This window comes from Salinivibrio sp. MA440 (genome assembly GCF_001996265.1).
In the GTDB taxonomy this organism is placed as follows: Bacteria; Pseudomonadota; Gammaproteobacteria; order Enterobacterales; family Vibrionaceae; genus Salinivibrio; species Salinivibrio costicola.
In genome coordinates, this window is sequence record NZ_MUFI01000030.1 from 1 (window position 1) to 42778 (window position 42778).

The 42778-nt window shown below is 50.2% G+C and carries 34 protein-coding genes, 4 tRNA genes and 1 rRNA gene; 25 read left to right on the top strand and 14 right to left on the bottom strand.

Annotated features, from left to right (window positions below; genetic code table 11):
• Nucleotides 1-77 precede the first annotated feature (77 nt).
• Nucleotides 78-193, top strand: a 5S ribosomal RNA gene (rrf, locus tag BZG80_RS10335).
• A gap of 59 nt (nucleotides 194-252) precedes the next feature.
• A tRNA-Asp gene (locus BZG80_RS10340) sits at nucleotides 253-329 on the top strand.
• 195 nt (nucleotides 330-524) lie between these two features.
• Here BZG80_RS10340 and ilvY read toward each other — a convergent pair.
• Nucleotides 525-1388, bottom strand: a complete 864-nt coding sequence (gene ilvY / locus BZG80_RS10345; RefSeq protein WP_077669780.1) for an HTH-type transcriptional activator IlvY — start codon at nucleotides 1386-1388, stop codon at nucleotides 525-527.
• A gap of 131 nt (nucleotides 1389-1519) precedes the next feature.
• Between ilvY and ilvC the strand changes: the two genes are divergently transcribed.
• Entirely contained in the window at nucleotides 1520-3004 is a 1485-nt protein-coding gene (ilvC, locus tag BZG80_RS10350; protein WP_077679284.1) for a ketol-acid reductoisomerase, read from the top strand.
• Nucleotides 3005-3094: 90 nt separating this feature from the next.
• Here the strand turns inward: ilvC and ubiK are convergent, their stop codons facing one another.
• The 4 genes from ubiK to BZG80_RS10370 form a co-directional block, all read right to left on the bottom strand.
• Nucleotides 3095-3361 carry a ubiquinone biosynthesis accessory factor UbiK gene (gene ubiK, locus BZG80_RS10355; RefSeq protein WP_021022177.1) on the bottom strand — a complete coding sequence of 89 codons (267 nt, stop codon included), beginning with the start codon at nucleotides 3359-3361 and terminating at the stop codon, nucleotides 3095-3097.
• Between the two features lie 100 nt (nucleotides 3362-3461).
• Nucleotides 3462-6554 carry a multidrug efflux RND transporter permease subunit gene (locus BZG80_RS10360; RefSeq protein WP_077577388.1) on the bottom strand — a complete coding sequence of 1031 codons (3093 nt, stop codon included), beginning with the start codon at nucleotides 6552-6554 and terminating at the stop codon, nucleotides 3462-3464.
• Nucleotides 6555-6566: 12 nt separating this feature from the next.
• Nucleotides 6567-7673 carry an efflux RND transporter periplasmic adaptor subunit gene (locus tag BZG80_RS10365; protein ID WP_077577389.1) on the bottom strand — a complete coding sequence of 369 codons (1107 nt, stop codon included), beginning with the start codon at nucleotides 7671-7673 and terminating at the stop codon, nucleotides 6567-6569.
• Nucleotides 7674-7694: 21 nt separating this feature from the next.
• Nucleotides 7695-8255 (bottom strand): TetR/AcrR family transcriptional regulator, encoded by a 561-nt coding sequence (locus BZG80_RS10370; RefSeq protein WP_077679285.1) that lies wholly within the window; start codon nucleotides 8253-8255, stop codon nucleotides 7695-7697.
• 167 nt (nucleotides 8256-8422) lie between these two features.
• Between BZG80_RS10370 and rep the strand changes: the two genes are divergently transcribed.
• Entirely contained in the window at nucleotides 8423-10450 is a 2028-nt protein-coding gene (gene rep, locus BZG80_RS10375) for a DNA helicase Rep (RefSeq protein WP_077669765.1), read from the top strand.
• A gap of 69 nt (nucleotides 10451-10519) precedes the next feature.
• On the opposite strand, the gene BZG80_RS10380 is transcribed toward rep, so the two are convergent.
• Nucleotides 10520-10954, bottom strand: a complete 435-nt coding sequence (locus BZG80_RS10380) for a c-type cytochrome (RefSeq protein ID WP_077669766.1) — start codon at nucleotides 10952-10954, stop codon at nucleotides 10520-10522.
• Nucleotides 10955-11277: 323 nt separating this feature from the next.
• Here BZG80_RS10380 and BZG80_RS10385 point away from each other — a divergent pair.
• From BZG80_RS10385 to BZG80_RS10420, 8 genes are all read left to right on the top strand, one after another.
• A tRNA-Arg gene (locus BZG80_RS10385) sits at nucleotides 11278-11354 on the top strand.
• Between the two features lie 32 nt (nucleotides 11355-11386).
• A tRNA-His gene (locus BZG80_RS10390) sits at nucleotides 11387-11462 on the top strand.
• 24 nt (nucleotides 11463-11486) lie between these two features.
• Nucleotides 11487-11563, top strand: a tRNA-Pro gene (locus BZG80_RS10395).
• 599 nt (nucleotides 11564-12162) lie between these two features.
• On the top strand, nucleotides 12163-13881 hold the full coding sequence (locus tag BZG80_RS10400) for an ABC transporter ATP-binding protein (protein ID WP_077669767.1): 1719 nt from the start codon (nucleotides 12163-12165) through the stop codon (nucleotides 13879-13881).
• Nucleotides 13882-13971: 90 nt separating this feature from the next.
• Nucleotides 13972-15525, top strand: coding sequence for an ABC transporter substrate-binding protein (locus BZG80_RS10405; protein ID WP_077647396.1), 1554 nt, complete (start codon nucleotides 13972-13974; stop codon nucleotides 15523-15525).
• Nucleotides 15526-15584: 59 nt separating this feature from the next.
• The gene (locus tag BZG80_RS10410; RefSeq protein ID WP_021022169.1) at nucleotides 15585-16562 is read left to right on the top strand and encodes an ABC transporter permease; all 978 of its coding nucleotides are present in this window, start codon (nucleotides 15585-15587) and stop codon (nucleotides 16560-16562) included.
• Between the two features lie 3 nt (nucleotides 16563-16565).
• Nucleotides 16566-17504, top strand: coding sequence for an ABC transporter permease (locus tag BZG80_RS10415; protein WP_077577298.1), 939 nt, complete (start codon nucleotides 16566-16568; stop codon nucleotides 17502-17504).
• Between the two features lie 120 nt (nucleotides 17505-17624).
• The gene (locus BZG80_RS10420; RefSeq protein ID WP_077679286.1) at nucleotides 17625-18428 is read left to right on the top strand and encodes a hypothetical protein; all 804 of its coding nucleotides are present in this window, start codon (nucleotides 17625-17627) and stop codon (nucleotides 18426-18428) included.
• A 164-nt stretch (nucleotides 18429-18592) separates the two neighbouring features.
• On the opposite strand, the gene BZG80_RS10425 is transcribed toward BZG80_RS10420, so the two are convergent.
• The 4 genes from BZG80_RS10425 to hemC are packed head-to-tail and all read right to left on the bottom strand — an operon-like array spanning nucleotide 18593 to nucleotide 22611.
• A complete protein-coding gene (locus tag BZG80_RS10425) occupies nucleotides 18593-19789 on the bottom strand; it encodes a heme biosynthesis HemY N-terminal domain-containing protein (RefSeq protein ID WP_077679287.1) in 1197 nt (398 codons plus the stop codon).
• Nucleotides 19786-20922, bottom strand: coding sequence for a uroporphyrinogen-III C-methyltransferase (locus tag BZG80_RS10430; RefSeq protein WP_077679288.1), 1137 nt, complete (start codon nucleotides 20920-20922; stop codon nucleotides 19786-19788). Before BZG80_RS10430 ends, BZG80_RS10425 begins: the two co-directional genes overlap by 4 nt.
• Nucleotides 20915-21679 (bottom strand): uroporphyrinogen-III synthase, encoded by a 765-nt coding sequence (locus BZG80_RS10435; protein ID WP_077679289.1) that lies wholly within the window; start codon nucleotides 21677-21679, stop codon nucleotides 20915-20917. The genes BZG80_RS10430 and BZG80_RS10435 overlap by 8 nt, the downstream gene beginning before the upstream one ends.
• Nucleotides 21676-22611, bottom strand: coding sequence for a hydroxymethylbilane synthase (hemC, locus tag BZG80_RS10440; protein ID WP_025744535.1), 936 nt, complete (start codon nucleotides 22609-22611; stop codon nucleotides 21676-21678). Before hemC ends, BZG80_RS10435 begins: the two co-directional genes overlap by 4 nt.
• Before the next feature lie 389 nt (nucleotides 22612-23000).
• On the opposite strand from hemC, the gene BZG80_RS10445 reads away from it, so the two are divergent.
• Nucleotides 23001-25586 (top strand): class I adenylate cyclase, encoded by a 2586-nt coding sequence (locus tag BZG80_RS10445; protein WP_077669770.1) that lies wholly within the window; start codon nucleotides 23001-23003, stop codon nucleotides 25584-25586.
• Nucleotides 25587-25641: 55 nt separating this feature from the next.
• Here BZG80_RS10445 and cyaY read toward each other — a convergent pair whose 3' ends face one another.
• On the bottom strand, nucleotides 25642-25953 hold the full coding sequence (cyaY, locus tag BZG80_RS10450; protein ID WP_021022161.1) for an iron donor protein CyaY: 312 nt from the start codon (nucleotides 25951-25953) through the stop codon (nucleotides 25642-25644).
• A gap of 77 nt (nucleotides 25954-26030) precedes the next feature.
• On the opposite strand from cyaY, the gene lptM reads away from it, so the two are divergent.
• From lptM to uvrD, 7 genes are all read left to right on the top strand, one after another.
• Nucleotides 26031-26141, top strand: coding sequence for an LPS translocon maturation chaperone LptM (lptM, locus tag BZG80_RS16135; RefSeq protein WP_236719551.1), 111 nt, complete (start codon nucleotides 26031-26033; stop codon nucleotides 26139-26141).
• A 24-nt stretch (nucleotides 26142-26165) separates the two neighbouring features.
• Entirely contained in the window at nucleotides 26166-27419 is a 1254-nt protein-coding gene (lysA, locus tag BZG80_RS10455; protein ID WP_077461693.1) for a diaminopimelate decarboxylase, read from the top strand.
• An 8-nt stretch (nucleotides 27420-27427) separates the two neighbouring features.
• Nucleotides 27428-28258, top strand: a complete 831-nt coding sequence (gene dapF / locus BZG80_RS10460) for a diaminopimelate epimerase (RefSeq protein WP_077679290.1) — start codon at nucleotides 27428-27430, stop codon at nucleotides 28256-28258.
• Nucleotides 28255-28947, top strand: a complete 693-nt coding sequence (locus BZG80_RS10465) for a DUF484 family protein (protein WP_077677069.1) — start codon at nucleotides 28255-28257, stop codon at nucleotides 28945-28947. The genes dapF and BZG80_RS10465 overlap by 4 nt, the downstream gene beginning before the upstream one ends.
• Complete coding sequence (gene xerC / locus BZG80_RS10470) at nucleotides 28944-29906, top strand: tyrosine recombinase XerC (RefSeq protein WP_077679291.1); 963 nt, start codon at nucleotides 28944-28946, stop codon at nucleotides 29904-29906. The genes BZG80_RS10465 and xerC overlap by 4 nt, the downstream gene beginning before the upstream one ends.
• Nucleotide 29907: 1 nt before the next feature.
• The gene (locus BZG80_RS10475) at nucleotides 29908-30636 is read left to right on the top strand and encodes an HAD-IA family hydrolase (RefSeq protein WP_158011547.1); all 729 of its coding nucleotides are present in this window, start codon (nucleotides 29908-29910) and stop codon (nucleotides 30634-30636) included.
• Nucleotides 30637-30806: 170 nt separating this feature from the next.
• Nucleotides 30807-32987 carry a DNA helicase II gene (gene uvrD, locus BZG80_RS10480; protein ID WP_077679293.1) on the top strand — a complete coding sequence of 727 codons (2181 nt, stop codon included), beginning with the start codon at nucleotides 30807-30809 and terminating at the stop codon, nucleotides 32985-32987.
• Between the two features lie 96 nt (nucleotides 32988-33083).
• Here uvrD and BZG80_RS10485 read toward each other — a convergent pair whose 3' ends face one another.
• Together BZG80_RS10485 and rarD are read right to left on the bottom strand one after the other, a co-directional pair.
• Nucleotides 33084-33728, bottom strand: coding sequence for a LysE family translocator (locus BZG80_RS10485; protein WP_021022154.1), 645 nt, complete (start codon nucleotides 33726-33728; stop codon nucleotides 33084-33086).
• The gene (gene rarD / locus BZG80_RS10490; RefSeq protein ID WP_077679299.1) at nucleotides 33725-34657 is read right to left on the bottom strand and encodes an EamA family transporter RarD; all 933 of its coding nucleotides are present in this window, start codon (nucleotides 34655-34657) and stop codon (nucleotides 33725-33727) included. The genes BZG80_RS10485 and rarD overlap by 4 nt, the downstream gene beginning before the upstream one ends.
• Before the next feature lie 171 nt (nucleotides 34658-34828).
• Here rarD and recQ point away from each other — a divergent pair, with 171 nt between their 5' ends.
• The 4 genes from recQ to BZG80_RS10510 all read left to right on the top strand — a co-directional run bounded on the left by recQ (nucleotide 34829) and on the right by BZG80_RS10510 (nucleotide 38293).
• Complete coding sequence (gene recQ / locus BZG80_RS10495) at nucleotides 34829-36709, top strand: ATP-dependent DNA helicase RecQ (RefSeq protein WP_077679294.1); 1881 nt, start codon at nucleotides 34829-34831, stop codon at nucleotides 36707-36709.
• Nucleotides 36696-36998 (top strand): DUF3630 family protein, encoded by a 303-nt coding sequence (locus BZG80_RS10500; RefSeq protein ID WP_077679295.1) that lies wholly within the window; start codon nucleotides 36696-36698, stop codon nucleotides 36996-36998. Before recQ ends, BZG80_RS10500 begins: the two co-directional genes overlap by 14 nt.
• Nucleotides 36999-37110: 112 nt before the next feature.
• Nucleotides 37111-37779 (top strand): 7-cyano-7-deazaguanine/7-aminomethyl-7-deazaguanine transporter, encoded by a 669-nt coding sequence (locus tag BZG80_RS10505; protein ID WP_077679296.1) that lies wholly within the window; start codon nucleotides 37111-37113, stop codon nucleotides 37777-37779.
• A gap of 61 nt (nucleotides 37780-37840) precedes the next feature.
• The gene (locus BZG80_RS10510) at nucleotides 37841-38293 is read left to right on the top strand and encodes a GNAT family N-acetyltransferase (RefSeq protein ID WP_077679297.1); all 453 of its coding nucleotides are present in this window, start codon (nucleotides 37841-37843) and stop codon (nucleotides 38291-38293) included.
• A 533-nt stretch (nucleotides 38294-38826) separates the two neighbouring features.
• On the opposite strand, the gene elbB is transcribed toward BZG80_RS10510, so the two are convergent.
• On the bottom strand, nucleotides 38827-39477 hold the full coding sequence (gene elbB, locus BZG80_RS10515; RefSeq protein WP_077669778.1) for an isoprenoid biosynthesis glyoxalase ElbB: 651 nt from the start codon (nucleotides 39475-39477) through the stop codon (nucleotides 38827-38829).
• Between the two features lie 455 nt (nucleotides 39478-39932).
• On the opposite strand from elbB, the gene polA reads away from it, so the two are divergent.
• The gene (gene polA / locus BZG80_RS10520; protein ID WP_077679298.1) at nucleotides 39933-42683 is read left to right on the top strand and encodes a DNA polymerase I; all 2751 of its coding nucleotides are present in this window, start codon (nucleotides 39933-39935) and stop codon (nucleotides 42681-42683) included.
• Nucleotides 42684-42778: the final 95 nt, after the last annotated feature.

The following is a 42778-nucleotide window of genomic DNA, read 5'->3' on the forward strand; positions in this document are numbered from 1 at the left end:
GCCAGTTGATTGTGGCGAGAACGAACAGCTTTCTAGATACGTGTTTTGACTGAAAAGTGAAGACACACCAAATTTTGCTTGGCGACCATAGCGCTTTGGACCCACCTGACTCCATGCCGAACTCAGTAGTGAAACGAAGCAGCGCCGATGGTAGTGTGGGGTCTCCCCATGTGAGAGTAGGACATCGCCAGGCTTTGAATACAATTGATTAAAGCAAAGAGATATAAGCCTTTAATCATACAGAATTGGTGCGGAGTGGTAGTTCAGTTGGTTAGAATACCGGCCTGTCACGCCGGGGGTCGCGGGTTCGAGTCCCGTCCACTCCGCCACTACTTAGAAACCCTAGCTAAAAAGCTGGGGTTTTTTGTTATTGACTAGGTTCGCCCTGCGGGCGAATGAGTCCCGCAGGATGGCCTGCCCGTTGTCCGCAACCCCGGCCCTCCGCCACTACTTAGAAACCCTAGCTGAAAAGCTGGGGTTTTTTGCGTTTAAGCCCCTGGATAGTGATGTTGGGGCTTTTTGGATTATCGCATCGTATCGAGTAGGGCATTGAGTAAAGGCTCTTTGGCGCGGGAAGTTTTACAACAAAGGCCTAGTTCGAGAGGTTGTACGATTTCTTGGCGCAAGCGCTCAACCTTGTCCTTTACTGGACTGTTATCAATCACCACATCCGGTGCAACACCAATACCACAGCCTAATGCCACCATACTGACTATCGCCTCGTGACCCGCTATTTGTGCGTAGACGTTTGGTTCGATGCTTTTGCTGGCTAGCCACTGATCCGCGAGATCACGGGCTGTCCCTGCTTCGGGCAAGATCAAAGGTGTGTGTTGCCAGTCAATGGTTTGCAGATCAATGCCACTGCTGGCCATTGCCGGCGCGATAACCGACAAGCTCACGGTATCAATGGGTTGAAAGACTAAACTTGACGACAAATACTTTGGTTTAGCGGCAATGGCAATGTCTGCACTATTGTCTTGCACCTTTTCTTCTGCCTGAGCGGGATCGCCGGTCAGCAGTTGTAGCTCGATATTTGGGTATTGCTGACGAAATCGCGCGAGGAGCTCAGGTAAATGGCTATAGCTGGCGGTGACCGAGCAAAAGAGCGTGAGTTTACCGCCGAGCAAAGAGGCATGTTCATTAATATTGGCTTTGGTGGTATGCCATAGTTGTAAGATTTCTCGCGCCACGGGTAATAACGTTTTTCCTGCGGGTGTTAAGGTAACGGCTTTGTTAGTCCGAATAAACAACGGTTGACCGATGTCCCCCTCAAGCCGTTGAATAATCCGACTTAAGGCCGATGGGCTAGCATGCATGGCTTTTGCCGCACGGGTATAGCTTTTGGTATCACAGAGGTGAAGAAAACCCGTAAGTTGTTTGGTGTTCATGGTGTGTTCTTGCTTTATTTGCAATGTCATGTTGTGAATATATCACTTTAGGCAATGTGACGGTTAAGGTAGTATCAAAATTATGCGGTGAAAACACACCTAATCATGGATTCGAATCAATGGAGCACCCTATGGCGAACTACTTTAATACCCTGAATTTGCGTCAACAATTGGAACAATTAGGCGTTTGTCGATTTATGTCGCGCGATGAATTTGCCAACGAGGCCGAATTCCTCAAAGGTAAAAAAGTGGTGATTGTTGGCTGTGGGGCGCAAGGGCTTAATCAGGGTCTAAACATGCGTGATTCGGGTCTTGATGTGGCTTATGCACTGCGTCAGGCGGCGATTGATGAGAAGCGTCCTTCTTACCAAAACGCGGTCGATCATGGGTTTAAAGTGGGGAGCTACCAAGATGTGATCCCACAAGCGGATTTGGTGATCAATCTGACCCCAGATAAGCAACACTCCAACGTCGTAGAGACCGTCATGCCGTTGATGAAAGATGGCGCTGCGCTCGGTTACTCTCATGGCTTTAATATCGTCGAAGTGGGTCAGCGCATTCGTGAAGATATTACCGTCGTTATGGTGGCGCCTAAGTGTCCAGGTACCGAAGTGCGTGAAGAGTATAAACGCGGCTTTGGTGTGCCGACGCTGATCGCGGTCCACCCAGAAAATGATCCTAACGGCGAAGGCTTTGAGGTTGCGAAAGCATGGGCAGCCGCAACCGGCGGTCATCGTGCCGGGGTGCTAGCGTCTTCGTTTGTGGCGGAAGTAAAATCAGACCTGATGGGCGAACAAACCATCCTGTGTGGCATGCTGCAGGCCGGATCGGTTGTTTGCTATGAGAAAATGATTGCAGAAGGTGTTGAGCCGGGTTATGCGGGTAAACTTATTCAATATGGCTGGGAAACCATTACTGAAGCGCTGAAATTCGGTGGCATCACGCATATGATGGATCGCTTGTCCAACCCCGCGAAAGTAAAAGCCTTTGAGCTGTCGGAGTCGCTTAAAGAGCTTATGCGTCCCCTTTACAACAAACACATGGATGACATTATCTCTGGCCATTTCTCCGTGACCATGATGGCCGATTGGGATAATGGCGATAAAGATCTTTTCACTTGGCGTGAGGAAACGGCACAGACCGCGTTTGAAAACTATCCCGAGTCAGATGCCAGTATCAGTGAGCAAGAATTCTTTGATAACGGTATTTTGATGGTTGCTATGGTGCGTGCTGGGGTCGAGCTTGCCTTTGAGGTCATGGTGTCGTCCGGTATTGTGGAAGAGTCGGCGTATTACGAGTCATTGCATGAGTTGCCGTTGATTGCCAACACCATTGCACGTAAGCGTCTTTACGAAATGAACGTGGTTATTTCCGATACGGCAGAGTACGGTAACTACTTGTTCGCTAATGTGGCGACGCCATTGTTGCGCGAGCATTTTATGCCAACGGTGGGCGCGGATGTGATTGGCAAAGGATTGTCAGAAACATCTAATCAGGTTGATAACGCCACCTTGATTGAAGTGAATGACCGTATTCGTCATCACCCGATCGAATATATCGGCGAAGAGTTACGCGGCTATATGACTGATATGAAACAGATTGCACTTGATAATTAATCGCGCTCGATAACTGACTGCCGTCAGTTGAAATGATACGCAGAGATAAGCCTGGCCTGAGGGTCAGGCTTTTTGCGTTGATGCGATCGGTTATTGCTGGTTATCTTGCGATTGGCCGATCTTTGTTTCCATTTCTTCAAGCTTTGCTTCGAGCTCGGTGAGCTTTTGACGCGTGCGCAGTAGTACCTGAGTTTGTACATCAAACTCCTCGCGGCTTACCACGTCAAGCTTAGTCAGCTGGCCTTGAATGGCTTGGCGAACACGGCTTTCCATATCCGTGCCTAACTCTTTGACAGGCTGAGGCATGGCATCGTGAATTTGCTTGGCCATTTGCTCAAGTTTTTTCGGGTCAAACATGGAATACTCCTTCATTAACTGTCTTTATTCTATGTAAATACGTACAGCTTGTCGAAAGGATGACAAAAGAAAAGGGCCCGTAGGCCCTTAATAGGATGCATTAATGTGATGCACGATAGTCTTCATCGAGCTTATCAAGCTCATCGTCTTCGACAAACACCGGCAGCGGCTTGTGCTTGCTGGCCAGATAGGTATAAATCACTGGCAGAACGAATAGCGTGAATAATGTCCCGATGGCAAGACCCGCCACGATGACTATCCCGATGCTAAAGCGTTGTTCGGCACCGGCGCCGCTAGCAAACATAAGCGGGATAAGGCCTGCAATCATTGCAGCTGTTGTCATCAAGATCGGACGCAGACGAATTTTTGCAGCCTCTTTTACCGCTTCCATTCGACTGGCTTGGTGATATAGCTGCTGCTCTTTGGCGACTTCACAGATCAAAATACCGTGCTTGGTAATTAAACCTATCAAGGTTATCAGCCCCACCTGCGAGTAGATATTCATCGATGACAGCCCCCAGGCCAAAGCAATCAAAGCACCACAAATCGCCAGAGGCACTGAGACCAAGATCACCAAAGGGTCGAGTAGCGATTCGAACTGAATCGCAAGCACCAAGTAAATAATCGCCAGTGCAAACAAGAAAGTTGCATACAGCGCACTGCCTTCAGTGACGTATTGACGCGATTCACCAAGATAATCGTGCTGATACCCTTTTGGTAGTTCTGCCGCTTTGCTTTCAAACCACTCTACGGCGGTACCCATGGTCACGCTAGGGGCAGCAACGGCACTAATCGTCGCGGCATTCAATTGATTAAAATGAGGTAACGAGCGCGGCTCGCCTGTCACTTCAATATCAATCAAAGAGCCGAGAGGTATCGAATCACCGTTGGCAGCGCTCACGTAGTAGCTTTCGATCGACTCAGGATTAAGGCGATATTTACGCTCAACTTGCGGGATCACTTCATACGATCGGCCGTCAAAGTCAATACGATTAATGTAGCCATCGGCCATCATGGTCCCGATCGTCGTACCGATATCACGCATGGTGACGCCATACGATCCCGCTTTATCCTTATCAATATGGATATTCATGGTGGCGGAGTCGAAGTTAAGGTTAAGCTCCGAGTAAACGAAATTTGGGCTTGATTGCACTTCGCCCATGATTTCAGCGGTTACCTGATACAGGCTTTCGAAGTTATTGGGCGATGTCACCACAAATTGAATAGGCAAACCTGAGGAAGCGCCTGGCAATTCCGGCATTTCGAAGGTGGTGACCTTCATACCTGGGATATCCTTCACTTCATTCGCCATGCGTTTGACTACCTCAGACTGGCTCGCTTCCCGCTCGCTCCAAGGTACTAATGAGGCGATACCAAAGGCTTGATTCGACTTAGGTACCCCGGAGAAGACTTGTGAGAAAGCCACTTCGGGTTGCTGGTCCAGTTTTTGGTTCACTTCCGCCATGCTATTTTGGATGTAATCCAAGTTAGCGGTGGAGGGCGCAGTACCCATCATGACCACCACGCCTTTATCCTCTGACGGAGCAAGCTCACTAGGAATAAAGCTAAACAGCACCGGCAGGGAAGCGAATACAATCACCGCAAACGTCACGATCACCGGACGGCGCTCCATCACCTTGCTGAGCATACGCGCATACTTATCTGTCATCCCATCAAGGAAGCGATGTACCGCTAACTCAAAACGACTCGGTTGCGCATTGGCTTTTAACAAGGTCGCACACATCACCGGCGAGAGCGTTAGTGCCACAATACCGGACACAAACACCGCCCCAGCAAGCGTTAATGCAAACTCCTTAAACAGGGAGCCGGTGATCCCGCCCATCATGGCGATAGGGGCATAAACGGCTGCCAGTGTTAGCGTCATAGAAATAACGGGCACTGCTATCTCACGGGTACCAATGATGGCGGCACGGAACGGCGACTCACCTAACTTAATATGACGGTCGATATTCTCGAGCACCACAATGGCGTCATCGACCACCAAGCCGATGGCCAGAACCATGGCCAGTAGCGTCATCAAGTTCAGTGAGAAGCCAATCATTTCCATCACTAGCGCTACACCAATCAGCGACAGCGGGATGGTAATAATGGGGATGATCACCGCGCGGAACGAGCCCAAGAACAGAGTAATAACCACTAACACAATTAATGCGGCTTCGATGATGGTTTTGATTACCTCATTGATTGACTCATTGATCGCATTCGACGAGTCATACAACACGTTCATCTCAATGTTGCTGGGCATGTTACGTTCCACTTCGGGCAACATATCCATCACGTCGGCAGCAATATTGATCGGGTTGGCTGAGGGGGTAGCGTTAATGGCTGCGACAACTGCCTCGGAACCATTGGCAAGCGCTCGGACTCGGTCGTGACTTTTTTCCAGCGAGACGTTAGCAATATCGCCTAACCGCACGACGCGGCCATCTTGTGTATCAACCACCAGTTTGGCTAATTCTTCCGGCGTTGAAACTTGCGTATCCGCACTGCCGTTGTAGACCATAAAGGTACCGGTAGCTTGACCGGTTGCCGACTGGTAGTTATTGGCATCGAGTACTGACATGACATCAGTGGCACTTAGCTTAAAGGCCGCCATCTTTTCAGGATCAAGCCATACACGTAAGCCGTACTTCACCCCGCCATATAGATCGATTTTTGACACCCCACCCACGGTAAACAATTGGGGTTTAACCACGCGCTCAAGATAATCAGTGATCTGGCTCGAGTCGAGTTCTGGCGAGGTAAAACCGATATACATGACGGCGGTCGTAGAGCCGGTCGACATGGATACGGACGGATCTTCTGATTCTGCCGGGAGCTGTGCCCTTACCGAATTGACTTTGGCCAGTATATCTGCCAAGGCGGCATTCGGATCGGTATTTAGCTTCATGTTGACCGTGATTGTCGATGATCCCAGCACCGATTCTGAGGTCATAAAGTCAATATTGTCAGCTTGGGCGACAGCTTGCTCGAGCGGGGTGGTAATAAAACCCTGAATCAAGTCAGCACTGGCACCATAATAGCTGGTTGTGATGGTGACCACGGTATTGGTCATCTCCGGGTATTCCCTAACTTGCATCTTAAATAAAGACTGCAAACCGAGCAGCGCAATCAGAATACTGATTGACGCAGCTAGCACTGGGCGCCGGATAAAAATATCAGTAAAGCGCATCACATCCTCGTCTTACAATTGAGGTAATTGTTCTGGTGGAGTGAGAGCGTCGTTGTCGACGATTTTCACTTTAGAGCCATTGCTTAAGCGCACCTGGCCGGACGTAACAACCTGATCACCAGGCTTTAGACCGTCGATAATGCGTGCTTGATGGCCACGACGCTCGCCGACTTTAAGGACTTGTTGATAAGCGCGCTTTTCTCCATCTTCTTCACGGATCACATACACACTTTCACCGTATAGATTGAAGTTAATCGCGGTTTGATCAATCACTATTTGATTCTCAACCGTCGGCAAAACGATATCGGCGCGGGCGAACATCCCTGAGCGTAACTGGCCATCATTGTTGGGAATATTGGCTTCCACTTTAATCAGGCCGCTCTGGCTGTTGACCGCAGGCTCGATAGCACTGATAGAGCCGATGAATTCTTTTTCAGGATAAGCATCGACTGTAATGCGTAATGCCTGGCTTAGACGGAGCTTCGAGATATCGGTTTGCGGCACGGTAAAGCGCAGTTTCATTACCGAGGTATCTTCTAGTCGAGCAATATCGGTACCTGGCTGCAGGTACTCACCCATAAATACATTACGCAGGCCAATCACACCATCAAAGGGAGCTTGAAGGTTACGACGTGCAATGGTGGCTTCAAGCGCATTAATGTCAGCTTGTAAAGAACGGTAATTCGCTTCAGCTTCATCCAATGCTTCTTTAGAAATCGACCCTTTAGTAAACAGTCCTTGATAACGTTTGAACTTGGCTTCTGCGGCGGGTAATCGTGCTTGCGTACTTGCCAAGTTGGCTTTTTCAACGCTAGAGTCGAGTTCAACCAGATTTTGCCCACGTTTAACGGTTTGGCCTGATTCAAAGTTGATCACATCCACCACACCGGCAATTTGCGTGGTTAAGGTGATCCCTTGATTGGGCTCAACAAACCCGATGGCGTCCATGGTGGGTGTCCAGGGTTCAGCGTTAACGGTCACTGCCGTCACTGGGTGCGTCGGCTCTGGCATGTTTGCCATATACTCTGCAACCTTTTGCTGCTTAAATAGGTTAAAGCCAATCACACTGCCAAACAGCAGCAGTGCAAGGATAACCATAAAGAAAAACCATTTTTTCATCGAAGTAAGCTCCGAGCGTCGTTAGTGAAGAGAAATTGCATCCCAGCAAGCTTGGATCGCATCTGCGATAGCATAACTGTCTAGAGTTATAACACCCCGAACCTGTTTGCGAGCTAAACAAAAAACGGGTTCAAGCCCCAAGGTGATGAGCACCTCATCGTCCAGTGGCTTAAAGCGCTTTTGCCGCTTACCTTCCTGAAAGACTTGATAAAGTTCAGAGAAGGCCTCTCGCTCTTGCTGGGTTTGTGACTGATCATCGCGTGGCAGGGCATCAAACTGGTCACGAGATAATAATAAGTGATCGCGTTGTAGCATCATGGTCCACGTGTTGCGCCATAACCGCTCAAATTGATCTTTTAGGGTTGGTTCATCCTTTACCCCCTGTTGAATATGGGTCGCACATTGCATCATAAGGTGCATAGACAGTTGACGAAGCAAGTCTTCTTTATCGTTAAAATAGCGATAAATGGTGCCGGCGGCCACTTGCGCTTGGGTGGCGACCTGATGCATTGAGACCTTGTCGAGCCCACGCGTGGCAATCAGTTGCTCTGTCGCCGCGAATATTTGCGTACGTTTGTCCATTGATGATGAACTTACTAGTGAATGAACGTTCATTCATTTTAGAGTGAATTTTGTGCGTATGACAAGCATAAATTGTAGCAAGCTTGTTGAGCCTTGCTTGGGTGAGATAGACATCAGTAAGATTCCTTCTACAATGCCCTCTCAGCCATTAACGAGGTGCCGCCATCATGAAGCTTAATCCTGCGCAATCGGATGCAGTCCGCCATATTTCTGGCCCCTGTCTGGTGTTAGCTGGCGCAGGCTCGGGAAAAACACGCGTGATTACGCATAAGATCGCCTATTTGGTTCAACAATGTGGCTATAAAGCGCGTCATATTGCCGCGGTGACTTTCACGAACAAAGCGGCACGAGAGATGAAAGAGCGCGTGGCACAAAGCTTGGGTAAGCAAGAATCGCGCGGCTTGATGGTGTCAACCTTTCATACCTTGGGCCTGAATATTATCCGCCGAGAATACAAAACCTTGGGGTTAAAAGCGGGCTTTTCGTTGTTTGATGATCAAGACCAATTAGCGCTACTCAAAGCTCTGACCGAACAAGAGCTAGATAATGATAAAGACTTGCTGCGTCAATTGGTGCACACCATCTCCAACTGGAAAAATGCCATGTTGGGACCCGATGAAGCGCTGGCGCAAGCACAAGGTGAGCGGGACCAGTTATTTGCCGCCTGCTATGCGCGCTATCAAAAACAAATGCGGGCCTATAACGCGCTCGATTTTGATGATCTTATCTTGATGCCGGTGGCGCTACTTAGCCAAAACCAAACCGTGCGTGAGCGTTGGCAAGCACGTATTCGCTATTTATTGGTCGACGAGTATCAAGATACCAACACCAGCCAGTATCAATTGGTGAAGCTGCTGGTGGGTGAGCGATCACGCTTTACCGTGGTCGGGGATGATGACCAATCGATTTACTCTTGGCGAGGCGCTCAGCCGAAAAACCTGGTGTACTTACAACAAGACTTTCCGCGTCTGCATGTGGTGAAGTTGGAGCAAAATTACCGCTCAACCAGTCGAATACTGCGTGCAGCCAATATCTTGATAGCCAATAACCCCCATGTATTCGAAAAAACGCTATTTTCTGCCTTGCCCGATGGTGACATGCTTAAAGTGCTGACTGCCAATAACGAAGAGCATGAAGCGGAACGTGTGGTTGGGGAACTGATAGGCCACCGTTTTTTAGGGCGTACGCAATACAAAGATTACGCGGTCTTATACCGTGGCAATCATCAATCGCGTTTGATTGAAAAAGCCCTGATACAAAATCGTATCCCATATAAAATATCAGGCGGCACGTCCTTCTTCTCGCGCGCCGAAATTAAAGACATCATGGCCTATTTGCGCTTGTTGACCAACCCAGATGACGACAATGCGTTTTTGCGCGTAGTGAATACGCCGCGACGCGAAATTGGCACGGTGACATTAGAAAAACTCGGCAGTTATGCCAATCAGCGCGGCAAGAGCTTGTTTGCGGCGAGCTTTGAGTTAGGCCTGACCCAGCATTTATCTGGGCGAGGGCTGGCTGCCCTGCAAGCGTTTACGCGGTGGATTGTGGAACTGTCTGATCAGGCTGAGCGGGGCGATACCGTGTCCGCGATACGATCACTGTTGCGAGATACACAGTATGAAGATTGGCTGTATGAGAGTTCATCCAGTCCCAAAGTGGCAGAGATGCGGATGAAAAACGTCTCACAGCTTCACAGTTGGATTGTCGCTGATCTTCAGGGGGATAATCCGGATCAGGTTGAACGAAGCCTGCGAGAAGTGGTTCAGCGCCTGACGCTGCGTGACATGATGGAGCGAGGCGAAGATGATGACGAGGCTGACCAAGTACAGCTGATGACGTTGCACGCATCGAAAGGTCTAGAATTTCCATACGTGTATTTGATCGGTATGGAAGAAGGCTTGTTGCCTCATCAATCGAGTATTGATGAAGATAATATCGACGAAGAGCGGCGTTTAGCTTACGTCGGATTGACCCGTGCGCAAAAGGCGCTGACCTTTGTCGTTTGCAAAGAAAGGCGTCAGTTTGGCGAGCTTATCAAGCCACAACAAAGCCGTTTTCTCGACGAATTGCCGTTTGATGATCTTGAGTGGGAGTCGCAGAAAAAACCTGTGTCTCAAGAAGAGAGAATGGAAAAAGGGCAAGCGGCGATCGCTAACTTAAAAGCCATGCTCGATAAAAACAAGTCATCCTAAACACAGTCTTGCTCAGTAAGTAACGCCGCGAAGGCGGCGTTATTGTCAAACGATTGATGAGCGGTGCTATTAGAGTGCGTCGAGCATGTGCTCGATAGCCGCGACGATTTCATCATCCGAACAGTCCATACAGGTGCCTTTGGCAGGCATCGCATTAAAACCGTTGATCGCATGTTTGGCTAGGGTTTCCATGCCTTTATCAACACGTGGGCCCCAAGCGGCGGCATCACCGGTTTTGGGGGCGCCAGCTGCACCAGTGCTGTGACAGGCTGTGCAGTAAGTATTATAGACCTGGTCACCGCTACGTGGGCCAGTTGGCTCTGCTGCCGCCGTTTGCGTGGGGGCTTCTCCATCAATATACACGTCACCCACAGGTGCAATGCGCTCGGCGATTGCGGCTTTTTCTTGTTCAGACACTTCTAATGCTTGCGCAGCAGAAGCAAATAGTAGGGCTGCTACCGAGGCAACCATAATACGACCTAGACTTTTTCCCTTTGCGCTCACAATGACACTCCCACATTACTGGTGGCTTAACGCCTTTTTTATGTTATTTGCCGCCAACCTTAAGGGGTGAATCAATCAAGAGTGATTCGGTTGCGGCCTGTCAGTCTCGTCTCAACGGATTTGCCAACCTCGCTAGGTTAACCCCGTGTAAAGATTAGGTGATTATAGCGCTTTAGATTGTTACGTTAAACCGTTATAGTAGAGACCTTACTGACGATTTCTACGCGATTTGTTGAAAAAGAGACCAGTCAGTAAAAAAATTAAAAAAAATGCTAGACGGCTGGTGGTGATATCCGTAATATTCGACACCGCCAACGGGGCAAGCGCCCGTAGCTCAGTTGGATAGAGTGTTGGCCTCCGAAGCCAAAGGTCACAGGTTCAAATCCTGTCGGGCGCGCCATTCCGGGATAGGAATATGGCAGAAAATCAGTGGTGGCTGTAGCTCAGTTGGTAGAGCCCTGGATTGTGATTCCAGTTGTCGCGGGTTCAAGTCCCGTCAGCCACCCCATTATTTTCGCACTAAGCGATATGTCGGTGAATAGCGCAGTTTGGTAGCGCATCTGGTTTGGGACCAGAGGGTCGGGGGTTCGAATCCCTCTTCACCGACCACTATTACAAACCCTAGCCTAACGGCTGGGGTTTTTTCGTTTTCTTCCTTCTCCTCTTTCTTCTTTGTTTCTCTTCTCTGTTTCCTTTTGTCTATTCGCTGACATAGAAAATAAAATACGGAAATTAGAGCGCTATCAAGGTTTAGCGAGATAAAAAGTCATCAATTGGTCATAAATTCACAACTGATCGATATAACTGCTATACCTGTCTTTGATAAGGATAAAAAACTACTTAATAAGTAACTTATAACTTATGAAGTGTGTCCATCATTTATAAATCAGTCATTATCACTACGGATGTTATGTGGCTGTTAATTCAGATGGCTTTATTCTATGCGTGATTTGCTTTAAAACAGAGGGAGTGGGAATAGCTTATATCTTTATGATATGAAGTGTGTTTTGTGTCTTGCCGCCGGGCAAGTGCTGGTAGTTAGATGAATGAATATCCGAGATGATTAGGCCTTTATGGTGTTTTCTTCTGTGATGTTGATTTTTTGTGAAATATTTGCCAGATTGGAATCGCATCTCTCCAAGGCGAGGCAGCCCCTTGTTTTGGTTAGCACGTTGATCGTCACCTTTTGACGATATCAAGGATGAAAAATGTCACTGCTAGAAGTTAATAACCTCCGAATAGAGTACCCGTCTCGCCATGGTGTCCACGCGGCCGTGACCTCGCTGTCATTAACGATTGAGCGTGGTGAGATTGTCGGCGTGGTCGGTGAGTCCGGCGCAGGTAAATCAACCGTTGGAAATGCGGTGATTGATTTACTTAGCCCTCCAGGACGCATTGCCAGTGGTGATGTGTACCTCGATGGTCAAAAAATATCGGGCCTGACACCCAATCAAATGCGCAAAGTGCGTGGCGATAAGATTGGCTTTATTTTTCAAGATCCCATGACCTCGCTGAACCCGTTATTTACTGTCGAGCAACAGCTGACAGAAACGATAATAACCAACCTTAATCTGACGTCCCAGCAAGCCTATCAGCGTGCGATAAGCCTGATGGAGCAAGTCGGGATCCCAGAGCCTGAGTTGCGTATTAAGCAGTATCCGCATCAATTTTCTGGTGGGATGCGTCAGCGCGTGGTGATTGCGGTCGCATTGGCCGGTGAGCCAGATTTAATTATCGCTGATGAGCCAACGACAGCATTGGATGTTTCGATTCAAGATCAAATTCTCAATTTGATTCGCGATTTATGCCAGCAGAAAAATGTGGGTTGTATGTTAGTGACCCACGATATGGGCGTAGTGGCGAATGTGACTGATCGTGTCGCGGTCATGTATCGAGGTGACTTAGTTGAACTCGGCACCACACAGCAAGTGTTGGGCGATCCGCAACATCCTTATACCCAAAGTTTAATCTCCGCCGTGCCACGTTCCGATATCAAACTGGATCGTTTTCCTTTGGTGAATTACATCGAAGAAGCAGGCGAAACCCTTGAGCTGGATGTGAAGAACCACTGGCTAGGACAAAGCCAAGACCAACGCGCTTATTCTGGCCCCTTGTTACAAGTAAAGGACGTCTCGTTGCGATTTGTGACCAAGGATTCGTTTTTTGCCAGCCGTCGCGAATATGTCCAAGCCTCGGACCACGTCAGCTTTGATATTGTTGAAGGGGAAACTTTTGGTCTGGTCGGCGAGTCAGGATCCGGGAAGTCAACCATCGCTCGGGCGATTACCGGGCTGTATCCGCCCAATACCGGCCAGATTATTTTTGAAGATATCGATTTGACCGCGATAAAAAGTGAGCGGGCCCGTCGTCCAATCCGTCGTCAAATGCAGATGGTGTTTCAAAACCCCTATTCATCCATGAATCCGCGGATGAAGATTTATGACATTATCGCGGAGCCGATTCGCTTTCACCGCTTGGCAGAAAGTGAGTCGCAAATCCGTCAAATTGTCGGAGACTTGCTCGATCACGTGGGATTAGGCCGTGGTGCTGGGATCAAATATCCGCATGAGTTTTCTGGTGGCCAGCGTCAGCGTATCTCGATTGCCCGCGCACTGGCGACGCGACCACGGTTGCTGATTTGTGACGAGCCAACCTCCGCGTTAGATGTCTCTGTTCAGGCTCAGATCTTAAATCTGCTTAAAGATCTGCAAGACGAGCTCAATCTGACCATGTTATTTATCAGCCATGATTTACCGGTGATTCGTCAAATGTGCGATCGCATTGGGGTGATGCGTAAAGGTCAGCTACTTGAAGTCGCTCCAACCGAGCAACTGTTTACTGACCCACAACATGAATATAGCCGTCATCTTATCTCATTAATGCCTGAGTTTAAGGGAATGAGCACAGAAGGTTTGCAACCGGCATAGCGTGCTATGTCGACGCGGCCAAGGGCCGCACCGTATCTATGATGCAAACACAGCAGGGGGTATATCCCCTACGCATAAAGGAGCTATGCAATGAAAACAATGAAGAGCAAGATAGCCGTGGCACTCATGGCCGCTGGCCTAAGTTTTAGTGCTGCCGCTGCCGACATTACAGTGGCTTATGACGCGGATCCCGTTTCTTTGGATCCGCATGAGCAACTGTCTGGTGGTACCTTACAGCTATCACACATGGTCTTCGACCCCTTGGTCCGCTTTACCCAAGAGATGGACTTCGAGCCTCGTCTTGCCACCTCGTGGGAGCGTATCGACAATCAAACCGTGCGTTTCAACCTTCGCGAAGGGGTCACTTTCCACTCCGGTAACCCATTTAGTGCTGATGACGTTGTTTGGACGTTTGATCGTTTGAAATCTTCGCCGGATTTTAAAGGGATTTTCACCCCAATCGTTGACATCAAAAAAGTCGATGAGCACACCGTTGATGTGGTCACCGACGGCACCTACCCACTGGTAGAAAACGTGATGACCTACGTGTTCCCCATGGACAGCAAATTCTATAGTGGTGAGACCGAAGACGGACGCGACAAATCTGAGCTGAAGAAAAATGGTTCAACGTATGCATCAACACACTTGTCAGGCACAGGGCCGTACGTGGTCGACGAACGTGAACAAGGCGTAGTGGTTGAATTTGACCGTAATGAGAATTACTGGGACAAAGACAGCGTAGGCAATGTCGACAACATCACGCTGCGTCCGATCAAAGAAGATGCCACCCGTGTCGCGGCACTGCTATCGGGTGACGTCGATATGATCGCCCCTGTATCGCCCAACGATTATCGTCGCATCGATCGCTCTGATAATTTGCAGCTGGTGACCATGCCAGGTACACGCGTGATTACCTTCCAAATGAACCAAAGTGTGGTGGATGAATTTAAAGACCCGCGTGTCCGTCAAGCGGTGGCGTATGCGGTCAATAACGAAGGCATCGCGCAAAAAATTATGAAAGGCGCCGCGACACCGGCAAGCCAGCAAAGCCCAGTCGGTTATGCGGGTTACAATGCCGATCTCGCGCCTCGTTATGACTTGGCGAAAGCGAAAAAGTTGATGGAAGAAGCCGGTTATCCTGATGGTTTTTCTGTCACCATGATTGCCCCCAATAACCGCTATGTGAATGATGAAAAAATCGCTCAAGCGGTATCCGCGATGATGGCGAAAATCGGCATCAAAGTGGATTTACAGACCATGCCAAAAGCGCAGTACTGGCCTGAGTTTGATAAGTGTGAAGCCGGTATGCAAATGATCGGCTGGCACCCAGATACGGAAGATTCGGCTAACTTTACCGAGTTCCTCACCATGACCCGCAACGCTGACACGGGTAAAGGGCAGTATAACTGTGGCCATTACTCGAACAGTGAAGTGGACAAACTGGTACTCGATGCGAATTCAGAAACGGATCTGGAAAAACGTAACGCGATGCTGCAAAAGGTCGAGAAGATCTTGTATGACGATGCGGCTTTCCTTCCTCTGCACTGGCAAGATCCGTCTTGGGCAGCCAAAAATAACGTTAACATCAAACCGATCGTTAACGGTATGAACTTCCCTTACTTCGGCGATTTAGTGGTCGAGTAATGGATTGACACAGGGCCCCAATCCTGGGGCCTTGATTCTCCAATCGCTTAGAGGCACACATGGTAACGTTTTTAGTCAAACGTCTGGTACAGGCACTGATTGTGATGTTTGTCATCAGTCTGGTGGCGTTTGCTATCCAAGACAACCTTGGCGACCCCTTGCGGGAGCTGGTGGGACAATCAGTATCAGAAGCAGAGCGCGATGCGCTGCGCGATGAAATGGGACTTAATGATCCCTTTATAACCAAATATACTCGCTTTGTCGGTCAGGCCCTACAAGGTGATTTAGGCAATTCTTACTTCTTTAAACGACCGGTTGTCGATGTCATTTTAGATAAACTGGGCGCCACTTTAGAGCTGGTGGTCGGTGCGGCGTTGATCATCGTGGTGGTGTCGATTCCACTTGGTGTGTACGCCGCTATCCATCCCAAAAGTATACTTACCAAGATTATCATGGGCTTTAGTATCGTAGGGATTTCGATTCCCGTGTTCCTGACGGCAATCATGCTGATGTACGTCTTTTCCATTGAGCTTGGCTGGTTACCTTCCTATGGGCGAGGGGAAACGGCCAATTGGCTAGGTTGGGAGTCTGGCTTTTTCACCTTAGACGGCCTTGCGCACTTAGTATTACCCGCCGTGTCATTAGCCTCTATCATGTTGCCGCTATTTATTCGCTTGGTGCGTTCTGAAATGCTGGAAGCGTTGGGCACTGAATATGTCAAATTTGCGCGTGCGAAAGGGCTCCCCGAAAATAAGGTTTATTATCAGCATGCATTGAAAAACACCATGTTACCTGTGGTGACTGTAGGCGGAGTGCAAATCGGCACCATGATTGCCTATACCATTTTGACAGAAACCGTGTTTCAGTGGCCAGGAATGGGCTTTCTCTTTCTTGAAGCGATCAACCGTGTCGATACACCTTTGATTACTGCCTATGTCATTTTCGTCGGATTGATCTTTGTCGTCACCAATACATTTGTCGACTTACTGTATGGCCTGATTAATCCCACGGTTAACATTACCGGTAAGGAGGCGTAAGCGATGACACAAGCACATACCACCCCAAGTCGCTGGCAACGCTTTTTGGCCTCAGATTTCCTCTATCACTTTAAGCGTGACAAGGTGGCGATGGCCAGTTTTGCCATTTTTATGGTTTTTCTCCTACTGGCTGTGTTTGCGCCTTTGGTGGCACCAACCAATCCTTATGATTTGATGTCGATTGATATCATGGACTCAGAGTTACCGCCTGCTTGGATGGAATGGAGCGATCCTCGCTTCTTATTAGGGACGGATAACCAGGGCCGAGATATCTTATCCACTATGATTTATGGCCTGCGTATCTCTCTGACCATTGGCCTATGTGCGGTGGGGTTACAGCTCATCTTAGGGACAATCATAGGACTGAGTGCGGGGTACTTTGGCGGACGGATAGATAGCTTCTTTATGCGGATTGCAGATATTCAGCTGTCTTTCTCTACCATGATGGTGGCGATCATTGTGTCTGCGATTTTTAAAGCCAGCTTTGGTAGCGAGTTTTATAGTCAATATGCGATCTTGATGCTGGTGGTGATTATTGGGATTGCCGAATGGCCGCAATATGCGCGTACTATTCGTGCCTCTGTACTGGCGGAGAAGAAAAAAGAATATGTTGAAGCGGCGCGTGTAATGGGGTTTCGATCACCGCGTATTATGTTCCGGCACATTCTTCCCAACTGTCTGTCTCCGATCTTGGTGATTTCAACGGTTCAAGTGGCTAACGCGATTATGTCAGAAGCGGCATTATCGTTTTTAGGCTTGGGTATGCCTGTCGATCAGCCGTCTTTGGGCTCATTAATTAGTATTGGCTTTAATTACATTTTCTCTGGTTCGTGGTGGATAACGGTCTTTCCTGGTATTGCCTTAGTGCTGCTGGTGTTGGTTATCAACTTGCTGGGTGATTGGCTCAGGGATGTGTTTAACCCCAAAATTTATAAAGGATGAGAAAAATGGCTGCGTACGCAGCCATTTTTGTTCGTACCTAACAGCTTGAGAATCGTCAGCTTGAGTCATTGTACGACTTTGCTTAAGCTGATGAACATTAAGTGACGAAGGGAGTAAATCATGGGGCGGTGGCGAGGTCTGGTTGTCACGCTAATGGCAACGTGGGGAATGATATCCTCAGTGAATGCAGCGCAAACACCTTGTGCGATTATCGACAATCAGCAAGGTTGGCCGATCATTGGTGAAAAATGCGATATTGGCAATGGGCTGTGGGGTGATCAGTCTCCTGACCCGCAAAGTTCAGCATTTTGGGTCCAGTGCGGAGCCACAAACGGGGTGCCATCACGTCAGTTTTATCAAACATTGCGCCAAGGTTTGCCGGATTTACCCTTTCAAGTGCAAGTCCGCGAAGGGCGTGGTCGTTGTTTAATTGGTCCCTATCAGGCTCTCGATGTCGCCAATGTGGTGCTTAAACGTGTGCGCATGTTTGGTCCGACACGCCAAGCGGTTTTGCGCCAAACCCGTCAACCCCTGTCTCAGCCTGCAGTCATACGCTTGCCGCCACTGGCGGAGACAAAAGCGTCTACTCTGCCAAAGACAAGCGGAAAAGCAGCCCAATCCGAAGCCGCCTTCAATTTGAGCCACTTTGGTTTACCTGAGCCTGAGCAAGGTGACAAACAGTATACGGAAAAAGGGATGAGCTGGGTGCGGCTACCTTATGCGAAGGCGGAACCGCGTTGTCAGCAAGAAGGAATGGTACTTGCGTCCAGGCAGGACTTAACCCAGGTCGCCCAAGCCACCGATCAATTACCGATGCGTTTACCTTACTGGGTACAAGGCGCCCAGGGTGTTGATGCCAATACCGGCACGGTGGTCACGCGTAATCAAGTGGCAGCGCTCAATGTATTGTGTAAAAAAGGATAGCGAGTCGGCAAACTGGGGTTAGCTTTGATAGTAAGGTTAACCACAGAAGCAGTAAGGTTAACCACAGAAGCAGTAAGGTTAACCACAGAAGCGATGCGTGATGGCATCGCATCGACAAAAACGCCCCATTTTATGATGGGGCGTTTTTGTTACTGTCAGGCGTATTATGCTGCGGGCGGACGCTCGGGCAGTGCCATTTTTAAGGCGGTACGCGAGATATCGCTGGCCGCTTGTCCTTGGTTGAGTTTATCTAACACATCGGCAAGGTAGGCATAATCACTGACATCAGTACGGTATTCGAGTGCTTGCTCAAAGTGGCTGCGCGCATCTTGCCATTTGCCTGCTTGCATCAGCAGCTGGCCCAGCGCGCTGTGAACAACCGGATTATGGCTATCGCGGGTTAGCAACTCTTCTAGCATGACCACGGCCGGATAACTGTCGGGCAAGTTGAGCGTAGGGATCAGTGCAATCAAGCGATCATCGGGCCGCTTTTTCAAGGTTTCACGCAATAAGATGTAGGCTTCAGAATCGGCATTTCGCGCCGACAAATGATGCACTAATCCAGCGAGCAGTGCGGGTTGGTTACGTTTGGCCTTCGGCAGTTGGTTCCAATGCGCAAGCAGCCCTTCTGCCCCTTTCTGACTGGCAACATGCGACATAACGCCAAGCTCGGCACGCTCATACAATACGTCAAGTTGTTCACTATTGAGCAGCTGTGCTTTTTTTAGCGTTGGAAGAAGGTTGAGCAACGCCGACCAATCTTCTAATTGGATATAGGTCTCTTTCAACAGGGACAGCATCACAGGGTTGCGTGGGTGTTGGCGTTTTATTGCCCGCAGTGAGGCCAATGCTTGCTCATACTGCCCGCTTTGGCTGTGTAACTGGGCGCGAGTGAGGGCGAGCGCTAAACTGTTGGCATTGATATCGGCGGCGTGTTGTAGGTACTGATCCCGCGCATGTAAATCTTGGCGTTGTTGTGCCGCTTCTGCGGCGGCGAGCAAGTTGTGCATGGGAGCATCACTGTGTGAGCGCGCTTTAGCGAGGAGCTTTTCCGCCTTTTTCCACTCGCCCTCGCGTAATTTCATTAAGCCAGTCTGGGTCTGCTTGCGGGCTTTACGCTGTTTCCGGCCGGATAACCAACCACTGGCAGTACTGCTCATCGAAAAGAGTTTTCTTAGCACCCACTCTAGGGCCCAGAGCACTGCAATGAGCGCGGCGATGAGCACTAAGAGGGTTGTAACGCTCATTTCAATGGTTTGCTGGGCCGCTGAAATGAGCACGTAGCCTTGGTGACCAGCCAGTTGTGGGCCAACCACCAAGCCTGCCGCCAAAACGAGGACAAGTAACAGCAGTCGTATCATGATTGGCCTCCTGTTAGCGGTGCAATATCTCGGCGCAATCGGGTATCAATCTCATCACTGACGAGCGTTTGGCTGCTGAGCTTTTGCGGAAGGTCGACCCCAATACGCTGTTCGTTCAGGGCGTTGAGTTGCTCAACAAAACGGCGGGTGGCGTTAGCATCCTGATTATAAAAGCGCAGCGCCCAGTCTTGGGCCATGCCAAGTGCTTCATGATAGAGGGTGTCATTCCCTTGATAGACAGCCCGCATGGCTTGATCGAGCTTGTTTTTTAGGTTCTCTTGCAAATAATAGCTTTGTGTCGGCGAGAGCAGTGGCACCACATTACCGTCGCGTTTGCGGTAGGTAATGAAATCATCAACAAATCCTTTCAGTGAGGTGGTCAGGTTTGCTTGCCAATCGTTGACCGACTCGCTCACCACCGGAGCTTGCGTTTCCTCTGCCTCAGGGATCACGGCGCTGGCAAGGGGTAAGTCCTCGACTTGTCGTTGCATGCTCGTTAAGCGCAACACTATGCCATCTTTATCCACCCGCTTGACCGCTTTTAAAGCCGTTATATCGTCAGCTAACGCTTGGCGAATCGGTACCAACGACGGGTCGTTGAGCTGGGCAATGCGATGATCTGCTGCTTCCATCAGCGCTGTGGCGCTTTGCGCATCGTGCTCAAGCCACACTTTGCGCCCTGCCATACGAATTAAATAATCCGCTTCCGCAAGTAACCAATCGTTAGGTCGGCGGCCTTTCACATCGGCCATTGCCTTTTGCAGACTCTTCAGGCTGCTATCTTGTTGATTAAGTCGTGTTGTAGTGGCGTCCTCAAGTTGCTCTCTTGCTTTTTCAGCGGCTTTTTGTTGCTGGCTAAGGGATTGTTCAAGGTTAGCAATTTGAGATTGTTGCGCCGATACTGTGTTTTGTAAAACAGTCGCTTGCTGGTGCCCATGATAGAACACCCATCCACTCGAGCCGAGTGCTATCGCGATGGCAATCGCGCCAAGAACAATACCGCCACGTCCTCCTGATGATGCGCTTTTTTTTGCTGTTTTCCCTGATGAGGAGGCATCCGTGGCGTGTGTCTTGGGTGACGAGGGCGTCGTAGCCTTGTTTGATTTGGTGTCGGTGTTTTTGTTGTCAGTCATCCGAAAGTCCCGTTTTACTTAACCTGAGCAGCGTGTGAAATAGGGCTGAATTGGCCACGCTGTCAACGGTCGTAATCGTGTCAAAATCGAGCCCTGTGGCTTGATCTTGAATCCTTTTACTGGGCACCAGTATACGGCATTGGCGCAGCCAGTGCTGTCCGCTTAATGTGATAAGTTGATCAAAGTAGGCTAATTGTTGGCCACTGGTGATCACCACGGTGTCGATAGTGTCTTTAGGCCAGCTTACTACTTGCGATACTAAAGGCTCAATGGCCCATTGTCGCCGATAGGTCTCGCAATAGTGAACTTGCGCGCCTTGATCGCTGAGTGTTTTTGCCATCATATCGCGGCCACTGTCACCGCGAAGAATCACCACCTGCGCCCCCTTTACCGCCATAAATGGAGCCAGTGCTAGCATGCCCTCACTGTCTTCGCGGACCGGGTATTGGGCAGTCTGACCGCAGACGGCTTGCCACTCATGAGCAGTGCGTTGCCCAACGGCAACATAATGACAATCACTGGGCCAGGCCATCTCCTGGCGTTGCAATGCCTGATGCGCAAAGGCCACGGCGCGTGGGCTCACTGCGACCAAGATGCTGTCAGCGGGCAGTGAGCCGAGCAAGGTGGCGAAGGTTGGTAAGTCTCGCCCCGGCGCAAAACTAAGTAGCGGACAGGCGATCGCCGCCAGCCCTTGTCGGGTAAGCTGATCGACTAACTCACTGCAGTCTGGCTCGGGGCGAACGATAACCGTGGTCATGCGTCGTCTTGATAAAGTTTATCCAGAATTTGGCGCGCACCTTGAGCGAGGAGCTGCTCGGCTAAATCTGTCCCTAGTGCTTCCCCTTTCTCTAATGGACCGGTGATTTCGGCACGTAAGATGGTCGAGCCATCCGGTTCGCCCACTAATGCGCGCAACCAAATTTTGTCGCCTTGAATTTCCGAATAGCTGCCAATAGGCACTTGGCACCCGCCTTCAAGACGATTATTCATCGCGCGCTCACAAAGTACACGTTGTGTGGTGCTGGCATCAGAAAGGGGGGCCAATAAGGTCCGAATACGTTCATCATCCAGTCGACACTCGATACCCACGGCACCTTGCCCAACCGCCGGCAAGATGACTTCTGGTGGAATTTCATTACGTATGCGTTCATGTAAACCTAACCGTTTTAACCCAGCGGCGGCGAGAACGATCGCATCATACTGACCATCATCCAATTTCCCTAAGCGGGTGCCGACATTGCCGCGTAAGGTATTAATGAACAGATCCGGACGACGTTCACGTAGTTGTGATTCGCGGCGCAGGCTAGACGTGCCGACGACAGCCCCTTCGGGTAAATCATCAATGCTGTTGTAATGGTTAGAGACGAAAGCATCGCGTGGGTCACCGCGCTCACAGATGGTGACCAACCCCAGCCCTTCTGGAAACTCAACCGGGACATCTTTCATCGAGTGCACGGCAATATCCGCGCGGCCGTCAAGCATTGCTTGTTCAAGCTCTTTAATAAACAAGCCTTTACCACCGATTTTAGCGAGGGGCGTGTCCAGAATCACGTCACCTTTAGTGACCATAGGCACGAGCTCGACGGTCAAGCCAGGATGGGAAGCTTCGAGTGCTTCTTTAACAAATTCCGCTTGCCAGAGCGCCAAAGGACTTTTGCGTGTGGCAATGCGCACGGGTGTTGAGTACATGGTGTTGCTTCCTTCTTGATTCATAACCACCATCGTATCATTGCCATTGGGTGGCTCGTAATAGTCGTCAATCGCTTTCGAGATTTATGATGGGCTTATCGTCATATAGGTGAAAAAATGTGATCGATAGCATATTATTTACGCAAATAGTGAGATCGTTGGGCGGCAAATATTGAAAGTTACGACTAAGGTAGTAGAGCGTAAAAGTTGATATTGGTCTCAAAAAGCGCCTATAGTGCGTCACGAATCTCACCACACAGGCATCGGGGTTATTGACTTTACCCGAGTTGTCGAGAGTGTTACATTGATCACGTTTTGTTATCTGCAATTGGGCGGATACGGTGAAGACAGTAACGTCGACCTGTTGACCGGGATGTCAACGAATCTGGATGATTGCCTTGCAAACATACGTACAACAGCAAACTGAGCGCATAGAGGCGTTTAACCGCGTGAGAATGGATCGCGCGCGGTCAGCAATGAGTCGTCAAGCTCAAGCCATTTTTGATGTGCTGCCAGTGCTTTTACATCTCAACCACCCCGCATTGCCCGGGTTTTGTGGCGACAGTGTGCCTTTTGGTATCGCTGATTATCAGCTTGACGAGACACAACGAGAGTTTGTCTCTGACTGTCTGATCCACTCAAAGACGCGCTTCTCCTCTTTAACTGCATGCGTTGATGAACGTCGTCGTCATCCGATTAAAGGCATGTATACCATGGGCAGTACCGGCTCGATGGGACAAAGCCTCACCAGTGATCTGGATATCTGGGTATGCATTGATGCTGCCGTCACCACCGCCCAGCGTGATAAACTCGATGCCAAGTGCATGGCGATTTCCGAATGGGCGCTAAACCAAGGGGTTGAAGCCAACTTCTTTTTAGTGTGTGAAGGGCGGTTCCGCCATCACCTCAGCCAAACCATGACCAGTGATAACTGTGGTACCAGTCAGCACTTTTTGTTGCTTGATGAATTTTATCGTTCGTCAATGCGTGTTGCGGGGCAAAAGCTGCTTTGGTACATGGTGCCGCCAGAAATGGAAGACTGTTACGACGACTATGTCGATACCTTGGTGGCAGACCATGGTCTTGACCGACGTGATTGGGTCGATTTTGGCGGCCTGCCGACCATCCCGGCGGAAGAATACTTCGGCTCGAGCTTGTGGCAGCTTTATAAAAGTATCGATTCACCGTATAAATCGGTACTTAAAGCGATATTACTCGAAGCGTACTCGTGGCAGTACCCTGGCACCCAACTACTAAGTGTTGATGGTAAGCGCCGCTTTTATGCCGGCTGGGTTGATGTATACCAGTCCGATGCGTATTACCTGATGTTGGAAAAAGTGACGCGCTACCTCGAGTCAATTGGCGACGCCCGCCGCTTAGACCTTGTCCGTCGCTGTTTTTATCTCAAAACCCATGAAAAATTAACGCAGTCACCGTCGACCGGCTCAGTGGCATGGCGGCGTGACGTGCTGCGTCTATTGGCTCATGAGTGGGGCTGGGACGAGCAGGCGTTGACGTATCTGGATAACCGGCGTCACTGGAAGGTTGAGGAAGTGCAGTACGCACACAACGAGCTGCTTGATGCGTTAATGCAAAGCTATCGTAATTTGATTCGCTTTGCGCGCCGCAATGACATCACCTCGGCGATCAGCCCGCAAGATATCAGTACGTTAGCGCGTAAGCTTTATGCCGCGTTTGAAGAGCTACCGGGTAAAGTGACCTTGCTGAATCCGCAGATTTCACCGGATCTGCACGAGCCAAACCTGACCTTGATTCAAGTGCCCGAAGGGCGAACGAATCGACCGGGATGGTATTTATATAAACATTCCCTGAATCCGGTCGACATCATCGGTCGTGCGCCACTGGAGCATAACAGCTATCTGTCTAAGCTGATCGCTTGGGCGTTTTTTAATGGTTTACTGACCGAGTCGACGCATTTACACACCGTAGTACGTGATGCAGATGTTGATATTGATACCCTGTATCAATTGGTCAGTGACATTCGCAACACCTTCTCTCTGCGGCCGCCACGCCCAACCTTGGACGCGTTATCAAGCCCCTGTGAAATTCGTCAGCTCGCCTTGTTTATTAACTTAGAGCAAGACCCGACGTCGGCGTATAAAAAACCATCGATGCGGTTTGATTTTAAAAATAGCGATATCTTTAGCTATGGCCCCGAGCAAACCTGCCTGGTGGGCAGTGTTGATTTGGTCTATCGCAACTCGTGGAATGAGGTCCGGACACTCAACTATCGCGGTGATGATGCGATTCTTGAAGCGCTGAAAACCATGTTAGGAAAAATGCACCAAGATGCGGTGCCACCTGAATCGGTCGATGTGTTCTGCTATTCGAGTAAAATGCGCGGCCTGATCCGCAACTTGGTCTACCAACTGGTGGCGGAATGCATTGAACTTAGGCTAAAACCGGTTGAAAAGGAAAAACGGCGTCGCTTCAAAGCGTTGCGTATTGGATCGCAAACGCACGGCTTGTTCTTTGAACGTCGTGGCGTGTCCGTGCAACGTTTAGAAAATTCGGTCGATTTTTATCGCTGCATTTCCACGAATAAAGTGAATGGCACGCCGGTGATGGTGGTGGATAATCCGCAAGATGTGCACCCACCCGCGGTCGTCGATGCCTACGCCAGTGAAGGCTTGGTGCAGTTTTTCTTTGAAGACTGCGCCAATGGCTACAATCTTTATATTCTTGATGAGAGCAATCGCGTTGAAGTGTACCGCCAGTGCAGTGGTGATAAAACAGAGATGGTACAGGGCGTGAACCGTTTTTATACCTCCTCTCACGACCGTTATAGCTACAGTGCTAATTTTATTAACTTTAACTTGCCGCAGTTTTATCAGATTGTTACCGATGATCGCGGTGAGCCACAGGCGTTACCTTTTAAGTGCGATACACAATGGCAGCCGCCTCGCCAACCACCTCACGATGGCTTTAGTGGACAAGTGGCGTCATTTAAATAACCCAGAGAGCGGCTTTTTAGTGCGCTCTCTGGGCATTGTTAGCGCCTGCTTCAGATCACCAAGATACCGGCTCTCCAGCATGCCTGCTGCACTCTTGTTGGACTAAATCCATTAAGATTAAGCCGGTCTTGCTGCACGTCCACTCGCCCTCTTTTAACGCGAAATGAAAACCGCCACCTTTTGACGCGACCCAAATTTCTTGCATCGGCTCTTGACGGTTAATGATGATCTGGCTGCCATCGTCAAATTCGAGTGTCATCACATTGCCGACACTCTCATAATCGATGTCGGCGCCTGAGTCATCGATACCTTCTTCGATGGCCTGCATTTGCAAATCGACTAGCTGATGATATTCCGTTGTATTCATCCCGTTATATCCTATTGCTTTTCATGGTTGTGATGCGATTATAGAGGGCATTGACTCGATAATCACTGGCATTCACTATGCGAAAACTCGTCATTTTATTGATACTCACAGGCATCATGACACTGACCGGCTGTGGCCAACAAGGGCCCCTGCATTATCCGGACGAACAACCGACGCAAAATCAATAACCCACGACAACAGGGACGAACACCTTGGATTACTTTAATTATCAGGACGACGGCCAGCTATGGGCCGAATCATTGCCATTGGCTCAGCTTGCCAACGATTACGGCACGCCATTATATGTGTACTCGCGCGCGACCTTGGAGCGTCATTGGCATGCTTTTGATTGTGCCGTGGGCGATCATCCACATCTTGTATGCTATGCCGTGAAAGCGAACTCAAATATTGGCGTATTAGATATTCTGGCACGGCAAGGATCGGGTTTTGATATTGTGTCGCAAGGTGAATTGGAACGCGTCTTGGTTGCAGGCGGCGATCCGGCGAAGGTCGTATTTTCAGGAGTGGGTAAAACGGCGGTTGAAATGCGGCGAGCGCTGGAAGTGGGGATAAAATGTTTCAATGTCGAATCACACTCTGAGCTTGACCGCCTAAACCAAGTGGCGGGCGAGCTGGGTGTCGAGGCGCCAATCTCTCTGCGCATTAATCCGGATGTTGATGCCAATACGCACCCTTATATTTCCACGGGCCTCAAAGAAAATAAATTTGGCATTGCTTTCGGGGAAGCGCTAAATAGTTTTCGCTATGCTGCCAGTTTGCCCCACCTGAAGGTGGAAGGTATTGATTGCCATATCGGTTCGCAGCTAACGGATCTGACCCCCTTTATTGAGTCCACAGACCGCCTGTTGGCCTTAATTGATACTTTGGCGCAAGAAGGCATTCAGATTCGCCACCTTGATGTTGGTGGCGGCCTCGGGGTCACCTACAGTGATGAAAAACCACCGCAGCCTTCGGAATATGCCAAAGCGCTGCTGGCGCGTTTGGATAAGCATCGCCATCTTGAGCTGATTTTTGAGCCAGGCCGTGCCATTGCTGCTAATGCCGGCGTCTTGCTCACCAAGGTGGAATTTCTTAAACACAGCGAACATAAGAATTTTGCCATTATTGATGCCGGTATGAACGACTTAATTCGTCCTTCCTTGTATCAAGCTTACCAAGAAATTATTCCGGTGGTGCCGCGTCAAGGAGAGCCCAAAACCTACGATTTAGTGGGTCCGGTGTGCGAAACCGGAGATTATTTAGGTAAGAATCGCTCGCTAGTATTAGCCCCAGATGATTTGTTGGCGGTGCGTTCAGCGGGTGCGTATGGCTTTGTGATGGCCTCTAACTATAATTCGCGCTGTCGTCCTGCCGAAATCGTTGTCGATGGTGAACACGCATACTTAGTGCGTGAGCGTGAAAGCTTGGCGTCACTGTGGCAGCTTGAAAAGCGCCTACCAGAATAAGGATTGGCATGCAGATACAGTTTGCAAAAATGCACGGACTGGGCAACGACTTTATGGTGGTTGACTGTGTTACACAAAATGCGTTTTTCTCCCCGGATCTTATCCGGCGTTTAGCCGATCGTCATCGGGGTATCGGCTTTGATCAACTACTGGTGGTGGAGCCGCCTTATGATCCGGAAACCGACTTTCACTATCGGATTTTTAATCCTGATGCGTCTGAAGTTGCCCAATGTGGCAATGGCGCGCGTTGTTTTGCCCGTTTTGTGCGCATGAAAGGGCTCACTAATAAATATCAAGTTAATGTCAGCACCCAAGCGGGAAAAATGCGGCTACATATTGAGAACGACAACCAGGTGCGGGTGAATATGGGCGAGCCTATTTTCACGCCGGGCAAGATCCCGTTTCGGGCTAATTCACAAGAAAAGACCTATTTGATGCGCGTAGCGGAACAGACTTTATTTGTCGGGGCCGTGAGCATGGGAAACCCACATGTCGTCACAGAGGTCGATGATATTGATACGGCGGATGTCGAGACGCTGGGGCCGCTACTTGAAAATCATGAGCGCTTTCCCGAGCGTGTGAATGCCGGCTTTATGCAGATACTTTCTCGTAATGCGATTAAGCTTCGGGTGTATGAGCGCGGCGCCGGAGAGACTCAGGCTTGCGGCAGTGGCGCTTGTGCCGCGGTAGCGGTAGGGATTGATCAAGGGTTGTTGGATGAGCAAGTCACCGTCACGCTACCGGGCGGCGATTTACGGATTCTCTGGCGTGGTCCAGGCCAGCCTTTATCGATGACCGGGCCTGCAACACATGTATATGATGGACAATTGCAATTATGAATCACGGGATAGACGCTACCACATTGGAAACCATGCCGTTGAGCGAGGATGCGGTAGCCGATTATTTAACTGATAATCCTGACTTTTTTTTGCGTCAGCGTGATTTGCTGGCGCGGTTAACCATCCCGCACGCTGAACAAGGGGCAGTCTCCTTGGTCGAAATTCAGCTCAAGCGCTTGCGTGAGCGCGTCGCAGAGTTAGAAGAAGACATTACCCAGCTGATGAGTCTCGGTGCCAAAAACGATCGCTTATTTCGTGCGTTTGCTGAGACGCATCAAGCACTACTTCGCACGAATCAGCCGCACGACGTGCAAAAAATATTACAGACGCTCAGTGCGCAATTACAGCTCAACGTCAGTGTCTGTGTTTATCACGATATTGCGGGGATGACGGCCATTCCTCGTCAAGCGGTGGATCAACTGAAAAACCATCACTTTGCCGGACGCCGTTGCTATTTGGGCCGTTTGCGCCGAGTCGATGCCGAAGTGGTGATGGCACAGCCACCGGAACTGGGGTCATTTGCCTTGGTGCCAATTAAAGGTGAGGGCAAAGAGTGGGGACTACTGAGCTTTGCCAGTGCAGATGGCGGGCACTTCCAGCCGGATATGGATACGCTGTTTCTTGAGCAGCTGGCTTCGCATTTAGCCATTTTATGCAGCCAGTGGGCGCAAAAAGGTGAGAGCCAGTGACCGACGAGACACCTCGCGAACCTGCCAGCGCACCGCGCTCACTGACGGTGCTTTTGGACCGTTTTTATCAATATCAGCTGAGCGAGCGTGGTCTCAGTGCGCATACCCAGCGTAATTATCAGCGCCAGTTAGATAAAATTGTCGACTTTCTGACCGCGCGCGGCATCGCTCACTGGACCGATGTTGATGCTGACTGGGTGCGACAAATTTCGAGCCAAGCCAAACGTGATGGGCTGAAACCGGGCAGTATTGCTTTACGTTTGTCCGCGCTGCGTAGCTTTTTCGACTATCTGGTGCAAGCCGAACAGCTTGCCGCCAATCCTGCCAAAGGGGTCTCAGCGCCGAAACAAGGCCGTCATCTCCCGAAAAATTTGGATGTGGATGAAATGCATCAGCTGCTCGAAGTGGACGAAGACGATCCTTTGTCGGTGCGTGATCGGGCGATGATGGAACTGATGTATGGCGCGGGGCTACGTTTGGCCGAGCTGGTGGATCTCAACGTCCGTGATGTCTCAGTACGCAAAGGGGATTTACGTGTCATCGGTAAAGGAGAAAAAGAGCGCATTGTGCCTTTTTCCGGCATGGCAAAAACCTGGGTGATGAACTGGCTCAAAGTCCGTAATCAGCTCCTCAAAGGCCCAGAAGACGCGCTGTTTATTTCTAAGCTCGGCCAGCGTATCTCGCATCGGAGCGTGCAAAAACGCATGGCAGAGTGGGGACAAAAGCAGGCGGTCAATAGTCATATTAATCCCCATAAATTGCGCCACAGTTTTGCCACCCATATGTTGGAATCTTCGGGGGATCTGCGTGCAGTGCAAGAGCTACTCGGCCATGCCGATTTGAGCACCACACAAATTTATACCCACTTAGATTTTCAACACTTGGCGAAAGTGTACGATGCCGCGCATCCCAGAGCGCGCAAATCAGGTCCAGATAAAAAACCGAACTCGGAGTCGTGATATGAAATTTTATCGTCGCTTACAGGCGTTTGATGCGATGAGTTTTGACTTGGATGACACCTTGTACGATAACTGGCCGGTGATCGCACGCGCCGAGGCGGCGTTAACTGACTATTTGCGCGAGCATTGTCCGCCAATTGCCGCGCTTGATAACGCGACGATGGCGGGGTTTCGTCGCCAAGCGCGTGACCAGAACCCAGCACAACGCTTTGATGTGACCGCGATGCGGGTTGCCCAGCTGACGCTTGCCGGTGAGCATGTTGGCTTCACGGCCGAGCAAGCGCGCGTCCAAGCCCAAGCGGCTACGACCTTCTTCTGCGGTTATCGCAGTGATTTTACTCCGCCGGCACAAAGTTTGGCTTACTTAAAAGCCTGGTCCGAGACGCTGCCATTGGTGGCGATCACCAATGGCAACGTCGACACCGATGCGATTGGAATGACGCCGTTTTTCCAGCATATTTTCCGTGCCGGTGAACACGGCGCGGCCAAGCCAAGCCCTGAGATGTTTGCTCAAGCCGCGCAGGCCTTGGGCCTCGCCCCAGCGCGCATTCTACATGTCGGCGATCATTTAAGCTCGGATGTTGCCGGCGCGCGTCAAGCGGGCATGCAAGCATGCTGGATTCGCCCAGAGCGGCAATCACCCATGATGCACAAAGGGCGCACCTTGCCGGATGTGGCGATCGATGATTTATCTGAACTCGATAGCTTAATTCAGCAGTGGCACCGTTAGGCCGCGATACTGTTATGCGATATTACTCATAGCTCCGATATTACTCATAGTACTGATATTTCCACCATTCACTCGGTTGAAGCGCTGATCGTTATCGGGCGCGCAATTTAGCGCTGAGCTGGTATAATCGCCAACCAGTGTATAAATACCCAGTAAAATGGCAGGTGGCGATGGACGTATCAACTCTTCTTGACGGACTCAACGACAAACAGCGTGAAGCCGTGGCCGCGCCGCTCGGCAACCATTTGGTGCTGGCAGGTGCTGGCAGTGGTAAAACCCGAGTGCTGGTTCATCGTATGGCTTGGCTAATGCGGGTGGAAGAGGCGTCGCCGTTCTCGGTGATGGCGGTGACCTTCACCAACAAAGCAGCAGCCGAAATGCGTGGCCGTATTGAGCAATTGATGCAAGGCACCGCCTCGGGCATGTGGTGTGGCACCTTCCACGGCATTTGCCATCGTATTCTCCGTGCCCACTATTTGGATGCCAACCTGCCACAAGACTTCCAAATTCTTGACTCAGACGATCAGCAGCGCTTGCTACGCCGGTTAATTAAAGCGCAAAACTTGGATGAAAAACACTGGCCCGCCAAGCAAGCGAGTTGGTACATCAATGGCAAAAAAGATGAAGGCTTGCGTCCCAAGCACATTGATACCCGCCATGATCCGGTTGAAAGCACTTGGCTACGGATTTATCAGGCGTATCAAGAAGCCTGTGATCGCGCCGGTTTGGTCGATTTTGCCGAGATCTTGCTGCGAACCTTAGAGTTATTGCGCGACAAAGCGGTGATCCGTGATCATTACCAAGCACGTTTCCAGCACATTTTGGTGGATGAGTTTCAAGATACCAACAACATCCAATATGCGTGGCTACGCATGATGGCCGGTCAACAGGCTAGAGTGATGATTGTCGGCGATGACGACCAATCCATTTACGGCTGGCGTGGCGCAAAAGTCGAAAATATTCAGCGTTTTCTGGACGATTTCACCACCCCGCAGACTATCCGTTTGGAGCAAAACTACCGCTCGACCAGTACGATTTTGCAAGCGGCGAACACCCTGATTGAAAACAACGCCGACCGGATGGGCAAAAGCCTGTGGACCGAGGGCAAAGAGGGCGAGCCTATTTCGGTGTATGCCGGGTTTAATGAGCTAGATGAAGCGCGCTTTGTAGTCGGGAAAATTAAAACCTGGCAAGACGAAGGGGGCGTACTGAGTGACAGCGCCATTTTATACCGCAACAACGCCCAATCCCGGGTGCTGGAAGAAGCCTTAATTCAAGCCGGCTTGCCTTATCGTATTTACGGCGGCATGCGCTTTTTTGAGCGTCAGGAAATCAAAGATGCATTGGCGTATTTACGTTTGATGGCGAATCGCAATGACGATGCGGCGTTTGAGCGGGTGGTAAACACGCCCACTCGAGGGATTGGTGATCGCACTCTTGAGACGCTTCGTGGTGCGGCGCGCGATCGTGGCCAAACCTTATGGCACACTGCCGAGCAAATCTTGGCCGAAAAAGCGCTAGCAGGGCGTGCGGCCAATGCATTGGGCCGGTTTATCGAGCTGGTCAATGCGCTAGAAGATGACACCCGTGACATGGCACTGTATCAACAAACCGATGCCGTGATCCGTCACTCCGGCTTGCGCGCCATGTACGAGCAAGAAAAAGGTGAAAAAGCGCAAGCACGCGTTGATAACTTGGAAGAGTTGGTGACGGCCACGCGCCAATTTACGCCACCCGAAGAGGCGGAAGCGGAAGGGATGACACCGCTGTCGGCATTCTTGGCCCACGCCGCCCTTGAGGCCGGTGAAGGTCAAGCGGACGAGTTTGATGACGCGGTCCAATTGATGACCTTGCACAGTGCCAAAGGTCTCGAGTTCCCCTTAGTCTTTATGGTCGGAGTGGAAGAGGGCATGTTCCCCAGCCAGATGTCAGCCGAAGAAGCGGGTCGCCTAGAAGAAGAGCGTCGTCTTTGCTATGTCGGCATGACGCGAGCGATGGAAAAACTCTATCTGACCTACGCAGAAATGCGCCGTGTGTACGGCAAAGACATGTTCCATAAGATCTCGCGCTTTATTCGTGAGCTGCCCGAGGCCTGCTTGGAAGAAGTGCGGATGCGTGCCAATGTCTCACGCCCTGCTGCAAGCGGTGGTCGTTTTTCCAAAACGCAGACTCAGGAGAACTTTAACCAAACCGGGTTTAGTTTGGGTCAGCGGGTTCAGCACCCTAAGTTTGGTGAAGGCACCATCATCAACTTTGAAGGCAGTGGCGGACAAAGCCGCGTGCAAGTCGCCTTTAATGGGGAAGGGATTAAGTGGTTGGTAACTCAGTACGCCAAACTGGAAGCGCTTTAATCCCCGCTGCTTAACGCTAGAAAACGTAACATACGCCCAGCCTCGGCTGGGCGTATTGGTATTTGCTCCATCGCCTGCATTTTTGCAGCCGCGGCGTTAGCCGAATACGCCGGCTTGCCACACGACCGCGCCACCTAGCAGCAAAAACAACAACGCACACAGGCCATCGATAACTGGGGCGACTTTGGTGAGCACTTGCTGTACGCGACTGCCTGATAGCAGCCAGGCGAGCGAAGAAAACCACCCTAATGAAAGCAGAAACACCACCGCCACGGCCATGGCTTTGCCACTGGCAGACATGCTGGCCGGTACCAAGGTACTCATCAACGAAATAAAAAACACCAAGGCTTTCGGGTTAAAAAGGTTGGTCAGCACCCCTTTCCAAAAGGCCTGTTTTTGGCCGCGTACCGCAGGCGCATCATTGGCGGTTTGCACTGGCGCTGTGGTGGCGGCGAGCAAACCTTTAATGGCGCTAAGGCCTAAATACATCAGTACACTGCCCCCCGCCACCTGTACCCACATAAACAGTTGCGGGTGCTGATGCACCAACAGACTGATGCCGGTAATGCTCAATATTGTGTGTGCCAAAATACTGAGCGATAACCCTAGCGCAATCGCTAAGCCAGTGGCACGGCCATAACGGGTCGCATTTTGGAGCACCAAGGCAAAGTCGGGCCCGGGGCTGAGCAGCGCAATCATATGTACCCCCGCTAGCGTGGCGAGAATAGTCAGCTCGTTCATTCTGGTTTTCCTGTTGACAACGCGGCACGTTTAATGTTGGTGACTTGATGTCGTTTGTTCTGATAGGCATCAACGCTAAATATCGCCAAGGCGGCCCAAATAAAGCCGAACGTCGTGGCCTTGTCGGGGGTGAAAGGTTCGTCATACAAGCCGACGGCGAGTAAAAACATTAAGCTTGGGCCGATGTATTGGAAAAAGCCCAATACCGTCAAAGGTAGGCGGGTCGCGGCGCCGGTAAAACACAACAAAGGTATCGTGGTGATCAAGCCGGCAGCGGCCAGTAGCATATTTAGGCTAATGGGATTATCGAGCAGATTAGCGCTAGGTGTATCGGCAAACTGCCACAGATAAATCAGCGCAACGGGCAAGAGTGTGCAGGTTTCCACAAACAACCCTGGTACCGCAGGGAGATTGATTTTTTTGCGCAGTAAGCCGTAAATCGCAAAGCTGGTGGCCAGCGCCAGGGCTATCCAAGGCAGTGAGCCAAAGGTAATCAATTGTACCAATACCCCCACCAACGCCAGCGCGGCGGCAAGCCACTGTAGACGGCGAAAACGCTCACCAAGAAAGATCATCCCCAGTGCCACGTTCACCAGTGGATTAATGTAGTAGCCAAGGCTGGCATCCAGCATGCGGTTATTAACAATCGCCCAGATAAAAATCAGCCAATTACAGCCAATAAAGCAAGAGGTGAGCATCAACATCAACAGCTTTTTCGGCTCGCGGATAATCGGTTTAAGCTGATAAAAACGACGGGTAAAAAACAGCAGCAATGCCAAAAAGACAAACGACCAAATAATCCGATGCGACAAGATTTCTGGCGCCGGAATATGGTTGACCGTTTTAAAGTATATAGGGGCAATTCCCCACATAATGTAAGCTGCAAGGGCTAATAGCACGCCTTGGCGGGCGCGTTTCGGATCTGGAATCACGGTGTTTTCTCGTTATGGGTATCGATAAGGAATGAACGCGTATTCATGCATGTTGACTAGATGTAACAAGTTGTAAGCACCGGCGCAAGCACCTTTCTTAGTGCTCAGGGTTTCATCAGTCAGAGGGTGTCGGTAGAATGAGCGCCAGTTTGAGTAACGAGCTTGATTATGTCCGCCACCCCCGCTCATGTCGATACACCAACGGCGACCGACGCCGCTACCATTGACCCTGCCACGAGTCCTGCCCACCAGGTACTCAAAGCGGTGTTTGGTTATCATCAATTTCGCGAGGGTCAGCAAGCGGTGATTGACGCAGCGATTGCTGGCCGTGATGCCTTGGTGATTATGCCAACCGGAGGCGGGAAATCACTGTGCTATCAGATCCCTGCGTTGGTACGTACTGGTTTGACCGTGGTGATTTCGCCTTTGATCTCGTTGATGAAAGATCAGGTTGATCAGCTCAATGCCAATGGCGTCACGGCGGCTTGCTTAAACTCGGCGATGACCCCCGAGGCGCAAGCGGAGACTTTGCGCGCCTTAAACCATGGCGAGGTGAAACTGCTGTACGTGTCGCCTGAGCGTGCCCTGGGCCGTGATTTTCTTCATCGCTTAAGTGATTGGCAACTTGGATTAGTGGCGGTGGATGAAGCGCACTGTATTTCCCAGTGGGGGCATGACTTTCGCCGCGAATACGCCTCTTTGGGTCAGCTGAAACAGCATTTCCCCGATGTGCCGGTGATGGCGCTGACGGCGACCGCGGATGCCACCACGCGCGAGGACATTCTATCTCGCCTTACCCTGAACGATCCGCTGGTGCATCTGGGCAGCTTTGATCGCCCGAATATTCGTTACACGCTATTAGAAAAGCATAAACCCTTAGCGCAATTGGTGCATTTTTTAACTGGCCTACGCGGTCAGTCGGGCATTGTGTATTGCAATAGTCGCAAGCGAGTAGAGCAGGTCGCGCAAAAACTGTGCGACAACAATATGCTCGCCGCTGCTTACCATGCAGGGATGACCACTGAGGCGCGCGGGTCGGTGCAAGAGGCGTTCCAACGTGATGATGTCAATATTGTGGTGGCGACCGTGGCATTTGGCATGGGGATTAATAAGCCCAATGTTCGCTTTGTGGTGCATTACGATGTACCGCGCAATATTGAGTCTTACTATCAAGAAACCGGCCGTGCCGGACGAGACGGACTACCGGCTGAAGCGGTGTTGCTGTATGACCCCTCAGATATGGGGTGGCTTCATCGCTGTTTGGAAGAAAAGCCCGAGGGGCCACAAAAGCAGGTCGAAAGCCATAAACTGACTGCGATGGGCGCGTTTGCCGAAGCGCAAACCTGTCGCCGTTTAGTGCTCCTGAACTACTTTGGCGAAAACCGCCAAACCCCGTGTGGCAACTGTGATATTTGTCTCGACCCACCTACTCACTTCGATGGCACTGAGCAAGCGCAAAAAGCGCTGTCATGCGTCTACCGTGTCAACCAAAGCTTCGGGGTCGGGTATGTGGTTGAAGTGCTGCGCGGAATGCAAAATCAGCGCATTAAAGATCATGGTCACGACAAGCTATCGACCTATGGCATCGGGCGAGAGTGGAGTCATGAATACTGGGTAAGCATTATTCGCCAATTGATCCACCGCGGTTATCTGTTGCAAAACATTGCTCGCAGCTCGGTGTTGCAGTTGACTGAACAAGCGCGGCCACTATTGCGTAGCGAAATGGCGCTTGAATTGGCGGTACCACGTATCGGCCTCAGCCCACGCACCAAAGCCAATAAGCTGAGTCAGCGCCATTACGACAAAAAGCTATTTGCCAAGTTGCGTAAGTTACGTAAAGCGATTGCCGATGAGGAAGATATTCCACCGTATGTGGTGTTTAACGATGCCAGCTTGATGGAAATGGCCGAGATGCTGCCTTCCTCACACGCTGAGCTGTTGGCGGTCAGTGGCGTCGGCCAGCGCAAACTGGAAAAATTCGGCGATGCGTTTTTAGATTTAATTGACGATCACCTGGGCATCAGTGAGTACGGTTATGGTACCGAGTAATTGGCTTTTGATTGAATCAGACTGTGCCTTGGCATTTTCTCAGCCACAGCTTGATGCGGATAATGCCGAGCTTATCTGTCAGCCATTGCTTGACGTGTTACAAGCTCAAGTACTGGAAAGCCAGCAAGACGCCGACATGATGACCTGGCTAATTGACTTTGAAGGCACGCGTCTGATGCTCAAAGCGGCCCATTACACCCAGAGCGTATGGTTGGAGCCATTGGAGAGTGATGGTGATGAAGTGATAGCCTTCTTGCGGCGCTGGTGGATACGTCATCCGCCTCTTTAAATTACACTGGCACCGTCGATTGATTGCTGTATAATTCGCCACCTCGCGCTGCCTGTTGATAGGTAGCTAAGTATTTTGGGTTCCCTCGCCCCCAATAACAAAAAGGTGCACTATGAGCCACTTTTCTCTCGCTCAGAAGCGTAAAGCGCTGAGTTACCTCGTTATATTCCATCTAATCATTATTGCCTCCAGTAATTACTTGGTGCAGATCCCTTTTACCGTTTGGGGCTTCCACACCACCTGGGGAGCGTTTACCTTTCCGTTTATTTTTTTGGCTACCGATCTGACCGTCAGGATTTATGGCCCTGGGTTAGCACGTCGCATCATTTTATTCGTAATGATGCCGTCGCTGCTGATTTCGTATGTGCTTTCGGTGTTGTTTTATCAAGGTAGCTACCAAGGTATTGAGCAGTTAGGCCACTTTAATCTCACCGTCGCTCGGATTGCGATTGCCAGCTTTATGGCGTATCTACTGGGTCAGATTTTAGATATTCATGTGTTCAATCGCTTACGCCAGCAGCGCCAATGGTGGGTGGCCCCCAGTTGCTCCACCTTGTTTGGTAACGCATCAGACACGCTCGCTTTTTTTGCGATTGCGTTCTATCAAAGCCAAGATACCTTTATGGCGGAGCACTGGGTTGAAATTGCCCTGGTCGACTACGCCTTTAAGCTGATTATTAGTTTGGGGCTGTTTATTCCTATGTATGGGGTGTTGCTCAACCTGATTATCCGACGTATCACACAAGTGAGTCCGTCGGGGGCGGTGCAGCAAACGTCCTAATCAGTAGCAGAATAAAGAGTCGCATCGCGGCTCTTTTTTTACGTCAATGCGAGGAGGTGAGATGGAAATTCGTGCTGGGCACTTAGAAGATGCGGCAACAGTGCTTAACAGCGTGCCCGAGTTGGATGCAGGTGTATCCTTGGAGCAATGTCACGCGCGATTAGCGGGACGCAAAGCATTGGTATTGGTCGCGTATCAAAACGGTGAGCCTGTGGGGGCGAAAATAGGCTATGCCACCAGTCAGACGCAGTTTTATAGCTGGCTGGGCGGGGTGAGCAAAGCGGCGCGAGGTCAAGGGGTAGCGAAAGCGCTGCTACAGGCTCAAGAAGCGTGGGTAGCGGCTTCTGGCTATCAAACACTTGCGGTCAAATCACGCAACCGCTTTACCGCGATGGTGTGCATGCTGGTGCGTCATGGCTATCAGATGGTGGCATTGGAGCAAAAAGGTCAGCTTACCGATTACCGGCTTTATTTTGAGAAGCAGATCAATAAATGTACAGCGAATAAAAAATAAACGTATTTTCTTCTTGATTAACGATAATGAGAATGGTTATTATTAACTTGCACTCAGGGACATGACACGACGTTCCTGAAGGCACGACATTGCTCACATTGCTTCCAGTGTATTAGCGGGGCGCTTATCAAACAGTGATTAAGTTAGTCCGTTTTTTGCTAGGCGACATCTTTCGGGATGTCGCTTTTTTCTTTTTGGGCGCTGGCTTTTCGAACCAGGAGTGTTGGCGTGATGGCGGTGGGTGCAATAACAGTTTGATGACAGCGAATGAGTCTGAGCACAAGATCAATAAATGAAAAAGATTATCAACTAAGTGTTGAAAATGGTAATGAGAATGGTTATTGTTAACTTGTCTTCAGGGCAAAGCCCACAAGCTAGGCGTTGAAGGCACGACATTGCTCACATTGCTTCCAGTGTATTGGGGCCAGCAAACTGTTACTAGACAGCTTTGTTTTTGCGCTCACTTGTTACAGCGACGCCCACCTCGGCGTCGCTTTTTTCTTTGTGTCTTTCTTTTTCCCGTTATTATTTGCTTAGGCGAGCTCAACCAGTTTTTTCACCATCCGATTGATACCACTAGCTGCGTCCGAAACAGACGTTGCTAGCATATAGGCCGGTGTGGATAGCAGATGATGGCGCTGATCCAGCACATAATCCGATACTGGGCAGTCAATATGTTCACCCCCCATACGATTAAAGGCGGCAGCGATATCAGGTTCATTGCCAATGGTGCCTTTTACACCTTTTGGATAGATCTGCGGGATCATGATTGGTGCGATACACATATAACCGGCGGGCTTTTCTGCACGCATAAAAGCTTGGCAAACCGCAAACATATCTTGGTGTACCTGCACCGGATCGCCATTGTAAGCAAAGTCTGACAAGTTCTTGGCTGCACCAAAGCCACCGGGGACCAGTAAGGCGTCGAAGTCATCGACGTTTAAATCGGTAAGCGGAAGAATCTCACCACGAACAATACGGCTGGCTTCGGTGAGCACATTGCGCGTTTCGTTCATCGGCTCACCAGTACGATGATCGATCACATGGTGCTGATCGATATCTGGTGCGAAACACTGCCATTGCGCATTGTTTTGTTCTAGTGCTAGCAGCGACAATACGGTCTCTTGGATCTCTGCGCCGTCAAACACGCCGCAGCCAGATAAGATCACAGCCACCTTTTTCATCACGCTCTCCTTGTATCGAGATTAAAAATATCGCAATCAGTGTGGGCAATGCACAACGATCAACGACGCTAATATAGGCTACGTTTATCAGTGTCGCATTGGTACTGGGTTAGGCGAAAGCTTAGCGAACTTCGGCAATGAAATTGGTGATTATCTCCGCAGTTTATGATGACTTTCTCTGCAACCTTGAGACCCATAGCGATTTCTTTTTCCACACCACAAGATCCTTGTTCGATCAAGATCAGGATCCTTTGTTTTTATTTATCTGTTTGATTATTAAAGGTTAAAAATTTATTTTTCTTCTCTATTTAGACAAGCCAAAAACCCTATAAAATATTTACCAACAAAGTTATCCACAGATAGACGACGCGATGGGAAAAACCATGGTTAACAGGGGTCACGACTCGTGGCATGCTTAACGACTAACGTGTTTAACTGGCAATCAAGATACTGATATGGCAACTCTTCCCGATAACCCCCTCATCCTGGTGGATGGATCCTCTTATCTTTACCGGGCTTACCATGCGTCACCCAGCCTCACCAATAGTGAAGGTGAGCCGACGGGTGCGGTCTATGGTGTGGTGAATATGCTGCGTAGTTTATTGCGCCAATACCCGCATTCTCATGTCGCGGTGATTTTTGATGCCAAAGGGAAGACGTTCCGCGATGACATGTACGAACAGTACAAAGCGAATCGTCCACCGATGCCAGATGACTTACGTGGGCAAATAGCCCCCCTGCATAAGATCATTAAAGCAATGGGGTTGCCTTTACTTGCGGTAGAGGGGGTCGAAGCCGATGACGTTATCGGCACACTTGCCACTCAGGCCTCACAAGCCGGAATGCCGGTACTGATCAGCACCGGCGACAAAGATATGGCTCAATTAGTGGACGAGCATGTCACCTTAATCAACACCATGACTAATGTGGTGATGGACCCGGATGCGGTGCGTGATAAGTATGGCTTTGGTCCTGAGCATATTATTGATTATCTCGCGCTGATGGGTGATAAAGTCGATAACATTCCTGGCGTGCCGGGGGTGGGCGATAAAACTGCGACGGCGTTGATTGCCAACCTCGGCGGCTTGGATGATATCTACGCCAATCTGGATAAAATTGCTGAGCTGAGCTTCCGCGGCGCCAAGAGCATGGCAAAAAAGCTAACGGACAATAAAGAGGGCGCCTATCTTTCCTATCAGTTGGCTACTATCAAATTAGATGTGGCGCTTGATTTCACCCCGCAACAACTGATTAAGCAAGCACCTGATAATGATACTTTGGTAGCCATGTACCGCGATTTACAGTTCCGTCGTTGGCTAAAAGAGCTCGACGAGGGAGATGCGCCAGAGGAATCAACCTCTGATGAGCCTTTATCGCAGGCAGTCTGTATCGATCGTGATCATTATCAAACCGTACTCACGCGCGAGTCACTGGAAACATGGTTAGAGAAAATTCGTCAAGCTGACGTGGTGGCGGTGGATACGGAAACCGATAGCCTTAACTATATGGAAGCCAACCTGATTGGTATTTCATTTGCGGTGGCGCCGGGCGAAGCGGCTTATGTACCGGTGGCCCATGATTATCTCGAAGCGCCTGAGCAGCTATCACTGGAAGATGTCATCACTGTATTGCGCCCTTGGTTGGAAGATCCCGCGGCGGCGAAAGTCGGCCAAAACCTAAAGTATGATGCCAGTGTCTTTGCGCGCCACGGGATCACATTAAAAGGGATAGCCTACGACACCATGCTGGAGTCGTACGTGTACAACAGTGTCGCGGGGCGTCATGACATGGACAGTCTCGCTGAGCGTTACTTACAGCATACCTGCATTAGCTTTGAAGAAATTGCGGGTAAAGGAAAAAAGCAGCTCACCTTCAATCAGATCCCGTTAGAACAGGCCGCACCCTATGCCGCGGAAGATGCGGATATTACCCTACGTTTACATCAGTATTTGATTGGACGAGTCACCAGTGATGAAAAGTTAAAAACCATTTTTGAGTTTTATGAAATGCCACTGGTCAGTGTGCTATCGCGCATGGAACGTCATGGTGTATTAATTGACAAAGACAAGCTGGCGACGCAATCAGAAGCGCTGCATACCCGTTTGATTGAGCTTGAGCGTGAAGCGTTTGAGATTGCCGGCGAAGAGTTTAACTTAAGCTCGCCGAAGCAATTACAGGCGATTTTATTTGAGAAGATGGGTCTGCCTGTGGTCAAGAAAACCCCGTCAGGTAGCCCGTCGACCAATGAAGAAGTGCTGCAAGAGCTCTCGCTCGATTACCCGTTGCCTGCGCGTATCTTGGAGTATCGTGGCCTTGCGAAACTCAAATCAACCTACACGGATAAACTGCCACGCATGATCAATGCACAAACGGGCCGCGTGCATACCTCGTATCATCAAGCGGTCACAGCCACTGGGCGTTTATCGTCAACCGATCCAAACTTACAGAATATCCCGATTCGGAACGAGCAGGGTCGCCGTATTCGTGAAGCCTTCACCGCGGAACCGGATCATACGATTTTAGCGGTGGATTACTCGCAGATCGAATTACGGATTATGGCGCACCTATCCGGTGATAAAGCCTTGTTAGAAGCGTTCCGTGAGGGCAAAGATATTCACGCAGCCACGGCGGCCGAAGTGATGGGGGTGAGTCTTGATGAGGTCACCAGTGAGCAGCGTCGCCGCGCCAAAGCGATCAACTTTGGTTTGATTTATGGTATGAGTGCCTTTGGCCTCTCACGCCAGCTTGGTATTGGTCGCCATGAAGCGCAAACCTACATGGACACCTACTTCGATCGTTATCCAGGCGTGAAAGCATATATGGATAGCACCCGTGAGCAAGCCGCAGAAAAAGGTTATGTGGAGACTATCTTTGGCCGTCGTTTGTACTTACCTGAAATAAAATCACGCAATGGCATGCGTCGCAAAGGAGCCGAACGTGCGGCTATCAACGCGCCGATGCAAGGTACCGCCGCCGATATTATTAAGCGTGCAATGATATTGGTTGATCAGTGGATTCAGGCCAACGCCGCGGATGACGCGCGTCTGGTGATGCAAGTTCACGATGAGCTGGTGTTGGAAGTAAAAACGTCATCTATGTCCAAAGTTGAAAGCCAAGTACGAAAATTGATGGAGTCGGCGGCTGTACTTGATGTGCCCTTAATTGCTGAGGCAGGATTTGGCGATAACTGGGGAGAAGCCCACTAAGTTTACGGTTTTTATCTATATATCGACCTTTTAGTATAAAGAGCCGAATGCGAATTCGGCTTTTTTTTGTTTAGTATCCAACTGATCTATGGTGG

Coding starts and splice junctions, on each gene's coding strand:
- BZG80_RS10370 (WP_077679285.1), bottom strand. CDS start 8,255: ATGGACAAACGTACGCAAATATTCGCGGCGACAGAGCAACTGATTGCC.
- BZG80_RS10420 (WP_077679286.1), top strand. CDS start 17,625: ATGGGGCGGTGGCGAGGTCTGGTTGTCACGCTAATGGCAACGTGGGGA.
- BZG80_RS10475 (WP_158011547.1), top strand. CDS start 29,908: ATGAAATTTTATCGTCGCTTACAGGCGTTTGATGCGATGAGTTTTGAC.
- BZG80_RS10485 (WP_021022154.1), bottom strand. CDS start 33,728: ATGAACGAGCTGACTATTCTCGCCACGCTAGCGGGGGTACATATGATT.
- dapF (WP_077679290.1), top strand. CDS start 27,428: ATGCAGATACAGTTTGCAAAAATGCACGGACTGGGCAACGACTTTATG.
- BZG80_RS10405 (WP_077647396.1), top strand. CDS start 13,972: ATGAAAACAATGAAGAGCAAGATAGCCGTGGCACTCATGGCCGCTGGC.
- BZG80_RS10435 (WP_077679289.1), bottom strand. CDS start 21,679: ATGACCACGGTTATCGTTCGCCCCGAGCCAGACTGCAGTGAGTTAGTC.
- BZG80_RS10425 (WP_077679287.1), bottom strand. CDS start 19,789: ATGATACGACTGCTGTTACTTGTCCTCGTTTTGGCGGCAGGCTTGGTG.
- BZG80_RS10410 (WP_021022169.1), top strand. CDS start 15,585: ATGGTAACGTTTTTAGTCAAACGTCTGGTACAGGCACTGATTGTGATG.
- BZG80_RS10505 (WP_077679296.1), top strand. CDS start 37,111: ATGAGCCACTTTTCTCTCGCTCAGAAGCGTAAAGCGCTGAGTTACCTC.
- ilvY (WP_077669780.1), bottom strand. CDS start 1,388: ATGAACACCAAACAACTTACGGGTTTTCTTCACCTCTGTGATACCAAA.
- BZG80_RS10465 (WP_077677069.1), top strand. CDS start 28,255: ATGAATCACGGGATAGACGCTACCACATTGGAAACCATGCCGTTGAGC.
- BZG80_RS10445 (WP_077669770.1), top strand. CDS start 23,001: ATGATTGCCTTGCAAACATACGTACAACAGCAAACTGAGCGCATAGAG.
- ubiK (WP_021022177.1), bottom strand. CDS start 3,361: ATGTTTGACCCGAAAAAACTTGAGCAAATGGCCAAGCAAATTCACGAT.
- BZG80_RS10400 (WP_077669767.1), top strand. CDS start 12,163: ATGTCACTGCTAGAAGTTAATAACCTCCGAATAGAGTACCCGTCTCGC.
- BZG80_RS10500 (WP_077679295.1), top strand. CDS start 36,696: ATGGTACCGAGTAATTGGCTTTTGATTGAATCAGACTGTGCCTTGGCA.
- BZG80_RS10430 (WP_077679288.1), bottom strand. CDS start 20,922: ATGACTGACAACAAAAACACCGACACCAAATCAAACAAGGCTACGACG.
- recQ (WP_077679294.1), top strand. CDS start 34,829: ATGTCCGCCACCCCCGCTCATGTCGATACACCAACGGCGACCGACGCC.
- elbB (WP_077669778.1), bottom strand. CDS start 39,477: ATGAAAAAGGTGGCTGTGATCTTATCTGGCTGCGGCGTGTTTGACGGC.
- BZG80_RS10415 (WP_077577298.1), top strand. CDS start 16,566: ATGACACAAGCACATACCACCCCAAGTCGCTGGCAACGCTTTTTGGCC.
- polA (WP_077679298.1), top strand. CDS start 39,933: ATGGCAACTCTTCCCGATAACCCCCTCATCCTGGTGGATGGATCCTCT.
- ilvC (WP_077679284.1), top strand. CDS start 1,520: ATGGCGAACTACTTTAATACCCTGAATTTGCGTCAACAATTGGAACAA.
- BZG80_RS10360 (WP_077577388.1), bottom strand. CDS start 6,554: ATGCGCTTTACTGATATTTTTATCCGGCGCCCAGTGCTAGCTGCGTCA.
- uvrD (WP_077679293.1), top strand. CDS start 30,807: ATGGACGTATCAACTCTTCTTGACGGACTCAACGACAAACAGCGTGAA.
- lptM (WP_236719551.1), top strand. CDS start 26,031: ATGCGAAAACTCGTCATTTTATTGATACTCACAGGCATCATGACACTG.
- hemC (WP_025744535.1), bottom strand. CDS start 22,611: ATGTACTCAACACCCGTGCGCATTGCCACACGCAAAAGTCCTTTGGCG.
- BZG80_RS10365 (WP_077577389.1), bottom strand. CDS start 7,673: ATGAAAAAATGGTTTTTCTTTATGGTTATCCTTGCACTGCTGCTGTTT.
- BZG80_RS10510 (WP_077679297.1), top strand. CDS start 37,841: ATGGAAATTCGTGCTGGGCACTTAGAAGATGCGGCAACAGTGCTTAAC.
- cyaY (WP_021022161.1), bottom strand. CDS start 25,953: ATGAATACAACGGAATATCATCAGCTAGTCGATTTGCAAATGCAGGCC.
- rep (WP_077669765.1), top strand. CDS start 8,423: ATGAAGCTTAATCCTGCGCAATCGGATGCAGTCCGCCATATTTCTGGC.